At 70.2% G+C, this 55,725-nt stretch carries 53 protein-coding genes (1 of these 53 only partly in view); 28 read left to right on the top strand and 25 right to left on the bottom strand.

Annotated features, from left to right (window positions below; translation table 11 throughout):
- Both ACWELJ_RS07545 and ACWELJ_RS07540 read left to right on the top strand, forming a co-directional pair.
- Nucleotides 1-355, top strand: the 3' end of a protein-coding gene (locus ACWELJ_RS07545; RefSeq protein WP_452365351.1) for a DUF4333 domain-containing protein. Its footprint begins 383 nt before the window's first position; 355 of the gene's 738 nt are visible here — the last part of the coding sequence; the start codon falls outside the window, past its left edge; the stop codon is at nt 353-355.
- Nucleotides 356-495: 140 nt separating this feature from the next.
- Nucleotides 496-957, top strand: a complete 462-nt coding sequence (locus ACWELJ_RS07540; RefSeq protein ID WP_452365350.1) for a hypothetical protein — start codon at nt 496-498, stop codon at nt 955-957.
- A 96-nt stretch (nt 958-1,053) separates the two neighbouring features.
- Here ACWELJ_RS07540 and ACWELJ_RS07535 read toward each other — a convergent pair whose 3' ends face one another.
- Complete coding sequence (locus ACWELJ_RS07535; protein ID WP_452365349.1) at nt 1,054-2,034, bottom strand: 5'-3' exonuclease; 981 nt, start codon at nt 2,032-2,034, stop codon at nt 1,054-1,056.
- Between the two features lie 441 nt (nt 2,035-2,475).
- Here ACWELJ_RS07535 and ACWELJ_RS07530 point away from each other — a divergent pair, with 441 nt between their 5' ends.
- Nucleotides 2,476-3,603, top strand: a complete 1,128-nt coding sequence (locus tag ACWELJ_RS07530) for a M24 family metallopeptidase (RefSeq protein ID WP_452365348.1) — start codon at nt 2,476-2,478, stop codon at nt 3,601-3,603.
- 21 nt (nt 3,604-3,624) lie between these two features.
- Here ACWELJ_RS07530 and ACWELJ_RS07525 read toward each other — a convergent pair whose 3' ends face one another.
- Entirely contained in the window at nt 3,625-4,053 is a 429-nt protein-coding gene (locus ACWELJ_RS07525; RefSeq protein ID WP_452365347.1) for a PPOX class F420-dependent oxidoreductase, read from the bottom strand.
- A 67-nt stretch (nt 4,054-4,120) separates the two neighbouring features.
- On the opposite strand from ACWELJ_RS07525, the gene ACWELJ_RS07520 reads away from it, so the two are divergent.
- Together ACWELJ_RS07520 and cbiE are read left to right on the top strand one after the other, a co-directional pair.
- Complete coding sequence (locus tag ACWELJ_RS07520) at nt 4,121-4,882, top strand: SDR family NAD(P)-dependent oxidoreductase (protein WP_452365346.1); 762 nt, start codon at nt 4,121-4,123, stop codon at nt 4,880-4,882.
- On the top strand, nt 4,879-6,123 hold the full coding sequence (gene cbiE / locus ACWELJ_RS07515; RefSeq protein WP_452365345.1) for a precorrin-6y C5,15-methyltransferase (decarboxylating) subunit CbiE: 1,245 nt from the start codon (nt 4,879-4,881) through the stop codon (nt 6,121-6,123). The genes ACWELJ_RS07520 and cbiE overlap by 4 nt, the downstream gene beginning before the upstream one ends.
- Nucleotides 6,124-6,204: 81 nt before the next feature.
- Here the strand turns inward: cbiE and ACWELJ_RS07510 are convergent, their stop codons facing one another.
- A complete protein-coding gene (locus tag ACWELJ_RS07510) occupies nt 6,205-6,726 on the bottom strand; it encodes a hypothetical protein (protein ID WP_452365344.1) in 522 nt (173 codons plus the stop codon).
- Nucleotides 6,727-7,163: 437 nt separating this feature from the next.
- Between ACWELJ_RS07510 and ACWELJ_RS07505 the strand changes: the two genes are divergently transcribed.
- Nucleotides 7,164-7,646, top strand: a complete 483-nt coding sequence (locus tag ACWELJ_RS07505) for a nitroreductase/quinone reductase family protein (RefSeq protein ID WP_452365343.1) — start codon at nt 7,164-7,166, stop codon at nt 7,644-7,646.
- Between the two features lie 102 nt (nt 7,647-7,748).
- Nucleotides 7,749-8,633, top strand: a complete 885-nt coding sequence (locus tag ACWELJ_RS07500; RefSeq protein WP_452365342.1) for an alpha/beta fold hydrolase — start codon at nt 7,749-7,751, stop codon at nt 8,631-8,633.
- Nucleotides 8,634-8,772: 139 nt separating this feature from the next.
- Here ACWELJ_RS07500 and ACWELJ_RS07495 read toward each other — a convergent pair whose 3' ends face one another.
- Complete coding sequence (locus tag ACWELJ_RS07495; RefSeq protein WP_452365341.1) at nt 8,773-9,348, bottom strand: TetR/AcrR family transcriptional regulator; 576 nt, start codon at nt 9,346-9,348, stop codon at nt 8,773-8,775.
- A gap of 111 nt (nt 9,349-9,459) precedes the next feature.
- Between ACWELJ_RS07495 and ACWELJ_RS07490 the strand changes: the two genes are divergently transcribed.
- The 4 genes from ACWELJ_RS07490 (at nt 9,460) to ACWELJ_RS07475 (ending at nt 12,105) form a co-directional block, all read left to right on the top strand.
- Nucleotides 9,460-10,221, top strand: a complete 762-nt coding sequence (locus ACWELJ_RS07490) for an SDR family NAD(P)-dependent oxidoreductase (protein ID WP_452365340.1) — start codon at nt 9,460-9,462, stop codon at nt 10,219-10,221.
- Between the two features lie 92 nt (nt 10,222-10,313).
- A complete protein-coding gene (locus ACWELJ_RS07485) occupies nt 10,314-11,060 on the top strand; it encodes a pirin family protein (RefSeq protein ID WP_452365339.1) in 747 nt (248 codons plus the stop codon).
- A 24-nt stretch (nt 11,061-11,084) separates the two neighbouring features.
- A complete protein-coding gene (locus ACWELJ_RS07480) occupies nt 11,085-11,342 on the top strand; it encodes a (4Fe-4S)-binding protein (protein ID WP_452365338.1) in 258 nt (85 codons plus the stop codon).
- 388 nt (nt 11,343-11,730) lie between these two features.
- A complete protein-coding gene (locus ACWELJ_RS07475) occupies nt 11,731-12,105 on the top strand; it encodes a response regulator (RefSeq protein ID WP_452365337.1) in 375 nt (124 codons plus the stop codon).
- On the opposite strand, the gene ACWELJ_RS07470 is transcribed toward ACWELJ_RS07475, so the two are convergent.
- Nucleotides 12,039-12,827, bottom strand: coding sequence for a hypothetical protein (locus ACWELJ_RS07470; RefSeq protein WP_452365336.1), 789 nt, complete (start codon nt 12,825-12,827; stop codon nt 12,039-12,041). The genes ACWELJ_RS07475 and ACWELJ_RS07470 overlap by 67 nt on opposite strands.
- Before the next feature lie 233 nt (nt 12,828-13,060).
- Here ACWELJ_RS07470 and ACWELJ_RS07465 point away from each other — a divergent pair, with 233 nt between their 5' ends.
- The gene (locus tag ACWELJ_RS07465; protein ID WP_452365335.1) at nt 13,061-13,843 is read left to right on the top strand and encodes a sigma 54 modulation/S30EA ribosomal C-terminal domain-containing protein; all 783 of its coding nucleotides are present in this window, start codon (nt 13,061-13,063) and stop codon (nt 13,841-13,843) included.
- Between the two features lie 65 nt (nt 13,844-13,908).
- Nucleotides 13,909-14,868 (top strand): acyl-ACP desaturase, encoded by a 960-nt coding sequence (locus ACWELJ_RS07460; protein WP_452365334.1) that lies wholly within the window; start codon nt 13,909-13,911, stop codon nt 14,866-14,868.
- Nucleotides 14,869-14,885: 17 nt separating this feature from the next.
- Here ACWELJ_RS07460 and hsaA read toward each other — a convergent pair whose 3' ends face one another.
- Nucleotides 14,886-16,049: a 3-hydroxy-9,10-secoandrosta-1,3,5(10)-triene-9,17-dione monooxygenase oxygenase subunit gene (hsaA, locus tag ACWELJ_RS07455; protein ID WP_452365333.1), complete on the bottom strand. Its 1,164-nt coding sequence runs from the start codon at nt 16,047-16,049 to the stop codon at nt 14,886-14,888.
- 211 nt (nt 16,050-16,260) lie between these two features.
- Here hsaA and ACWELJ_RS07450 point away from each other — a divergent pair, with 211 nt between their 5' ends.
- The 4 genes from ACWELJ_RS07450 (at nt 16,261) to ACWELJ_RS07435 (ending at nt 20,518) form a co-directional block, all read left to right on the top strand.
- Nucleotides 16,261-17,472, top strand: coding sequence for a Rieske 2Fe-2S domain-containing protein (locus ACWELJ_RS07450; protein ID WP_452365332.1), 1,212 nt, complete (start codon nt 16,261-16,263; stop codon nt 17,470-17,472).
- 66 nt (nt 17,473-17,538) lie between these two features.
- Nucleotides 17,539-18,486: a universal stress protein gene (locus ACWELJ_RS07445; protein ID WP_452365331.1), complete on the top strand. Its 948-nt coding sequence runs from the start codon at nt 17,539-17,541 to the stop codon at nt 18,484-18,486.
- Nucleotides 18,487-18,564: 78 nt separating this feature from the next.
- Nucleotides 18,565-19,563, top strand: coding sequence for an Acg family FMN-binding oxidoreductase (locus tag ACWELJ_RS07440; protein WP_452365330.1), 999 nt, complete (start codon nt 18,565-18,567; stop codon nt 19,561-19,563).
- A 55-nt stretch (nt 19,564-19,618) separates the two neighbouring features.
- Nucleotides 19,619-20,518: a universal stress protein gene (locus ACWELJ_RS07435; protein ID WP_452365329.1), complete on the top strand. Its 900-nt coding sequence runs from the start codon at nt 19,619-19,621 to the stop codon at nt 20,516-20,518.
- A 66-nt stretch (nt 20,519-20,584) separates the two neighbouring features.
- Here the strand turns inward: ACWELJ_RS07435 and ACWELJ_RS07430 are convergent, their stop codons facing one another.
- The 8 genes from ACWELJ_RS07430 to ACWELJ_RS07395 form a co-directional block, all read right to left on the bottom strand.
- The gene (locus ACWELJ_RS07430; RefSeq protein ID WP_452365328.1) at nt 20,585-22,312 is read right to left on the bottom strand and encodes a GAF domain-containing sensor histidine kinase; all 1,728 of its coding nucleotides are present in this window, start codon (nt 22,310-22,312) and stop codon (nt 20,585-20,587) included.
- Nucleotides 22,313-22,437: 125 nt separating this feature from the next.
- Nucleotides 22,438-24,747 carry a phosphoenolpyruvate synthase gene (ppsA, locus tag ACWELJ_RS07425; RefSeq protein ID WP_452365327.1) on the bottom strand — a complete coding sequence of 770 codons (2,310 nt, stop codon included), beginning with the start codon at nt 24,745-24,747 and terminating at the stop codon, nt 22,438-22,440.
- Nucleotides 24,740-24,916 carry a hypothetical protein gene (locus tag ACWELJ_RS07420; protein ID WP_452365326.1) on the bottom strand — a complete coding sequence of 59 codons (177 nt, stop codon included), beginning with the start codon at nt 24,914-24,916 and terminating at the stop codon, nt 24,740-24,742. Before ACWELJ_RS07420 ends, ppsA begins: the two co-directional genes overlap by 8 nt.
- Nucleotides 24,913-25,389, bottom strand: a complete 477-nt coding sequence (locus tag ACWELJ_RS07415; protein ID WP_452365325.1) for a DUF2267 domain-containing protein — start codon at nt 25,387-25,389, stop codon at nt 24,913-24,915. The genes ACWELJ_RS07420 and ACWELJ_RS07415 overlap by 4 nt, the downstream gene beginning before the upstream one ends.
- 26 nt (nt 25,390-25,415) lie before the next feature.
- Nucleotides 25,416-25,970, bottom strand: coding sequence for a flavodoxin domain-containing protein (locus tag ACWELJ_RS07410; protein WP_452365324.1), 555 nt, complete (start codon nt 25,968-25,970; stop codon nt 25,416-25,418).
- Nucleotides 25,971-26,053: 83 nt separating this feature from the next.
- On the bottom strand, nt 26,054-26,932 hold the full coding sequence (locus ACWELJ_RS07405) for a DUF302 domain-containing protein (RefSeq protein ID WP_452365323.1): 879 nt from the start codon (nt 26,930-26,932) through the stop codon (nt 26,054-26,056).
- Nucleotides 26,933-27,292: 360 nt separating this feature from the next.
- Entirely contained in the window at nt 27,293-29,563 is a 2,271-nt protein-coding gene (locus ACWELJ_RS07400; protein WP_452365369.1) for a heavy metal translocating P-type ATPase, read from the bottom strand.
- Nucleotides 29,564-29,724: 161 nt separating this feature from the next.
- Nucleotides 29,725-31,191, bottom strand: a complete 1,467-nt coding sequence (locus tag ACWELJ_RS07395; protein WP_452365322.1) for a flavin monoamine oxidase family protein — start codon at nt 31,189-31,191, stop codon at nt 29,725-29,727.
- A 57-nt stretch (nt 31,192-31,248) separates the two neighbouring features.
- Here ACWELJ_RS07395 and ACWELJ_RS07390 point away from each other — a divergent pair, with 57 nt between their 5' ends.
- Nucleotides 31,249-31,785 carry a TetR/AcrR family transcriptional regulator gene (locus tag ACWELJ_RS07390; protein WP_452365321.1) on the top strand — a complete coding sequence of 179 codons (537 nt, stop codon included), beginning with the start codon at nt 31,249-31,251 and terminating at the stop codon, nt 31,783-31,785.
- A 268-nt stretch (nt 31,786-32,053) separates the two neighbouring features.
- On the top strand, nt 32,054-32,452 hold the full coding sequence (locus tag ACWELJ_RS07385; protein WP_452365368.1) for a pyridoxamine 5'-phosphate oxidase family protein: 399 nt from the start codon (nt 32,054-32,056) through the stop codon (nt 32,450-32,452).
- 16 nt (nt 32,453-32,468) lie between these two features.
- On the opposite strand, the gene ACWELJ_RS07380 is transcribed toward ACWELJ_RS07385, so the two are convergent.
- From ACWELJ_RS07380 to ACWELJ_RS07365, 4 genes are all read right to left on the bottom strand, one after another.
- Complete coding sequence (locus ACWELJ_RS07380; RefSeq protein WP_452365320.1) at nt 32,469-32,774, bottom strand: amphi-Trp domain-containing protein; 306 nt, start codon at nt 32,772-32,774, stop codon at nt 32,469-32,471.
- A 32-nt stretch (nt 32,775-32,806) separates the two neighbouring features.
- Nucleotides 32,807-35,488 carry a magnesium-translocating P-type ATPase gene (gene mgtA, locus ACWELJ_RS07375; protein ID WP_452365319.1) on the bottom strand — a complete coding sequence of 894 codons (2,682 nt, stop codon included), beginning with the start codon at nt 35,486-35,488 and terminating at the stop codon, nt 32,807-32,809.
- Nucleotides 35,489-35,912: 424 nt separating this feature from the next.
- Nucleotides 35,913-36,560, bottom strand: coding sequence for a response regulator (locus ACWELJ_RS07370; RefSeq protein WP_452365318.1), 648 nt, complete (start codon nt 36,558-36,560; stop codon nt 35,913-35,915).
- Nucleotides 36,561-36,634: 74 nt separating this feature from the next.
- Nucleotides 36,635-37,633, bottom strand: coding sequence for an Acg family FMN-binding oxidoreductase (locus ACWELJ_RS07365; RefSeq protein ID WP_452365317.1), 999 nt, complete (start codon nt 37,631-37,633; stop codon nt 36,635-36,637).
- A gap of 106 nt (nt 37,634-37,739) precedes the next feature.
- Here ACWELJ_RS07365 and otsB point away from each other — a divergent pair, with 106 nt between their 5' ends.
- Nucleotides 37,740-41,741, top strand: coding sequence for a trehalose-phosphatase (otsB, locus tag ACWELJ_RS07360; RefSeq protein WP_452365316.1), 4,002 nt, complete (start codon nt 37,740-37,742; stop codon nt 41,739-41,741).
- Here the strand turns inward: otsB and ACWELJ_RS07355 are convergent.
- A complete protein-coding gene (locus tag ACWELJ_RS07355; RefSeq protein ID WP_452365315.1) occupies nt 41,726-41,932 on the bottom strand; it encodes a hypothetical protein in 207 nt (68 codons plus the stop codon). The genes otsB and ACWELJ_RS07355 overlap by 16 nt on opposite strands.
- 231 nt (nt 41,933-42,163) lie before the next feature.
- On the opposite strand from ACWELJ_RS07355, the gene ACWELJ_RS07350 reads away from it, so the two are divergent.
- The 8 genes from ACWELJ_RS07350 to ACWELJ_RS07315 all read left to right on the top strand — a co-directional run bounded on the left by ACWELJ_RS07350 (nt 42,164) and on the right by ACWELJ_RS07315 (nt 51,234).
- Nucleotides 42,164-43,102, top strand: coding sequence for a universal stress protein (locus ACWELJ_RS07350; RefSeq protein ID WP_452365314.1), 939 nt, complete (start codon nt 42,164-42,166; stop codon nt 43,100-43,102).
- Nucleotides 43,099-45,489 carry a phosphoketolase family protein gene (locus ACWELJ_RS07345; protein ID WP_452365313.1) on the top strand — a complete coding sequence of 797 codons (2,391 nt, stop codon included), beginning with the start codon at nt 43,099-43,101 and terminating at the stop codon, nt 45,487-45,489. Before ACWELJ_RS07350 ends, ACWELJ_RS07345 begins: the two co-directional genes overlap by 4 nt.
- Before the next feature lie 144 nt (nt 45,490-45,633).
- Nucleotides 45,634-46,116, top strand: coding sequence for a DUF2231 domain-containing protein (locus ACWELJ_RS07340; protein WP_452365312.1), 483 nt, complete (start codon nt 45,634-45,636; stop codon nt 46,114-46,116).
- Between the two features lie 97 nt (nt 46,117-46,213).
- Complete coding sequence (locus ACWELJ_RS07335) at nt 46,214-46,972, top strand: sigma 54 modulation/S30EA ribosomal C-terminal domain-containing protein (protein WP_452365311.1); 759 nt, start codon at nt 46,214-46,216, stop codon at nt 46,970-46,972.
- 190 nt (nt 46,973-47,162) lie between these two features.
- On the top strand, nt 47,163-47,750 hold the full coding sequence (locus ACWELJ_RS07330; RefSeq protein WP_452365310.1) for an Rv1733c family protein: 588 nt from the start codon (nt 47,163-47,165) through the stop codon (nt 47,748-47,750).
- Nucleotides 47,751-47,781: 31 nt separating this feature from the next.
- Nucleotides 47,782-48,681, top strand: a complete 900-nt coding sequence (locus ACWELJ_RS07325; protein ID WP_452365309.1) for a universal stress protein — start codon at nt 47,782-47,784, stop codon at nt 48,679-48,681.
- Between the two features lie 20 nt (nt 48,682-48,701).
- Nucleotides 48,702-50,054, top strand: a complete 1,353-nt coding sequence (locus tag ACWELJ_RS07320) for a wax ester/triacylglycerol synthase family O-acyltransferase (RefSeq protein ID WP_452365308.1) — start codon at nt 48,702-48,704, stop codon at nt 50,052-50,054.
- Nucleotides 50,055-50,169: 115 nt separating this feature from the next.
- Entirely contained in the window at nt 50,170-51,234 is a 1,065-nt protein-coding gene (locus ACWELJ_RS07315; RefSeq protein WP_452365307.1) for a hypothetical protein, read from the top strand.
- Between the two features lie 139 nt (nt 51,235-51,373).
- Here ACWELJ_RS07315 and ACWELJ_RS07310 read toward each other — a convergent pair whose 3' ends face one another.
- The 6 genes from ACWELJ_RS07310 to ACWELJ_RS07285 form a co-directional block, all read right to left on the bottom strand.
- On the bottom strand, nt 51,374-51,865 hold the full coding sequence (locus ACWELJ_RS07310) for a hydrogenase maturation protease (protein WP_452365306.1): 492 nt from the start codon (nt 51,863-51,865) through the stop codon (nt 51,374-51,376).
- A complete protein-coding gene (locus tag ACWELJ_RS07305; protein WP_452365305.1) occupies nt 51,862-53,154 on the bottom strand; it encodes a Ni/Fe hydrogenase subunit alpha in 1,293 nt (430 codons plus the stop codon). Before ACWELJ_RS07305 ends, ACWELJ_RS07310 begins: the two co-directional genes overlap by 4 nt.
- Nucleotides 53,138-53,911 carry an NADH-quinone oxidoreductase subunit B family protein gene (locus ACWELJ_RS07300; protein ID WP_452365304.1) on the bottom strand — a complete coding sequence of 258 codons (774 nt, stop codon included), beginning with the start codon at nt 53,909-53,911 and terminating at the stop codon, nt 53,138-53,140. The genes ACWELJ_RS07305 and ACWELJ_RS07300 overlap by 17 nt, the downstream gene beginning before the upstream one ends.
- Nucleotides 53,911-54,762: an FAD/NAD(P)-binding protein gene (locus ACWELJ_RS07295; protein WP_452365303.1), complete on the bottom strand. Its 852-nt coding sequence runs from the start codon at nt 54,760-54,762 to the stop codon at nt 53,911-53,913. The genes ACWELJ_RS07300 and ACWELJ_RS07295 overlap by 1 nt, the downstream gene beginning before the upstream one ends.
- Entirely contained in the window at nt 54,759-55,268 is a 510-nt protein-coding gene (locus tag ACWELJ_RS07290) for a cyclic nucleotide-binding domain-containing protein (protein WP_452365302.1), read from the bottom strand. Before ACWELJ_RS07290 ends, ACWELJ_RS07295 begins: the two co-directional genes overlap by 4 nt.
- A partial coding sequence (locus ACWELJ_RS07285) for a 4Fe-4S dicluster domain-containing protein (protein ID WP_452365301.1) occupies nt 55,255-55,725 on the bottom strand: 471 nt, incomplete at its 5' end. The genes ACWELJ_RS07285 and ACWELJ_RS07290, both read right to left, overlap by 14 nt.

Here is a 55,725-nt window from a genome sequence, read left to right as displayed (position 1 = left end):
CGGTCAGCAGTGGCCGCAGCCGGGGCAGCAGGCGCCCGCGGGCAAGAAGAAGACCGGTGTGATCATCGGCGTGGTGGCCGCGATCGTCGTGGTGCTGGCCGCGGTCGGCGGTGGTCTGGCCTGGCTGCTGAGCAACGACCAGCTCGACAACAGCGCCGTGCAGTCCGGGGTGCAGAAGGTCCTCAAGGACACCTACGGCATCGACGACGTGTCCGACGTGAAGTGCCCGTCGGGGCAGAAGGTCGAGGTCGACAAGACCTTCGACTGCACACTCAAGGTGGGTGGCGAGAACAAGAAGGTCACCATCAAGATCACCAAGGATGACGGCACCTACGAGGTCGGCCGCCCGAACTGATTTTCCGGGGCAAAGGCACTGGGCCCGGGCGCGATTGGATGTCGCGCCCGGGCCCAGCCATTTGCCAGGGGTTGTCTGGAGGCTCGTGGCGAGTAAGGTGGGCCGAAATTCTTTCGGTTGTCACTGATCCGGGGGGCGTTATGAAGCTGATCGTTCGGACCATCGGACTGGCCGGGACCGCACTGGCGGTCGCCGGCACGGCACTGGTCACCACCTCCTGCGCGGGGCAGGCCTCATCGGCCGGGCCCGCGCCGGCATCGGTCGACGCGTCCTTCGCCGCGTCGCCGACGGCGGCTCCGGTGGTGAACGACTGCGTCGCCGGCCACGCCGTGACCCAACCCGCGAGCATGCTGCTGGCCTGCGGTGACGGCGGGCTCAGCGTCCGCGACATCACCTGGAGCAGTTGGGGTCCCGACACCGCCGAAGGCGACGGCACCGAATACCGCCGGGTGTGCGAGCCCAGCTGCGCGGCCGGGCACACGGCCAGCGGCGCCACCCACATCACGCTGCGCAAGGTGCAGGACGGCTACTTCACCGAAGCCGCCATCACCGACCTCGGCGGCAAACCCGAAACCTGGCCCGTCGGCCCGATCCGGCGCTGATAGCGGGCGGCTCGCCCTCGACCCTCGTCGGACGCGCCACCACGCGCACGACCGCGGGACGCCGGCGGCCGCCGTGCCGCCGACGGGCTGTGCCGGTCAGGACGCGGAGCGCTTGGCCATGGCGGTGAGCAGGCGTTTGACGGGGCTCTCGGCGTTGTAGGCGGTGGCCAGCGCGGCCAGTCGCTCCGGGTCGGCCGGAGTGCGGGGCAGCGGGTCGGGGCCGGAGTATTCGACGGTGGCGTCGCGGACGACCCGGACCACCGGGGCCGCGGCCTTCAGATAGTCGTCGGCGGCAACGAGTTTCGCGCGCACACCCTTGGCGAGATCGGAGTCCGGGTCGGCGGCCGCGGCGCGCAGGGCTTCCACCGAGCCGAACTTGGTGATCAGCTGGGCGGCGGACTTGTCACCGATCCCGGCCACGCCCGGCAGGCCGTCGGAGGCGTCGCCGCGCAACGTCGCCATATCGGCGTAGGCGGGGCCCGCGATCTGTTCGGGCACACCGTATTTGGCCGACACCTCGGCCGGACCCCACAGCTCGGCCTTGGCCAGGCCCCGGCCGACGTAGAACACGCGCACCGGCGGCGCCGGGGTATCCCGGACCAGTTGCAGCAGATCGCGATCCCCGCTCACGACGATCACCTCGTCGGAGCCTTCCCGCGTGGCCAGCGTCCCGATGACGTCATCCGCCTCGAGGCCCTCCGCGCCCGCGGTGGCGATCCCCGCCGCGTCGAGCACCTCCATGATCATGTCGACCTGCGGGGTCAGCGTGTCGGGAACCTCCTCCGCGATGACCACACCCGCGACCGGCTCGCCCGCGTCCTCGGCCACCCGGTGCGCCTTGTACGACGGCAGCAGATCCACCCGGAACGCGGGCCGCCAATCCAGGTCCAGGCACACCACCAACCGGCTCGGCGCATGCTGTTTGACCAGCGCCGCGATCATGTCGGTGAACCCGCGCAGCGCGTTCACCGGCCGCCCGTCGGGCGCGGTGATCTTCTCCGGGATCGCGTAGAACGCCCGGAACCACAGACTGGCCCCATCGAGCAGCAACAGCGGACCGGCGGCAGGGTTGCTCATAGCGCACGACCCTACCGTTCGCCACCGACACCGCGATGGATGGCGGCGCCGGGAGTCCGCCCCCTTGGATTCACGTCCTGGCCCATCGAATTCGACGCGCGGACACCGACGATCGGCCGTTGGCCGTGGTGCGGTTCGGCCACGCGATCGCGACGCGGCGGCCTCCACCGCCCTGCGGACGGGGGGTCCGCCGGTGTGGTCGCCGCGGCAGGGGCTTGGCGGGGACGCGGAATGACCTGCTCAGGATGCGGATCGGTTGCGGGGCGGCGGCCCGCGCCGGCGGTCACGTGCGACGCGGCGCGGGGAAGGGTCGTTCGTGGCTCCAAAGGTGCTCGGGGGCAGGGTGGTCGGGTGATTCGGCGGTGTGGTCACCCGCTGGTGGGGGTGCGAAGTTCGGTGGTGGCTGGAGGGTGGCGGGGTGGGGGAGTAGCGTCGGGTGGCATGAGCTCTCATGACGAGTCACGGTTCGCGGCGGAGGTCTATGGGGCGCGGTTGGAGCGCGCCGCGCGGTTGGCCAGGGATGCGCATCTGGACGCGCTGCTCATCACTCCCGGGCCTGACCTGCGGTTTCTCATGGGGTCGCGGGCGCAGTCGTTCGAGCGGCTGACCTGCCTGGTGATCCCGGCCAGCGGGGAGACGCCCTCGGTGGTGATCCCGAAGCTGGAGCTGGCCTCGCTGAAGGGGTCGGCGGCCGGGGAGCTCGGGTTGCAGATCGTGGACTGGGTCGACGGGGTCGATCCCTACCGCATCGTCAAGAACGTGCTCAATGCCGGTGCGCGCGTGGCGGTCACCGATGTGATGCCCGCCCTGCACCTGCTGCCCATCGCCGATCAGTTTGGCTCGCTACCGGTTTCGGCCACCCCGCTGCTGCGTGAGCTGCGAATGCGCAAGGACCCCAGCGAGACCGAGGCCCTGCGGCGCGCGGGCGCGGCCATCGACCGGGTGCACGCCCGCATGGGCGAGTTCCTGCGCCCCGGCCGCACCGAGGCCGCGGTGGGCGCGGATATCGCGGCCGCCATCGTCGAGGAGGGCCACACCGAGGCCGATTTCGTCATCGTCGGCAGCGGCCCGCACGGCGCGGACCCGCACCATATGGTGTCCGACCGCGTGATCGAGCCCGGTGACGTGGTGGTCATCGATATCGGCGGCCCGGTCGAGCCCGGCTACTTCTCCGACTCCACCCGCACCTACGTGCTCGGCGAGCCGAGCGAGGAGGTCGCGGAGCGGTTCGCGGAACTGGAACGCGCCCAGGCCGCCGCGGTGGCGGCCGTCCGTCCGGGCGTCACCGCCGAATCCATCGACGCCGCCGCCCGCGACGTGCTGGCCGCGGCCGACCTGGCGGACTACTTCGTGCACCGCACCGGCCACGGCATCGGCCTGTCGGTGCACGAGGAGCCCTACATCGTGGCGGGCAACGACCTGGTCCTGCAGGAGGGCATGGCGTTCAGCATCGAGCCGGGCATCTACTTCCCCGGCGAGTGGGGCGCCCGCATCGAGGACATCGTCATCGTCACCGCCGACGGCTGCGAGTCGATGAACAAGCGTCCCCACGGGCTGACCCAGCTATGACCGCCGAGCCCCCGCCGCCGGTCAGTGACCGAGCGCGGGGGCTCCCGGCTGGAAAACGCTGCTGGCCATGACCCGCTCGACCTGGATGGCGATCACCACGCGGGTCGGGTTCTCGCGGGGCTGGCGGTAGCGCCCGGCGTAGCGGTCCACCGCGTCGGCCACCGCGGCCGGGTCGTCGAGCACGGTGGCCGGTCCCTCCAGGGTGATCCAGCGCGGCCCGTCGACCTGGCTCACCGCCGCGTACCCGGAGCGGCGCACATTGTTGACCTTCACCGAGCCGTCGTTGGTGATGACGCGGGCGATCCCGGCCTCGGGATCCCAGGTGAAGCCGACGGCGACGACGTGCGGGGTGCCGTCGGCGCGCAGCGTGGACAGGGTGGCCAGGTGGCGCTCGGTGACGAAGTCGGCGGCGGCGGGGGACAGTTCGGGGCGTGCGGCGGTGCTGGTCATGATTCGACGCTAGCAATCCGCCGTCGGGCGCACCGGACGGTGGGGCCCGGGTGGCACACTGTGGGCCATGGGTTTCGGATCGCGGGACGTCGACAAGGGCGTCGTACTGGTGCTGGGCGGGCGCAGTGAGATCGGGCTGGAAGTGGCGCGCCGGCTGTCGCCGGGCCGGGAGGTCATTCTCGCGGCGCGCGGCGCCGACCGGTTGCAGGCGCAGACCAAGGAGTTGCTGATCGCGGAGGCGGCGGCGGTGCACTGCGTCGAGTTCGACGCCGATGACATGGCCTCGCATCAGCCGCTGCTGGAGAAGATCATCGCCGAGCACGGGCGCATCGGGGTCGCGGTGGTGGCCTTCGGAATCCTCGGGGATCAGGCACTGGCCGAACAGGATCCCGAACACGCGGTCGCCATCGTGCAGACCGATTTCGTGGCGCAGGTCAGCGTGCTGACCAGTCTGGCGAACCTGTTGCGCGAGCAGGGCGACGGGCAGATCGTGGTGTTCAGCTCCATCGCCGGTGTGCGGGTGCGGCGCGCCAACTATGTGTACGGCTCGGCCAAGGCGGGTCTGGACGGTTTCGCCACGGGCCTGCAGATGGCCCTCGAGGGCAGCGGCGTGCACCTGCTGATGGTGCGTTCCGGCTTCGTGATCGGCCGGATGACCGCGGGCATGAAGCCCGCCGTCATGTCCAGCACCCCGGACCAGGTGGCCGACGCGGTGGTGGCGAGCCTGTACCGGCGCGCCCGCAATGTCGATGTGCCGCGCCGCATTCGGCTGCTGTTCATCGCCATGCGCTTCACCCCGTACGCGTTGTGGCGGCGGGCCCGCCGATGACCTCTATCCCCGCACCGTCGGTCCCGATCGCCGTGATCGGGATCGGGGCCGACGGCTGGGACGGCCTGGGCGGTCCGGCGCGCCGCGAGATCGCCGCCTGCGAGGTATTGCTCGGCTCCACCCGGCAACTGGCGCTGATTCCCGAGGGCGAGACGGGCGCGGAGCGGGTGGCGTGGCCCTCGCCGCTGGTGCCCGCGCTGCCGGGACTGCTGCGCGAGTACGCCGACCGCAAGGTGGGTGTGCTCGCCAGCGGCGACCCCATGTTCTTCGGCATCGGCGTGACCCTGACGAAACTGGTGGGGGCCCAAGCGCTGCGAGTGCTGCCGCAGCCGTCGTCGGTGTCGCTGGCGTGCGCCCGCCTGGGCTGGGCGCTGGACTCGACACCGGTCGTCAGCGCGGTCGGCCGTCGGGTGGAGACCGTGCTCCCGGAATTGTCGGGCGGCCGCAGGATCCTCGTCCTGAGCGCCGATGAGCACACTCCGGCCGAGGTGGCGGAGCTGCTGGCGCGCAATGGATTCGGCGATTCGGCCCTCACGGTCCTCGAACAGCTGGGCGGCCCCGCCGAACGCTCGAGGACCGGCACGGCCGCCGGCTGGGATCATCTCGCCGGTGATGGGTTGAACATCGTCGCGATCGACTGCGTCGCGGATCCGTCGGCACCGCGTCTGACCCGGGTGCCCGGCCTCCCCGACGAGGCCTACGACGGCGACGGTCAGCTCACCAAGTCGGAGGTGCGGGCTCTCACCCTGTCCGCGCTGGCCCCCGCGCCCGGCGAACTGCTGTGGGATGTGGGCGGCGGTTCCGGCACCATCGCGATCGAATGGTGCCGCACGCACTCGTCGTGCCGGGCGGTCACCTTCGAACGAATCGAGAGCCGCCGCAAGCAGATCGCCGCCAACGCCGCCACGCTCGGCGTCCCCGGCATCGACGTCCACGGCCCGGCCCCGGAGGCGTTCGCCGGCCTGCCGGCCCCGGACGCGATCTTCATCGGCGGCGGCCTGACCCAGGACGGGATGTTCGACGACTGCTGGTCGCGCCTGCGCCCGGGCGGCCGCCTGGTCGCCAGCGCCGTCACCGCCGAATCCGACAGCCTGCTCCTGCGTCTGGCCGGCGAATACGGCGGCGACCTGCGCCGCTTCCAGATCTACCGTGCCGAACCCCTCGGCGGCTTCACCGCCTGGCGGCCCCAGCTTCCCGTCACCCACTGGTCGGTCGTGAAACCCGCCGCGCCGCAAGGCTGACCACGCCGCGAAGCGATCCTGGGCCCGTCGCCGCGCGGGTCGAGCGTGACGAGACGGTGGATGCGGCCTGGGCCCGTGCGGTCAGCCGACCGGGGGCAGCGCGAGCGGACCGGGTTCGAAGACGGTGACCAGGACGACGATATTGCCGTAGGGCGCGGAGCCGTTGGCGAGGCGATGGGCGGCCTTGGCCAGCGCGGTGCGCCAGCCGTACTTGGCGTCGATCGCCGCCTCCACCTGAGGGAGCAGGTCACCTTCGGGGACCAGGTTGGCGTGGCCCATGAGCTGGCGGCTGCCGACGGCCGGGTTGCCGCGCCAGTCGCCGGGCTGAACCACCACGCGCGGGTCGAGGGCGAGCTGCTCGGCCTCCGCGGCGAACGAGGAGACGCGGAAGGCGAGCCCGTTGTCGCCGAACGGAACCACCAGGCGTGGGGCGGTGACCAGCTGCCGGTTGCCCAGGGTCCTGGTGACCAGCGCTGTCTTGGCCTGCTGCCACACCGAGGACGGCCGGGCCGTCGCGCTGCGGGCCGAAGCGGCCGCCGGTGGCGCCGCGGGCCGCGCGAACTGGGTGCGGCCCACCGCCGCGTCGATGGTCATATCGGTCATCGCCTTCGATCCTTCCGTGCCGAATTCCCCTGCCGGGCTCGGTGTCGGACGCGCAGCGAGCCGGTGCGTTTCGACACCACACAGTATTAGCTCTGCGTTCGCTCATCAGGCGGCGACCCCTCCACTGTCTGTGGATCCCGGCGGTCCGCGCAAGCGCGACACACTGCGCCGTTCCTCGAGTTTCGCCACTCGTCACCTGCGGGCCACCCTGCCCCAACACATCTCGACGGCACCGAGCCCTCATCATCGATAGTCCCGGCGTTTCGCGGATCCGGCAACGATACTGGTCAGGCGCATGTGCGCCGGTTGCGGAAAAGTCGCTCGAGGCGGCGTCAGTGGGACACCGGCACATAGGTGACACGTCTTGAATCCGGCCGGAGCCGCAGATCGGGCTGTGCCCGGCCCCCGGACCGCGCGGTGTCGTGTTTACTGGCCGCATGACGCTGCTGGGTCGAATGGTCTCGGCGGGTTCGCAATTCGCGAACCGGCGCGGCATCTACGCGGGTCGCCGATCCACGAAAGTGCATGTGCGCGTGTACCGATGGTCGCGGGGCAGGCTCGGCGGCCGGCTGCCGGGCCGGTCGGGCGGTCGCATTCTGCTGCTCGACCACGTCGGCGCGCGCAGCGGCGTGCGGCGCACCTCCCCGCTGATGTACGTCGAGTCGGAGGGCGTGCTGGCGGTGGCGGCATCGAAGGCGGGGGAGCCGGAGCATCCGGCCTGGTTCCACAATCTGCGCGCGCACTCGGACACCGTCGTGCAGCTCGGCGGCGTGGTGCGGCCGGTTCGGGCGCGCGTGGCGGCCCCGGACGAACGGGAGCGCTGGTGGCCGCGGTTCGTGGCGGCGGTGCCGGACTTCGCCTTCTATCAGGAACGTGCGGCCGGGCGATTGATCCCGGTCGTCCTGCTCGAGCCGCGGTGACGCGCCCGCGCGGGTCGGTCCGTCCGGCCCGAATTGCCCTGCCCCCGTGTGGAACAACGTTGTTTGACCTGTTGGGGGCCGGTTTCGCCTAGGCTGGCCCGCGTGAGTGCCGCCGTATCGCGAACGATCGCTTTGCCGCACTGCCGGGTGAGTTACGCCGAGTACGGTGCGGGGGATGGGCTGCCGGTGCTGTACTGCCACGGCGTCCCCGGAACCCATGTCGAGGGTGAGGCCTTCGACGCGGCCGGAGCCGCGGCCGGGGTGCGCGTCATCGCGGTGGACCGGCCGGGCATGGCGGAGTCCTCGCTACCGGCGGGAGAGCAGGTCGCGGACTGGGCGGCCACGGTGGCCGCGCTCGCGGACCGGCTGGGCCTGCACCGATTCGGGGTGATCGGGGTGAGCGGCGGCGGCCCCTTCGCGCTCGCCATCGCGGCCCGGCTGCCCGAACGCGTCACCGCCGTCGCTCTGGTTTCCGCGCCCGCCCCGCCGAGCGAACAGCCCGCGGCCGAGGAGCTCGATCCGGTGGCGCTGCGCCGCCGCAAGGGTCTGAACATCTTGCGGCGCATCCCCTTCCTGGTGCATCCGATGGCACTGGAGATGTCGGTGGTGATCCGCCGCCGCAACGGTGTCGCGGGCCTGGTGTCGCAGATGGCCCCCGTCGACCGCGACCGCGTGGACGCCGATCCCGAGCTCGCCGCCAAACTCGACGTCAATCTGCGCCGCAGCTTCGAGCAGGGCAGCCGCGGTTTCGCCGCCGATATCCGCCTGGTCTTCACCCGCGACTGGGGTTTCGACCTGAGCGAGGTGACCGCTCCCGTCCAGATCTGGCACGGCGAGGCCGACGGCAATGTCCCCGCCGCCGACGCCCGCAGCCTCGCCGCGGCCCTCCCGCGCGCCCGCGTGCACCTCGTTCCGGATGCCGGTCACCTGTTGTTCGTCGAACGGTCCGCCGACATCTTGGCGTCCTTGCGCGCCGACCAGCCCTGACCCGGCCGGGAAAGCCCTGCGCCGGTACCGGATTCCCGGATCGACCGGCCCGAAGGGGCGGAGTAGCCTCAGCGCCGCCGCGAATCATTCAGCGCCCGAATCCACGTGGTGCAAGCGGGCAGGGCGTCCTGGGTCCCGGTCAGTCGCGTGCGGTGCGAAGGCCGTCCAGGGTCAGGTCGAGCAGTCGGTCGGCCTGCTCGCGTTGCTCGGGTTTCCCGGACGCGAGGGCGATGCCGGTGAGTGCGGCGAACATGTCGGTGGCGGTGATGTCGGAGCGGACGGTGCCCGATCGCGCGGCGGCGTCGAGCAGCGACGCCAGTGCGTCGAGCATCATCTCCTTGCTGCGGGCGTAGGGGTCGACGCCGGCGTCGACGAGTGCGCGCAGCACATCGGCCATACCGAATTTGGCGGTCGCGTAATCGATGAAGCGGCCCATCCACGCGCGCAGTGCCGGAAGCGGCGGCATCGCTTCCAGTAGCTGCGGGGCCGCGTCGCACAGTTTGGCCAGCTCATTGCGGTAGGCGGCCTCGATCAGCTCTTCGCGGGTAGGGAAATTGCGGTAGAGGGTGCCCGACCCGACCCCGGCCTCCTTCGCGATCCGGTCCAGGTGGGCGTTGAGGCCGTCCTCGGCGAAGACTCGCACGGCCGCGGACAGGATTTTGTCGCGGTTGCGCTGGGCATCGGCCCGCAGGGGGCGGCCCTCGGCTCGGGGCATGGTCGTCGTCCTTCGATCGGCCTCTTGCTAAGTGGGGGCGTCTCCGCTTATTGTCATAAGTGGCGACGCCTCCACTTTAGGGTATCCACCCATCCACTTCGAGGAGACAACATGGCTTTCGCACTGGACGGCAAAATCGCGCTCATCACCGGCGGCGCCTCCGGCGTCGGCCTGGGGATCGCCCAGGAATTCGTCGACGAGGGCGCGACGGTGGTCATCACCGACCTCGACCGGCGGGCGCTCGACGACGCGGTGACCACGATCGGCGGCCGCTGTGTCGGTCTCGTCGCCGATGTGACCCGGCTGGCCGATATGGAGGCCGCGTATCGCGAGATCGAATCACGCTACGGGCGAGTCGATATCGTCGTGGCGAATGCCGGCATCGGCGCGCACGCGCCGCTCGGGCAGATCACCGAGGAACAGTTCGACCGGACGTTCGGTGTGAACGCCAAGGGCGTCCTGTTCACCGTTCAGCCCGCCCTCCGATTGCTTCCCCACGGCGGCGCCGTCGTGATCATCGCCTCGACCGCCACCATCCAGCCACCGCGGGGCATGAGCCTCTACGGCGGCGCCAAGGCCGCGATCCGCTGCTTCGTGCGGTCCTGGATCCAGGACGTGCAGGGCTCGGGCGTCCGGATGAACATCCTCAGCCCCGGCGCCGTCGACACCGAATCCCTGCGCGGCGCACTGGGAATGGTGCGTACCGCGGAGGAGGTCGACGCGGCGGTGCGGCAGATGGGGGAGGGCAACCCGACCGGCCGCATCGCCGATCCGCGCGAGATCGGCAAGGCCGCGGTGTTCCTGTCGAGTGACGCGTCGAGTTTCGTGACGGGCGCCGAACTGTTCGTCGACGGCGGCATGGCGCAGGTCTGAGCTGTGACGGCGGTGACGGTGGGCGGCTCGGCCGGGAATGCCGGGCGTCCCGCACGGTTGAAGGAGGGAGAGATCGGCAGTGGAGGCGAGCGATGGCGGTGCGTGAACCGGAGGTCCGGGTGGTGCCCGGCGCGGAGCGGTGGCACTGGCGCAACGAGTGGCTCGATTCCCGGCAGTCGTTCCCCGCGACCGGCAATTTCGATCTCGCGGCCAACGCGCACGGTCTGCTCATGATCCACAACGAGGACATCGTCGACCCCGGCGAGGGCTTCGACACCCATCAGCACCGGGACATGGAGATCATCACCTGGGTGCTGGAAGGCACTGTCGTGCACCAGGATTCGGTGGGACACTCGGGTCTCATCCATCCCGGAATGGCGCAGCGGATGAGTGCGGGCACCGGCATCCTGCATTCCGAACGCAATGGCGCGGGCCTGCTGGAACGCGAGCGCCTGCACGTGGTGCAGATGTGGGTGCCGCCGGACAGTCCCGGCGCGACACCCGGCTATCAGGAACTCGACATCGCGGCAGAACTGACCGGGAACACCCTGTTCACGGCCGCGTCCGGCCTGCCACGGGACCGTGATCGGACGGCGATCACCCTCGGCAACCGTTACGCGGCCTTCCATGTGGCCAGACTCGACCCCGGTCACTCCGTGCGGATCCCCGACGCGCCCTACGGCCATGTCTTCGTGGCCAGGGGGAGTGTCGACTTCGAGGGTTCCGGCATGCTGAATCAGGGCGATGCCGTGCGCCTGACCGCCACCGGCGGGCACCGCGTCACCGCTCTGGAAGCCAGCGAACTGCTCATCTGGGAAATGCACACCACCTTCGCCTAGGCCCCGTCGACAGAGGGAGATCTCATGTCCCACGAGAAATCGGACGCGATTCGCGAGTACTCCGCCCCCGGCGTCACCATCACCTGGGAACCGGGTCGTTGCCGCCACGCCCAGGAATGTATCCACGGTCTGCCCTCCGTCTTCGACCGCGACCGCCGGCCCTGGATCGACCCGGCCGCCGCCTCGGTCGACGACATCGTCGAGGTGATCGACCGCTGCCCGAGCTACGCCCTGGGCTACCGCACCGACGACGGCCGCATCCGGACCGCGCCGCCGGAGTAACCGACTCGATTCACGAGGACCCCCGGTCGCGGCTATTGGGGACGGCGGAATATGGCCCGATAACGATTGGTTTGCGGGCGCGCTTCGAGCGGCCGCCACGGTCACAGGGGGGATCGTTGCCGGGATGAACTCAGCATGTCTGCTTTGTCTCGATACGGTCACGGTGTCGAGCGGCTTCGGGCTCTGAGATCACGGCGGCGTGACGATCGTGATGAATCGGGCATTGGGGAGCGCATTGCTATTGCTGACCGGTTGCTATTCGGCTTAGCGTCGAGTTCCGTCCGGGTAGGGCGGGCACACCGGTCGGGGATTCCGGTCAGCAAGGGGCACGTCCATGAACCTTCATCAACTCTCTACCGTTCGAGCCGGGCGACCACCGCTCGACGCAGTGGATGCCGTTCCTCCGGCAGCGCGGGTACTGATCGTCGAACAGCATCCGGCCACCGCCGAGATGACGCAGTTGGTGCTGACCGCGGCCGGTTACGACGCCGTGCACACCTCGACGGGCACCCAGGCGCTCACGGCCCTGAGCAGCTGGAAGCCGGATATGGTGCTGATGGATCTGATCCTGCCGGACCTTTCCGGACCCGAACTCTGTGTGCGACTACGGGAAACCTCGTCGGTGCCGATCCTGATCGTGTCCACCGAAACCGATCCCGATCTCGTCGGCCTCGCCTTCAGCGCCGGCGCATCAGGCTATCTGCCCAAGCCGTTCCGGACCGGAGACCTGCTCGATCGAATCCACACCGGCCTCGGATTCTGATCCGCGGAGTCCGCATCGGTCGATGCCCGCGCGCCGCTGAAAAAGTCGCGGTAGACGCGAACGGCCATGGCCAGGTAGGCGATGGTCTTGGGGATCATGAGCAGGCCCAGTTGCGGTATGCGGCGAGCCCACAGGATGACCGGAAGGTAGCAGGCGAAGGATGCCGCCATGGCGTCGGAGAGGAAGCGGAAGGTGCGGTCGCCGGTCCGGTCGGCCTCCCGGCGCATGAGGTAGATCTCGCTCGCGCCCACGGCCAGGAGCGGGACATTGCGGTCCACGCCGTAGCCTTCGGGGGTCTGGTCCTTGTCCCAGTTGTTGAATGGTGTCGCCAACAGGATCAACCGTACGAACGACAGCCCGAGCAGTGACCGGGTGAAGCCGTCCCAGGATCGCCGGAACCGCAGTCGCCAGGCGTCCAGGGACAGCACGTAGAACAGGGTGATCGTGATCGAGGTGGCCATCTCGCCGAGGCCGATCAGACTCGCCCGGCGTCCCCGCCAGGTCAGGTAGCCACGGTCCTCGCCGCGGGCCATCGACACGGCCCGCAGGGCCAGATGCGCGGTGTCGCCGGTGGCCAGCAGGGTGAATGCCTCCTCGAGCCGGGCCGCGGTCGCCCGCTGTTCCTGGGGAACTCGATCGCGGTTGCGTCGCATGGCGAGCACCAGTCCCCAGATGACCGCCAGATAGGACAGGTTGAAAGCCAACTCGATTCGTTTACGCATGACGACCAGTCTGTTGCGTCGACGCGGTCCGTGAGCAGGGCCCAAGGTCCCTTCGCGCGCGACGCGCGATGGAAACTCCGTGGGGCCGAACGGCAACCCGGTTCGCCGGAGCAGGCAAGGCGCAAAGTCCGCACATCGGTGACCTTCGGCCCTTCTCCGCGCCGAGCACCGAGCGGCACTCTCGGCGTGACGGGTGGACTCGTCCGGCGTGCGGAGAACATGGAGGTGGTGCGATGCTGCGGGCGTCCGAGGCGTGGACCTCGATGGCGTTTCCGGAAGTGGTCGTCGTCGCGCGCGGCCGGGTGCCGGTGCTCGAAGGCGAGCGGTACGCCGGGGCGGTGGGCCGGCAGCTGCGGCGGATGCGGGTGGAAGACGGTGCGCGGCTGCGGATCAGCGGGCCCAACTGCGATATCGGCCCCTTCCTGGCGCAGGTGAACCTGACGGTCGGCGCGACCCCGGTGCGGATTCAGACGCTCACCCACGGGGCGGGCGACGCCCTGCCGGTGGTGGTGCGGCTGGAACGCCGGATACTGGCGCTGCGTACGGCATGGCAGCCGCGTCCGTGGCCCGAGCCTGATCGCCGGCCGTTGGACGCGCCTGGGCCGGGCTTCGTCGCGCGCCGCAAGTCCGTTGTGGTGCGGACACTCTCGTCGTCGCACGCGGCCATGGTGATGGACCGGATGGACTACGACGCCCACTTGTTCACCGACCTCGATACCGGCGAGGACGCCGTCGTCTACCGGGCCGGTCCCTCCGGGCTGCGGCTCGCGCGTCAACGCAGCGTCCATCCGCCGCGTGCGGACGGCGAGGCGGCCGCTGCGTTCGTGGTGAACCCGCGCCCGGCCCCGGTGCTCACCGAAGCCGACGCGGTGCGGCGGGTGTGCGAGAGCGGGTTGCCGTTCCTGTTCTCCGTCGATCCGGCCACCGGCCGCGGGCGGCTGCTGTACCGCCGCTACGACGGCGATCTCGGTCTGATCACCGCCGTCAGCGGGGAATCCGCGCACGAAGGCGCGTAGACCGAAGCCTCACAGTCGTTTTCCTCTCCCATTCCTGTTTCCGGAAATGAAAGGCGGATAATTCCTTGGCGCGAGATCTGACGCAGCTGGAGATCCTGACCGAACTCGAATCCGCTGCCGCGGCGGCGCTGAACCGGCATGAGGCGATGGCCAAGGATTGGCATCCGCACGACTACGTCCCGTGGGACGAGGGCCGCAACTTCGCCCAATTGGGTGGAACCGACTGGGAGCCCGAGCAATCGCGGCTCTCGGAGGTCGCCAAGGCGGCGCTGATCACCAATCTGCTCACCGAGGACAATCTGCCGTCGTATCACCGGGAAATCGCGGAGAACTTCTCGCGCGACGGCGCCTGGGGTTCCTGGGTCGGACGATGGACCGCGGAGGAAGCCCGGCACAGCATCGTGTTGCGTGACTATCTCGTCGTGACCCGGGGCGTCGATCCCGTCGCACTGGAGAACGACCGGATGGCGCACATGACCAACGGCTTCGCCCCGCCCGTCGATCAGGTCACCGCGCAGGGGCAGGCGGGATTCCTGTATTCGGTCGCGTACGTGTCGTTCCAGGAGCTGGCCACCCGGATCAGCCACCGCAATACCGCCGCGGTGTGCGAGGACCCGATCGCCGATCGAATGCTGCAGCGCGTCGCCCTGGACGAGAACCTGCACATGATCTTCTACCGCACCTTGTGCGGCGCCGCCCTGGATCTGGTACCCGATCAGGCGATGGAGGCCATCGATCTGATCGTGGAGAATTTCCGGATGCCCGGCGCCGGGATGCCGAATTTCCGCCGTCACGGCGTGCTCATGGCCAAGCACGGCATCTACGATCTGCGCCAGCACCTGGAGGAAGTGCTGGAGCCCGTCATGCGGCAGTGGAACATCTTCGGGCGCGAGGATTTCGGCCCGCGCGGCGAGCAGGCCCGGGAACGCCTTGCCGGATTCCTCGAGAACCTCGCGAAGAATCAGATTCCGCGTTTCGAGGAACAGCGCGATCGCGCGCTGGCGCGGGAGGCGGCCCGGGTCTGACCGTGACGGCCGCTGGGCTAGACCATGGTGTCGCCCAGCGGCAGCCCGAAGGCATGGTTGCCGTACATGACGTAGACGCGTTCGGCGTCGTTGGCGGCGTGCACCCGTCCGGCGTGCGCGTCGCGCCAGAACCGTTGCAGCGTGGTGTCTTCGGTCAATGCGGTCGCCCCCGCGGCATCGAAGAGCCGGTCGATCGACGCGATGGCCCGGCCGGTGGCCCGCACCTGGTCACGGCGGGCCGCGGCCCGCAGCGCGAACGGGATATCGCGGCCCGCGAGGAGGTGCGAGTACTGCTCGGCCACATGGCCGGACAGTTGCCGCCAGGCGGCGTCGATATCGCTGGCGGCCTCGGCGATGCGCACCTTGCCGAACGGATCGTCCTTCGCTTGTTCGCCCGCGAATGCCGCCCGCACCCGCGTGCCCTGATGCTCGACGTGCGCGGCGTAGGCGCCGTAGGCCATGCCGACGATCGGGGTGGAGATGGTGGTGGGATGGATGGTGCCCCACGGCATCCGGTACACCGGATCGGGATTGACCTCGAGGCCGGGCGATTTCAGCTCGCCCATGGTCTGGAAGCTCAGGAAGCGGTGTTCGGGGACGAAGACCCGCTCGACGACCACGGTATTGGATCCGGTGCCGCGCAGTCCGACCACATGCCAGACGTCCTCGACGCGGTAGTCGCGGCGGGGGATGAGGAACGAGCCGAAGTCGACGGGCTTGCCGTTGTCGAGTACCGGACCCCCGGCGAACACCCAGTCGGCGTGATCGCAGCCCGATGACCACGCCCACGCCCCGGTCACCAGGTAGCCGCCCTCGACCTTGGTGCCCGCGCCCAGGGGCGCGTAGGAGGAGGCGACGCGGGCATCGGTGTTCTCGCCCCACACATCCTGCTGCGCTCGCTGATCGAACAGCGCCAGATGCCAGTTGTGGATGCCGAGGATGCCCGCCACCCAGCCGGTGGAACCGCAGGCGCTCGCGATCGTGCGGACGGTGTCGTAGAAGACGACCGGGTCCGCGGCGCGACCACCCCACTGGCGGGGCTGGAGGAGGGTGAAAAACCCGGTCTCGCACAGGTCCTCGATGGATCGATCGGGGATCCGGCGCAGCGTCTCGGTCTCCCGGGCGCGTTCGCGCAGGGCGGGGAGTACGGCGGTGACGCGGTCGGTGATTTCCTGGGTCATCTCGCGGAATGCTCCTGACTGTCCGGGCGGCGGGGGTATCCAAGCCGCCACTGTTTTAGAACACGTTCTCGCCAATATCGGCCACTCGATGCGGCTGAGGCTAGTGGAGCAAATGACCGAATAGTTGGGACTTTCGACCATTGTCGAAGAGTTCGATCGTGTTCGAAGCTGGCGCTGTTCTGAAACATGTTCTAATTGCGAGGAGTGTGTGATGGTGGCGAACCCGCAGGGCTTCGCAGGCAAGGTCCGCGATATCGACGTGGGCTCCGCGCCCAGCCGATATGCCCGCGGATGGCATTGCCTCGGCCTCGCCGATTCCTTCCGGGACGGCCGACCGCATGCGGTCGAGGCGTTCGGGACCAAGCTCGTCGTCTGGGCCGACGGCGGGGGCGAGCTGAAGGTGCTCGACGCGTACTGCCGCCATCTCGGCGGAGACCTCGCGACGGGAAAGATCAAGGGCGACAACATCGCCTGCCCGTTCCACGACTGGAGCTGGGGCGGCGACGGCAGGTGCAAGGACATCCCGTACGCGCGACGGGTGCCGCCGCTGGCCCGCACGCGCTCGTGGCTCACCCTGGAACGCAACGGTCAGCTGTTCGTCTGGCACGACCACGAGGGCAATCCGCCCGCACCCGGGGTGACGATCCCGTACGCCCCGGGCGCGTACATCGACGCCGCCGGCGCCGGCCTCGACACCATGGATCCCGGGTGGACCCCGTGGACGTGGCGTTCGATCCGCATCGAGGGCTCCCACTGCCGCGAGATCATCGACAACATCGTCGACATGGCGCACTTCTTCTACATCCACTACGCCTTCCCGACCTTCTTCAAGAATGTCTTCGAGGGCGAGATCGCCACGCAGTACCTGGAAACCAAGGGGCGCCCGGATGTGGCGACCGGCGCCAAGTACGGCGGCGACACCCTGCTGACGTCGCAGGCGTCCTACTTCGGGCCGTCGTACATGATCAACACACTGCTCAACAACTACGGCGGGTTCGAGGTGAGCAGCGTGCTGGTCAACTGTCACTATCCGGTCAGCCAGGACTCGTTCGTCCTGCAGTACGGCATCACCCTCGAGAAGCCGCGCGGCCTGTCCGATGACGCGGCCGACCGCCTGGCCGCCAAGATGACCGAGGGCATCGCCGCGGGCTTCCTGCAGGACGTGGAGATCTGGAAACACAAGACCAAGATCGAGAATCCGCTGCTGTGCGACGAGGACGGCCCGATCTACCAGCTGCGCCGCTGGTACGAGCAGTTCTACACCGATGTCGCCGCCATCGACCCGAGAGCGCGGCAGCGGTTCGAATTCGAGGTCGATACCTCCCGGGCCAACGAGGCGTGGGAGGCGGAAGTGGCCGCGAACCTGCGTGAGTCCCGGGTGGCGGCCCCGGCCGGTGGGGGAGGACGGCCCGCCGGAGTGTGACGTTGTCCCCTGTGGCCGGTCCGGCCCGGGCGGGATGCTCGGGGCACCACCGATTCAGGAGATGCCATGGAAGACAATGCCGTTCCCGCGCCGGATATCGACCCCGCGGGTCATGACGACCTGGGGGTCGTCGTCGGCACGGATGGGTCCGAGATCTCGTATCAGGCGGTGGCCTGGGCCGCCGTCGAGGCGGACATGCGGGGCTGCGCGCTGCACATCGTGACCTCGTACGCGAATCCGATCGTGCCGGGCGCGATGGAACTGGGCCCCGACGACATGCGGGATCTGCGGGCGCAGGGACAGCAGGTGCTGGCCGACGCCGCGCGGATCGCCCGCCATGCCGTGCCGAGCGAAAGCCTGCACATCCGAACCGAACTCATCTTCGACATGATCACCACGGCCTTGATCGAGCGTTCGCGCCGGGCGCAGGTGCTGGTGGTCGGCAACCGGGGGCTCGGCGCGGTCCGGCGGGCGGTGCTGGGGTCGGTGAGCTCCGTGGTGGCACGGCAGTCGCACTGCCCGGCGGCCATCGTGCACGGTGTTGCCGAAACCGAGCCGGAGTCGGCGCGGAAGCCGGTGGTGGTCGGCGTGGACGGATCGGCGAACAGTGAGCCGGCCATCGAATTCGCCTTCGCGCAGGCGTCGCGGCGCAAGGTCGATCTGGTCGCGGTGCACGCGTGGAACGACGCCACCGGCTTCGACGCGCCCGTCCTGGGCTGGGAGTCGATCCAGAAGACCGAGGACGTGTTGCTGGGAGCCGCGCTGGCCGGGTACGCCGCGCGCTACCCGGAGGTGACGGTGCGCCGGGTCCTGGCGTGGGACACCCCCGTGCGGGTGCTGCTCCACCATGCCGAATCGGCCCAGCTGGTGGTGGTCGGCAGTCACGGCCGCAGCGGGTTCACCGGCATGCTGCTGGGCTCGGTGAGCACCGCGCTGCTGCACACGGCGCCGTGCCCGGTGGTGGTGGTCCGTCAGCCCTCGCGAAACCGGGACGAAGAACCCGCGCGACGGTGACTTTCGGCCGTCACCGGCGGTCCCGGATCGGACCATGCTGAAGGCAACATCAACGCGAATTCCGAGGAAGGACAAGCGATGTCGAAACACCCCGATCTCGATACCGTCCGCGCCGCCCTGGCGCTGGCGGTGCGGGCGCCGTCGGTGCACAACACCCAGCCGTGGCTGTGGCGGGTCGGGGACACCACGGTGCACCTGTACGCCGATGACAGCCGGCGCCTGCCCACCACCGATCCCGACAGCCGGGAGCTCGTCGTGAGTTGCGGTGCGGCGCTGCATCATCTGCAGGTCGCGCTGCGCGCGTTCGGCTGGGAGCCGGTCGTGCACCGGTTCCCGAACCCCGCGGAGCCGCGGCACCTCGCGTCGGTGGAGTTGCGGCCGGGCACCGTGGACCAGGCCGCGGTGCGGGTGGCTCGCGCGATCGCGCAGCGGCGCAGTGACCGTCGGCGCTTCACCTCGTGGGAGGTGCCATCGGCGCAGGTGTCGGCGATCGCCGCCGCCGGAGCGGCGGTATCGGGAGTCCAGGTCCGCGAAGTCGACGCGGCCGGCGAGCACGCCCGCTTGATGCGCGCCTTCGTCGACGCGGCGACCGCGCACCGCGGTGACGCGGCCTACACCGCCGAACTCGCGCGGTGGAGCGGACATCACGCCAGCCCGGAGGGGGTTCCCGCGCGCAACGCGGTCGCCTCGTCGGACCCGACCGTGCGGCCCTTCGGCGATCCGCGCCTGCCCGAGGCGATTGTTCGCGACACCGACGAGGCGGCCCGGATGCTGCTGGTGTGCACCGGCACCGACGACCTGCGCGCCTGGCTGGGCGCGGGGGAGGCGGCCAGCGCCGTCCTGCTCGAAGCCACGGCGCGGGGACTGGCCACCTGCGCGTTGAGCGAACCGCTCGAGATCACCGGGGTGCGGACGCGAATCCGCCGGGATCTGCTGGGCAACTTCGGCTATCCGCAGCTGATCGTTCGCATGGGCTGGGCGGCGACCAGTGCCGTCCCGGTCCCGGCCACCCCCCGGCTGCCCCTGGCCGACGTGGTGCGGCCGCTCGAGCCCGCGAACTCGTCCGGCGAGCGCTGAGAACCCTTGCCGGACACGGAAACACTTGCCGGACACGGAAACAGGAGAGATCATCATGACCGAGAACACTGCCCCGCAGGCGAATCCGAATCCCGCGATCGTCGTCGCGGTGGACGGTTCGGCCGTCGCCTACCAGGCCGTGGCGTGGGCGGCGCTCGACGCCGCCCGGCACGGCTGTCCGCTGCGGATCGTCACCTCCATCTGCCCGCCGGTCGGTCCGTCGCCGACCGCGGTGCTCAGCGCCGAGAACATCGCGTGGCTCGAATCCGAAGGCGAGCGGATCGTGGGTGAGGCGACCCGGATCGCGTCGGAGACGCTGACCGGCGAAGGCGTCGAGATGTCGTCGGAGGTGACGACCGAGCCGATCATCCCGCACCTGATCGGGCTGTCGCGGCATGCCCGGATGATGGTGCTCGGCAGCCGCGGGCTCGGCGCGTTCCGGCGGGGCCTGCTCGGCTCGGTCGCCTCGGCGGTGGCCCATCACGCGAATTGTCCGGTGGCCGTGATCCACTCGACCGCGGCGGCCGACCCCGTTTCGGCCCGGCAGCCGGTGCTGGTCGGCGTCGACGGCACCTCGAACAGCGTCGCGGCGGTGGAGCTCGCTTTCCAGGAGGCGTCGCTGCGCAAGACCGGATTGACCGCGGTGCACGCGTGGAGCGACGTCACCGGGCCCTATATGCCGATCGCCGGCTGGGAGACGCTCGAGGAGCAGGAGCACGCGACCTTCGCCGAGGAGATGGCCGGATACGCCGAGCGTTACCCCGACGTCCCGGTCCGGCGAATCCTGGTGCAGGACAGGCCGGTTCGCTCGCTGCTGGACGAGGCCGAGGACGCGCAGCTGGTGGTCGTGGGCAGCCACGGTCGCGGCGGGTTCCTCGGCATGCTGCTGGGCTCCACCAGCAACGCCCTGCTGCACGCGGTGGACTGCCCGATCATCATCGTGCGCGGCGAGTGATCCGGCCGGAGCGGGCGCGTCGTCAACTCCCTGAGGGGTGGGCGGCGCGCCCGCGATCGGGTCCGGTCACTGCAAGGGCACGGCCCAGCGCAGCAGGGTCCCCGCGCCGTCGGGGTTGGCGCCGAAGGAGAACGTGCCGCCCAGCTGTTCGGCTCGGCGGGTCAGGTTCTGCAGGCCGCTGGGGGTGATGCCGGCGGGAATGCCGCGGCCGTCGTCGGCGATCAGGACGGTGAGATCGTCGGAGACGTCGATGGTCACCGCGACGGTCTCGGCGTGCGCGTGCCGGACGGCGTTGGAGACCGCTTCGCGGACCACGGCTTCGGCGTGATCGGCCAGCTCGGCCGCTACCACCGACAGCGGTCCGGAGATGCGCAACGAGGTGCGCAGCCCGGTATCGGCGGTGTGCTTGCGGATGACCTCCTCGATCCGCTGCCGCAGCCGGGTGCTGCCCTCGGCGCCGCCGTGCAGATCGAAGATGGAGGTCCGGATCTCCTGCACCACATCCTGCAGATCGTTGATGACATCGGAGATCCGTTCCCGGATCTCGGCCGAGCGGGCGCGGGCCACGGTGCCCTGCAGGCTCAGCCCGGCCGCGAACAGCCGCTGGATGACGTGGTCGTGCAGGTCCCGGGCGATGCGGTCACGATCGGTGAGCACGTCGAGCTCCCGCATGCGCTGCTGCGCTTCGGACAGCTGGATGGCCAGGGCGGCCTGACCGGTGAAGGCCGCTGCCAGCCCCTGCAATTCGTCCGAGAACGGGGGCGCGCCGACCGGTCGGACCATGACCAGCACCCCGAAGGTCGAGTCCTGCGCGTTGAGCGGCAGGACCAGCGACGGACCGGCGACGAGTTCGGCGTCGAGACCGAGATCCTCACCGGCTTCCGGGCATTGGGGCAGGCCTTGGCGAAACGCTCGCCCGACAGTGGTTCCGGCGGTGCGGGCGAATCCGCTGTGGGTCCTGCCATCGGGCCCGGAGCAGTGGCTGATCCGCAGCCCCTCCACCGCGTCGGGGTCGCTGTCGGGTTCGTCGTCGACCGCCAGGAACGCCCAGGCCGAGTCGGTCAGCGTGCGCGCGTGCACGACGACGTGCGCGAGGACCTCCCCGGCATCGGTTCCGGCGAGGAATTCGGTGGCGACATCGCGCGTCGCCTCGATCCAGGCCTGCCGGCTGCGACTGGATTGGTACAGCCGCGCGTTGTCGATGGCGGTGCCCGCGGCCGCGGCGAGCGCCTGCACGATCACCTCGTCGTCCTCGGTGAACGGCTGGCCGCCGGCCTTCTCGGTGAGATACAGGTTGCCGAAGACCTCGTCGCGGATCCGGACCGGGACACCCAGGAAGGTGCGCATCGCGGGGTGGTTGGCCGGAAAACCCACCGACGACGGATGATCGGCGATGTTGTCCAGACGGATCGTCTTGGGCTGGGTGATCAGCAATCCGAGGACGCCACGGCCCTCGGGCAGTTCGCCGATCTCGGCGCGCGTCGCCTCGTCGATGCCCTCGTAGATGAACTGCTCGAGCGGATCCTGCCCGTGCTGATCCTGACTGCGGACGCCGAGGGCGCCGTAGCGGGCGTCGACGAGGCTGATGGCGGTGTGCACGATGGTGCGCAGCGTCTGGTCGAGATCGAGCCCCGAGGTGACCGCGAGCATGGCCTCGACCAGGCCGTCCATGCGGTCGCGGGCGTCGATGATCAGCTCCACCCGGTCCTTGACCTCTACCAGCAATTCCCGCAGCCGGAGCTGGGAGAGGGTTTCGCGCACCGAGTAGGAGCCGTCCTGGGGCTCAACGGTCATATCGTCTTCCTGTACGTGTGGGATCCGCGCACGATTTGTCCGTTACGGCCTGCCCCGATTCTAGGTCGGTGCCGATTCTAATTCGGTTGTAGCGCGTGACCTGTACAACGAGAGCCGAGCGGCGATCACCTCCCCGACCGCATGGCCAGCGCGTGGTCCAGCAGGACGCGCCGCTCGGCCGCCGCGACGGCGCGCCGGGTGCGCTCGACCGCGTCCGGGGAGACCGAGACCGAGGTGATCCCGGCCCGCACCAGGTGCTCCACGAATTCCGGTCGGGTGGAGGGCGCCTGGCCGCACAGCGAGGAGGTGATGCCCAGCAGTCGCGCGCTGGTGACGATCTGCTCGATCGCGTCGAGGACGGCGTCGTCGGATTCGTCGAACAGTTCGGCGCACTCCTCGGAATCGCGGTCCACGCCGAGCATGAGCTGGGTGAGATCGTTGCTGCCGATGGAGATTCCGTCGATCCCGAGCTCCACGTACTCGGGCAGCCGGTACACCACCGATGGCACCTCGGCCATGACCCAGCGATGCAGGCCGCGCTGGCGGCCCAGCGGACTGCCGTCGACCAACTCCAGGCAGGCTTCGAGTTCCCAGCGGGTGCGGACGAACGGAATCATCAAGTGCACGTTCGGGGTCTGTTCACGCACCCGCGCCAGGGCGGCCAGTTCCAGCCGGAACATCTCGGGTTGGCGCACATAGCGGTAGCAGCCCCGGAAGCCGATCATCGGATTGTGCTCGCTGGGCTCGTAGCGCCCGCCTCCTTCCAGGGCTCGGAATTCGTTGCTGCGCATATCGCTGGCGCGATAGATGACAGGTCTGGTACCGAACGCGGAGCTGATCCGGAGGATCGAGGAGGTCATGCTCTGGATGAATTTCTCGTCCTCGCCACGGGCGATGAGGTCCCGCGGGTGCCGCCCGCCGAGCGCCTGGGTCAGCAGGACCTCCGCGCGCAGCAGGCCGACCCCGTCGGCATCGGTGGCGGCGACGCGTTCGGCGGCCTCGGGCAGCGCCAGGTTCACGTAGACCCGCGTGGCGGTGGCCTCGGGCACGGCGACAGCCGTGACCGCGCGGGGGACGGCCGTGACCGCGGCGGGCAGCCGGTTTCCGGCGTAGACCTGACCCGCGGAACCGTCGACGGTGACCTCCTCACCGGTGGCGAGCTGCGCGGTGGCGGTGCGCGCGCCGACGATGCACGGAATGCCGAGTTCGCGGGCCACGATGGCGGCGTGGCAGGTCATGCCGCCGCTGTCGGTCACCACGGCGGCGGCCCGCGAGAGGGTCGGCAGCCAGTCCGGGTTGGTCATGGGGGCGACCAGGATCTCCCCGTCACCGAGTGCGGAACCTTCGGCGGGAGAACGCAATACCCGGACCGGTCCGGTGGCGCGACCGGGCGCCGCGGCCAGCCCGCGCGCCAGGACCCGGCCCTCGACGGTGTGCGCCATGGGCGGTTTCGCGTCGACGTCGTCGGGCATCGTCGTGATGGGTCGCGCCTGCACCAGCCACAGGTCGTGATCGTCGAAGGCCCATTCGACGTCCTGGGGGCGGCCGCCGTGGTGCGCCTGCACCTCGAGCGCGAGCCGCGCCACGGCCAGGGCCTGGTCCTCGGTCAGCACAGGGGCCTGGGCCTCGGACTCGGAGAGCTGGACACGCCGGTCGCCGTCGGGACCGGCCACGATGACGAAGCTCTGGTGGCCGATCCGGCTGTCGAGCAGCGTCGGCCCCGCGGCGTCGAGTACGTAGGTGTCGGGCGTGACGGCTCCCGACACCACCACCTCGCCCTGGCCGCGCGCCGCCTCGATGACGAGGCGATCGCGCGAGCCGCCGGCCGGGTCGGCGGTGAACGCGACCCCGGCCGTGCGGGCGGTGACCATGCGCTGCACCACCACGGCCATTTCCGGGTGCTCGTGCATGCCGCGCCGCGCCCGATAGGTCAGGACTCGCGGCGTGAACAGCGACGCCCAGCAGTCCGAGAGCGCGGTGATCACCTCGTCGTCGCCGTGAATGTTGGTGCGTGACACGTTCATTCCGGCGAAGGACGCGGTCGCGCTGTCCTCGCCGACCGCCGAGGACCGGACCGCCACGAGGACGTCGTCGCCGAGCCGGTGGTAGGCCGACAGGACGGCGTCGCGGACCGACGGCGGGATGGGGGTGTCGTGGACGAGTTCGCGCATGCGGCGGCACAGCTCGTCGAGCTGCTGTCCGGCGGCGCGGGTGGCCCCCGCCGCCGCGGCGAGCCCGCGCGTGTGCAGCTCGTCGAGTTCGGGGCCGTGGGCTCCGGCCCGGATCACCTCCTGGTAGGCGGCGGCGAGCACCACGAAACCCGGTGGCACCGGGAGCTTCGCGGCGACGAGCTCGCCGAGGTTGGCTCCCTTGCCGCCGGCGCGGTCGGTGTCGGTCAGCCGCAGTTCATCGAAGGTCGCGACGAAGTCACCCATGACTACTCCAGTTCTTGTTCGATCCCGGCAGTAGCAGCAGCCCCAGGATCGGGATGGTGAGGACGAGCAAGGCGCACAGCAGCACCGTCGGCGACGCGCCGGTCAATTCGAGGCCGGTGACGACGAAGGGCAGTGCGATGACGAACAGGGGCGCGTGGCGAATGGTCACGGGCGGACCTCGGGAGCCTCGAAAATGCCCGCCGCGGTGAGGATGTCGCTGAAGTCGGCGCCGAGCAGCAACCGTCGCAGCGGTGCGGGGAGCTGGGCCAGGACGTGGTCGAGCTGGCCGGGGGAGAACAGTTGCGCCAGCGCGTCGGTGACCGCCGCGGCCGACCGCCTCGCCTCGTGCACCGACATGTCCGCCGAACGGGCGAATTGGTGCAGGAACGACTGCGGATCGTGCGGCACCGGAACGCGTCCCGGCGTCCAGCCCTCGTAGTAGACGCCGCGCAGCAGGGTCGGCAGTTGCGCGCTCAGATGTGCGGCGGCGCCGATATCGAGGCGGTCGCGCACCGTGTGCAGCCAGGCGCGCAGCGCTTGGTGCGCGGCCATCCGGTCGGTGTCGAGCCGGTCGGCGACGGTGCGCAGCCAGATATTGCCGGTGTGGATGGCGGGACCGAAGGGATCGGTGTGGTGACTCATCGGCGTGGCCTCTCTCGCGGAAAAGGTCAGGGGTGGGTCGGGATGGCCTGCGCCCGCGGCAGTTTCAGCTCTCCGGCGATGTCGTCGGTCCAGGCCGTGATGGCGGTCCAGTCGCGGAGGTCGCCGTAGCGCGGGCCGCCCATGAGGCGGTAGAGGGTGCGCGCCGACACCGAGACGCCCGCGCGTTCGTAATGGCCGGCGAACGCGCGGTAGTCGCGCGGGGTGATCGTGTCGCGCAGCGCGGCAATCTCTTTCGGGACGACGCGGCCGATCAGGTGTCCGATCGGGCCGACCAGGGCGGGACCCAGGCCGACGCTGAACAGCCACACCGGACGCGCGCGCAGTTCGTGGCGGTGGGAGCGGACGTAGTCGCCCAGCTCGGGCAGCAGGGCCCGGTCGTGGACGGCGCTGCCGAGGATGACGGCGTCGAAGCGGGTCGGATCGGGTGCGTGTTCGGCGTCGGCGACCTCGACGGTCGCGCCGCGGGCCGCGAGGGAGGCGCCGATGTAGTCGGCGATCTCGCGGGTGGACCCTTGGGCGGTGGCGTAGACGACGGCGATGCGTGCGGTGTTGTTTTCCATGAGTCGAGCGTGCTCGCACAGCCGAAATTCGGTGAGAGGACTCCTACCCGCGTCGGCCGGGACCATGGTCCCCGGCATCGCCGTCAGCCTGCGGCGGCGGCGGGCTGGGCCAGGACCGCCAGCGCCCCGGCGAGCATCCGGCGAACCTCCTCGGCCGAGGTGGCGAGTTCGGGCCGGGCCAGGACCTGGACGAGCAGGGTGGGATCGACGGCCTCGACCAGCACGCCGGTCTCGTCGGACCGCACCACCACGGTGCAGGGCATCAGCAGCCCGGCCTCCCGGTCGGTCGCCAACGCCAGGCCCGCGAGCTGCGGATTGCAGACACCCAAGATCAGGTACTCCTCGATGTGCTGACCGGTCCGCTCCCGCAGCGCCGCCTGCACGTCGAATTCGGTGACGACACCGAATCCGTTCTCCCGCAACGCTGTTCGAGTTCGCTCGACCGCATCGGGGAAGGTGATCGGCAGATGGACCGCGATCGCCGGGGCGGGGGCGACCGGTATCCGGATCTCGGTGATGAGCAGCCTGGGGTCGTTCACTTCGTCCGGCCCGATCAGGTAGGCCTCGGTCGGCGGCCCGACGGGGCGGTATCCGGCCTGCTGCAACCACTCGCGCAGGGCGCGGTAGGCCGCGTCGATGTCGCCGTAGCCGCCCCGGTGGCTGGTGCGAGCCACCAGCGTCGGGGATTGGATGACCAGTTCGGCGCCGGAGCTCGGACCCAGTGCCGGGGCCGCTTCGATCGGCAGTCCGAAGTCGACGATGATGGCCTCCTCGGCGGGCAGCTCCCGGTGGAAGGTGATCATCGGTGCGCCGTTCGCGGTGAGCCCCGCCTTCTCGGCGACCTCGGTGAGCCGGCCCATGCCGCTGATGATGCCCTCGCTCAACAGGTCCGGGCGGATCTCCAACGGTATGCGCAGCACCGCCTGGGGCGGTGTCTCGCAGACGTTGACCCGGTACTCCATCGCAGGCCTCCTTCGATAGTGGTGTCTTCAGCCTGCGCACGGGCCGGGCGCGGCTCCAGAGGCGAAGGTCCCGGTGGAGCTGGAACAAGTCGATGATCGCGGCGCGGCGAGCGCCGCGGGAGGACCTAAGTCCCGGGATCGGCCGACCTCTGCGGAATCGCGGGCGGGGCCAAGAGCATCGTGAACGCCTACCTTCGACGCTGTGTGACGCGGCTCACCGGGAGCAGACTTGTCGTATCAGCCAGAAGTTCCCGGTTCGAAGTTCGAAGGGCGACAACGGCGTCGCCCGAGCGAATGGCCCGCCACAACGGCGTAGCGGCGCACTCGCGGCGATCAGACTTCGGCCCGGGCGGGCGATCATCACAACGATTCGTCGGCGGCGAGAACGAAGAAGTTCTCCTCCTCCTGCACGAAGTGCAGTCGCAGGACCGCGTGGAGGCCGTAGAGGCACGCGAGCAGATCGTCGATCTGGCCGGGGTCGAAACCGCCACGGGCCCGGGCGAATTCGAGATGGGTACCGATTCGCGTGGTCAGCCGCTGGATCTCGGCGTGTGCCCGGCTCATGGTGGCCGTCGCCTCCGATCCGCCGAGCGGCCCGGCCAGCGCCGGGTAGAGCTGTGTCTCCTCGGCCCGTTCGTGGGGCAGCAGATCGTCGAGCAGGAAGCGGTGGGCGGTCTCGAGGGCCTTCAGTGCTTCGGCGTCGGGGTGCTCGGCGATCCGGTCGGCCACCGCGCGCAATGCGGAGAGCGTGTCGCGCAGTGTCTCGTGTTCGGCGGCGAAACGTCGCAGCAGTTCGTCGGTGTCGGCCGGCACGGCGCGCCCGCTCGCGGGGGCGGAGCGCAGCGCTCGCAGCGCGTTGAGGATCACGGTGACGTCGATCGCCTCCTGGAGCAGCGCACCGGCCGCGGGCGGCAGCCATCCGAAGGCGGCGACGACCATGGCCAGCAGCGACAGACCCATCCCGACCGTCGCGCTCTGCACCGCGATCCGCCGCGACCGGCGGGCGATGTCCATCGCGTCGGCCAGGCGATCCAGCCGGTCGGTGGTGAGGACGATATCGGCGGCCTCCGACGAGGCGGTCGATCCGCGCGCGCCCATGGCCACCCCGACCGTGGCCGCGGCCAGGGCCGGAGCGTCGTTGATGCCGTCGCCGACCATCACCGTCACCTGCCGATCGCTCTCCCGCCGGACCGCCTCGACCTTGTCGGCCGGACTCTGATCCGCGTACACCTCGTCCAGGCCCAGGACGGTGGCGACTTCCCGGGCCGGTTCGGGGCGGTCACCGGTCAGCATGACGAGCCGGTTCAGTCCCGCCTCACGGAGCCGGCGCAGCGTGCGGGGAGCATGGCGCCGCAACGGATCTCGCAACAGCACGGCGCCGAGCGGCTCGTCGTCGACGGTGATCCAGGCGATCGCGGCGGAATCCAGCCGGGCCCGATTCATGACCGGCCGGGCCCATTCCGGGACGGCCGCGGCGTCGGGCAGTTTGCCGACCTGTACGCGGCGGCCGTCGACCACGCCGCTCACACCGTGGCCGGCACGCTCGGAAACCGATGTGGCGACCTCGAGCGGCAGGCCGCGCGACAGGGCCTCGGTGACGATCGCGGCGGCCAGCACATGCGGGGACAGCTGATCCACCGAGGCGGCCAGCCGCAGCAGCCACGTGGGATCCGTGCCGGGGGCCGCGGCCACCTCGGTGACGACGGGCCGCCCGGCGGTAACGGTACCGGTCTTGTCCATCACCAGAGTGGTCGCGCGGCCGAGGTTCTCCAGTGCTCCGCCGCCGCGGACCACGACGCCGATCCGGGACGCTCGGGACAGTCCCGACACGATCGCGACCGGCGCCGCGAGCAGCAACGGGCAGGGTGTCGCGACCACGAGCACCGCCACCGCCCGGGTGAGCGACCCGCTGAACCAATAGGACGCCCCGGCGACCGCCAGGGTCAGGGGCAGGAACCACGCGGCATAGCGATCGGCCAGCCGGACCGTGGGCGCGGTGGCCGCACCGGCTTCGCGGGCCAGCCGCACGATTCCGGCGTACGCGCTGTCGTCGGCGGTCGCGGTGGCCCGCATCTCGAACACACCGCCGGCATTGAGCACGCCGCTGCGCACCGGTTCCCCGGCGGACCGCTCGACTTGCAACGGCTCACCCGTCAACGCCGATTCGTCCAGCACGGCAACCGAATCCAGAATCCGGCCGTCGGCCGGCACGACCTCTCCGGCGGCGACCACCAGGATGTCGCCCGCGGCGATCTCGTCGAGGCCGACGACGTGCACCACCGCCCCGCGTCGCCGCCGTGCCGACCGAGGCGCACGTTCGAGCAGGGCCCGCAGATCCCGAGTCGCCCGTCGCTCGGCCGCGGCGTCGAGCGCGTGCCCGCCGCTGAGCATGACCGCGATCAACGCGCCCGCGAGATACTCGTGCACCCACAGCGTGCCGGCCAGTGACAGCACCGCGATGAGATCGACCCCGGCGCGACCTCGGCGCAGCGCCGAGACCACCCACCACAACGCCGGCACGATCGCCACCACCGTGCCCGCGGCCCAGCACCACCGGGCGATCTCGACCGCACCGGCGACCCGGGCCACCGCCCCGGCCAGCAGCGGCGCGATCGTCGCGCCCAGCAGCATCGCGTTCACGATCCCGGTGTGCTGCTCCCACCGCGGCCGATTCCGTGTCTCGGGCACCATGATGCTCCCTTCCGGCTGGATCGAGTACCTCTGAAGTGCACCGCATCGATCGGACACGCCACAGGGCCACAGTCCCTCGGAAGGGGCTGTCTTTGGACTCCTCAGCCGGTGATCCGCCGCGCGGCGCGCAACCCCGACGCGTACGCGCCGTGGACGGTTCCGAACGAGTCGCGGTGGGTCGCCTCGCCCGCGAAATGGACCCGCTCGTCGATACCCGCTGCCAGATGATCACGCATGACCGGGGTCGATCCGATCTTGTTGAACGAGTAGGAGCCGTGGGCGTAGGGGTCGTGCGCCCAGCGCGTGATCTGGTAGTCCAGCGGCGCCGGGATGCCGGATCCGTAGATCGTGCGCAGTGTGCTCATCGCACCGGCGACCAGGTCGGCATCGGACCAGCTTTCACTCGCGCGACCGAAGTCGGCGGCGTTGAATCCGAGCAGGATCGGCTGCCCGGCGGCGCGGGAGAAGTTGACCCACTGTCCCCACTGCCCAGCTTTGTCGAGGCCGGGTATGTAGGTCAGCCAGTCGGTGTCAGGCCAGAACTTCGCGGGAAATCGCAGATAGCACTTGTCGAGAACACCCATCCCGAGCTTTTCGACGGCGGCGGCTTTGTCGGTGGGCAGGCCGGGAGTGAATTCGACGGTGCCGCTCTGCAATACACCCAGCGGCAGCGTGACCACGACGTGGTCGCCGCGAAAGGTGTCGTCGCGCGTGGCGACGGTGACCCCGGCGTCGTTCCAATCGATGCGCTCGACCACCTGTCCGGTCCGCACGCTCAGGCCGGTGGCGAGGAACGCGGGGATCGCGGAGAATCCGCCGGGGAAAAGGACGTCCTTGCCCTTGATCTTCGCGTCGCTGTCGAAGTACAGGCTGGACAGCTCGTCGACGCCGCCCGCGTACTCGTGCTCGTAATCGTTGAGCACGGAGGCGACCAGTGCCTTGTCCGGGTCGGCGAGCGACGGCCAGTTCACCGCTTGCTGTGCCACCGCCCGCACCGACGCGTCACGGTCTTCCTCGTCGTCGCGATCCTGGTTGTCGCGCAGTGCTTTCGCGACCCGTGACCGCCATCGCCCGATCGCGGCTGTCGTGGCGTCGTCGGCCGGATGCCCGTCTGTTCCGTAGTCCGTGCCGTTGTCGTAGCTGGTCGACACGGTGGCGGCGCCGGCTCGGCGGGCCAGGTCGGTGATCGGATTGCCGTCGACGCCGTGAATCCAGGTTGCGCCCAGGTCCGCGGGCGCGTCGGACCAACGGGCGCTGGTCCACACGCGGCCGCCGATTCGATCCCGCGCCTCGACCACGAGGACGTCGTGGCCCTGATCGGCGAGCGATCGGGCCGCGGCCAAGCCCGCGATCCCCGCTCCGACGACGATGACGCGCCGTTGTGCGCCTGTGGGCGGCGCGGTATCCGAGTCGTCGCAAGCGGCAGCCGCGGCAAAGGCCAAGGCGGACAGGGCGGTTGTCCGCAGGAATCCGCGCCGGTGCATCGTCATGAGTGCCGACCGATCTGTCGTGGATGCTCGCATTCGAGCCGGTTCCGCACGACCTCGTAAAATGATGAATTGGTACACCAAAGGTTACATTGAGACATCGGTGTGTCAAACGAGACTGATGGAGTTCATTCAACGATGCGTACCGATGGCATGGAAGTCCTCGACTCGGCGATCCCGGTACTCGCCAAAGATCGCGGGGCGTCGATGCAGGTCCTCGCCGCCGGCGCCGGAATCAGCCGGGCGACGCTGACGCGCCTGTTCCCGACCCGGCAGGTGCTGGTCCAGGCGATGGCCGAGAAGATCCTCGACGACTGCGATCGCGTCCTGACCCGGGCGGAAAGCGGCGGGCACGCCGTCGACGGGGTGCTGCATCTGCTGATCGGGGAGTACCAGCCGTTCGCGCAGCTGTGGAACCTCGTCTATGTCGAGCCGGACGCTCTGGGCGAGCCGACCGCGCGATCGGAGGAGATCTTCACCAGAATCGTCGCCCTGCTGGTCGCGGGCCAGGACGCCGGTGTGCTCCGCAAGGACATGCCCGGGACCTGGCTGGCCTCCACGTTCTGCGGACTGGCCGAGACCGCGTGGGAACTCACCCTCGAAGGCCACATGGGCGCGCGCCAGGTTCCAGGCTTCCTCGAAGCGGTTCTGCTGAACGGGCTCGGCGCCCGGTAGGCGCCGCTCGGTGCCCGAAGGACGTCCGAGACGGGACCTTCGGCCCTGTGAGTCCGGCCGGTATCGGTGATGACATGGAATCTCGGGGGAACGCATCGTGTCAGGGGACCGTGAGGAAAGGTTGTCAGTTCATGCGCGCGTACGAGGCTCGATCGGTCCGAATGCGCTGGTGGCCGGAGGCATCCGGCCCGCGGGCGCGCCGGGTCGCCGGAGCCTTCGCGTGAACGGGCCCGCCGAGCGATCGTTCGGTCTCCGCGCCACCGTGGCCATGGGCCGCGAGGAGGCGCTGCGGCTGCTGGCGAGCGTGCCGTTCGGGCGGGTGATCTTCACCCGGGACGCGCTGCCCGCTGTGCGGCCGGTGAATCACCTGGTCGACGAGGGCGAGATCGTCATCGTACGAACCCGGCTCACCTCGCGGCTCACCTCGACGGTGCGCGCGGACGAGAACGTCGTCGTCGCCTATGAGGCCGACGACATCGATCCGGTCGAACAGCTCGGGTGGTCGGTGGTGGTGACGGGCATCGCCCGCCCGGTGACCGATCCCGAGCGCGTCGCCCGCTACGAGGCGACGCTGCGGCCGTGGGTGGACGGGATGATGGATTCCATCGTCGCCATCGAACCGACCCTGGTGACCGGGGTGCGGCTCGTGGCGAAGAAGGCGGGATAGCCGTCTCGACCTTGCTTCAGGCGTAGGGGTCGTCGATCTCCCATTCCTCGTCGTCGTTCTTGTCGACGCCGGTGTCCTGGTCGGTATCGGTGTCGGTGAAATGCAGCCGGGCAACGACTTTCGTTCGATCGTCATGATCGGAACGCGTGATCTCCACCTCGCCGTGCAGTTTGTCCGGAAGCGTGAGCGTGCCGGTGGTGCCGCCGCTGCCGTAGGAAATGGCGCCCCGGGCGTCGAGTTCGTCGGCCAGCTCGCGCAATTGGTCCGCGAGCTCGACGCGATCGAGGATGCGTTGCTCTTCGTAGATCTTGTGGTGTGTCATGTAGGAAGCACACCGCACCCGGCCGCGGGGCTCTAGGGACCAAATGCCTGTACCGGTTGTGCGGAAGTCCCCGGCGCGGAGTGGGTTCCGATCGCGAAACGCGCTGCGCGACGCCGCAATCGGTGGTCGGTGCGGCGGTCGCGGCCGGCGGGTACGGGTGGGGGTGTGCGGAAGAACCAGCGTTTCGCGGCCTCCGCCAACGCGAGGTACACCAGGATCATGGCGAGCAGTGCGGCGAAGAACCCGGCGGGCAGCGGCGCGAAGCCGAGCGCGGACGCCAGCGGCGTCACGGGCAGCAGCGCGCCGATCCCGACCGAGGCCAGGGCCGCGGCGAGCAGGACCGCGCTGGGACGGCTGCGGAAGAACGGCGTTCTGCGGGTGCGGATCACGAACAGCACCAAGGTCTGAGTGGCCAGCGATTCGACGAACCACCCCGTGTGGAACAGGGTTTCGCCGGCGTGGAACACCCAGAGCATGATGGCGAAGGTCGCGAAGTCGAAGATCGAGCTGATCGGTCCGAACACCAGCATGAAGCGCCGGATCAGCGCGATATCCCAGCGTGCGGGGCGGGCCAGCTGCTCCCCGTCGACCGTGTCGGTGGGGATGGCGAGCTGCCCGGCGTCGTAGAGCAGATTGTTGAGCAGGATCTGCGAGGGCAGCATCGGCAGGAAGGGCAGGAACGCCGACGCGCCCGCCGCGCTGAACATATTTCCGAAATTGCTGGACGTTCCCATCAGGACGTACTTCATGGTGTTGGCGAAGACACGACGGCCCTGGGTGACGCCGTCGGCGAGCACCTGCAGGTCCTTCTCGAGCAGGACCACGTCGGCGGCGTCCTTGGCCACGTCGGTGGCGGCGTCGACGGAGATGCCGACGTCGGCGGCATGCAGGGCGAGCGCGTCATTGACGCCGTCGCCGAGGAAAGCGACGTCCACGCCGAGCGAGCGTTGCGCGCGCACGATGCGGGCCTTCTGCTCGGGGTCGATGCGCGCGAAAACGGTTGTGGTGTCCAGCCGCGCGGCGAGTTCGGGGTCGGTGAGCCGATCCAGGTCGGCGCCCGAGAGGATCCCCTCCACTCGCAGACCCAATCGCTCACACACCCGCGCGGCCACGTCGGGATGATCGCCGGTGATCACCTTGACCGCGACGCCGAGTGAGGTCAGGCGGCTGATCGCCGCTGCGGCAGAGGATTTCGGCGGATCGAGGAAGACCAGGAATCCGGCCAGCGCGAGCCCGGTCTCGTCGGCGGCCGTCAGCGATGTCGTCCCGGGCGCGGACCGGGTGGCCACGGCGACCACGCGATGCCCGGCCGCGAACTCCTCGGTGAGGGCTCGGGTGGCGGACTCGGGGACTTGCGCACAGCGGGCGAGGACGGCCTCGGGTGCGCCCTTGGTGACGACGATCCGCCCGCTCGCGGGCGAGTCGAGCAGCACCGAGACCATGCGGCGGCGATGATCGAAAGCCAGTGCCGCCAGCCGTGCGTACTGTCGCGCGGCCGCCCGGGGCGCGTTCGGAGCCGCCCACAGCGCGGTATCGAGTGCGTCGCCGCCGGCCAGGACGCCGTTCTCGATCGCGCTGTCGGTGCACGCCATACCGAGCGCGATGAGATCGGCGCCCGGAGCGCCGGCGGTGACCGCGCGCAGGAACTCGATCCGGCCCTCGGTCAGGGTTCCGGTCTTGTCGGTGAACAGCACTTCGATATCGCCGAGATCCTCGATGCAGACCAGTCGCTTCACCAGCACCTTGCGCTGGGCCAGCTGCCGCGATCCGGCGGCGAGGCTGGTGGACACCACCGCGGGGAGCAGCTGGGGCGAGATCCCGACCGCGATCGCCAGCGAGAACATCAGCGCGTCCAGCAGCGGCCGGTGCAGCACCAGATTCACCGCGAAGATACCGATGGTCAGGACGGCGGCCACCCGGACCAGCAGCATCGAGAACCGGCGCAGCCCGACCTGGAATTCGGTCTCGGGCTCGTGGTGCGCCAATCCGGCCGCGATACGCCCGAACTCGGTGTCGCCGCCCGTCGCGATCACCACGCCACGGCCCGTGCCGGAGGCGGCGACCGTGCCCATGAGCGCGCAGGAGGTGAGTTCGGCGATCGAACTGCCCGCGGGCACCGCGTCCGGCGACTTGCGCACCGGTTCGGCCTCGCCGGTCAGCACCGATTCATCGCAGTGCAGGCCGGTCGCGGACAGCAGCCGCAGATCCGCGGGCACCAGTTCCCCCGCCCGCAACTCGACGATGTCGCCGGGAACCAATTCCAGCAGGTCGATCGATCGGGCCGCGCCGTCGCGCACCACCACGACCCGGTGCCGGATGCGGTCGCGCAGCGCGTCGGCGGCCTGCTCGGCGCGGAACTCGTTGACGGTGCCCAGGCCCACCGACATGGCCACGATCACGCCGATGACCACCGCGTCGGTGCGCTCGCCCAGGAAGAAGGAGACCGCGGCGGTCACGGCCAGCAGTAGCAGGAGCGGGGAACGCAACTGCCTGGCCACGACCGATCCGAGACGCACGCGTCGGGTGCGAATGGCATTGGGGCCGAACAGGTCCGCTCGGCGGGTGCGTTCGGCCTCGGTCAGGCCGGCGGCACCGGTGGCCAGCACGGTCGTCACCCGGTCGACCGGTTGCGACGCGGCGAACGCGGCCGACAGGGCCTGAACCGGTTGGCGCGGCCCGATATCGGCGACCACCGCACGCGTGTGCATCGACATGTCTTCGAGGGTCGCGCGGGATCCCCGGGATCGATAGGGCCCCCACGCACGCGCGCCAGGGACCAAAGGCCTTGTAGCCGAGGACTTGCCGCCACTGCGGTAGCCGGGCACTGCCACGCATGATTGGCAGGTCGATCCCCGAGGTTCCGGGCGGTTCCACCAGCGAGGCGCGGGCGGTCCGCATGCCGGATCGCGCTGTACGCCGGTCGATTCGAGTCTCCGCCGCGACGTGACACCTGCAGTCATGGGAGACGATCACCGGACCGGCGATGCCGGAGACGCCCGGTCTGCCGCCTTCGCTGCGGAATCGCTCCGGCCTCGGGGGTCGGCTTGCGGGAACGCGGACGCAGGCACCGGTCGTTGTGCGACGACGATGAACGCCGCACCCCGACCAGCGGGCGCGGCGTTCGGTCGCGATCTCGAGCTAGACCGGCCGGGGGTGGTCGCCCTGCAGTTTGGAGGCGTAGACGGCGGCCTGGGTGCGGCGTTCCATGCCGAGCTTGGCCAGCAGCCGGGAGACGTAGTTCTTGACGGTCTTCTCCGCCAGGAACATGCGCTCGGCGATCTGCCGGTTGGTGAGACCCTCGCCGAGCAGGTCGAGGAGTTTGCGCTCCTGCTCGGTGAGCCCGGCGAGGGCGCCGTCGGACTGGGTGCTGCGGCGCAACCGGTCCATGAGCGCGGCGGCGGCGCGGTTGTCGAGCAGGGAGCGGCCGGCTCCGATCTCCTTGATGGCCTTGGCCAGTTCCATGCCCTTGATGTCCTTGACGACGTAGCCGCTGGCCCCGGCGAGGATGGCGTCCATCATGGCCTGCTCGTCCGTGAACGAGGTGAGGATGAGGCAGCGCAGCCCATCCAGGCGGGAGAGCAGATCGCGGCACAGTTCGATGCCGTTGCCGTCGGGCAGCCGCACATCGAGAACCGCGACATCGGGTTTCAGGGCGGGGATCCGGGCCAGGGCTTGGGCGGTGTCGGACGCTTCGCCGACGACGGTGATGTCCGGGTCGCTGTCGAGCAGGTCGACGAGCCCCCGGCGGACGATCTCGTGGTCGTCGACGAGAAATACGGTGGTCATGGCCGCTTCCGATCTGCTTGGGGCTGTCACGTCAAACATAACTCGCGGGGCACACAGTAGGGCCGCGCCGGCCATCATTCGGCGGCCGAGTTCGCGGGCGCGGTGACCTCGAGGATCCGCGCGAGCGGCAGCCGCGGCGTCCGGGTCGGCACGCGGTCCGACGCCGCGACGCTGCCGACCCGCACCAGCACCTGGGGCTGCTGATCACTGCCGGTGAGCGCGCGGATCATGGCGCGGCTGCGCGGCAGTTCGGTCACATGGGACACCGGGCAGGTGGCGTAGCCGGCGACCGTGCACTCGAGCAGGATCGTCGAGAGCGCCTCGCCGCACCGCACCAGTTCGACCGGGCTGTCGCCGCTGGACACGACCACGACGACGGAGTGGTCGTCATCGAGTTCGGTGCGGCGTGATTCGCCGCCGACGGCGGGCAGCACCCGGTTCATCTCGACCCGCTCCCGCTCCTCGGCCGATATCCGAGCGGCCGGGGGGATTCCCTCCGAGGCCAGCGAATGCCCTGCCCACCACTGCAATTCGGCCTGATAGCCGGAATCGTAGCGGCGCACCGCGGCGGTGAGCCGCGAGGCGTGGGCCAGCTCGCCGCGGGCCTCGGGGGGCAGCACGGTGACCACGGCGTCGACCGGATCCACGACCACCGGCAGCACCGGTTCGAAATCGCGCCAGCCCTCCGGCGCGGTGAACGGGAGGCGGTCGGTGTAGCGCTTGTCGATGGCGGCCGCGCGATCGAGATCGGCGTCGGTCACCAAGCGCGCGGGCTCGAAGGTCACCGTCGCCAGATGGTCGTGGCGGGTGGGATTGGGGAAGTACGCGACCCGGGTCTGCCATCCGGTCCCCGCGAGGGCGGCGCGCAGGTGCCCCAGGGCGACACCGCAGCTGATCAGCATTTCCCGTCCGGAGGCGTCGGTGGCGGGCAGCATGCGCTCCCGCACCGAGTACAGGTGCAGGGCGGCGCCGTCGAAGACCCAGCGCCACGGCTGGCTGTTGTGCAACGAGGGCGCTCGACCGGACAGCCGGACGGCCTGCTCGATCGTGTCGCCGCTGGGTAGTGGGCTCATGGACTCACGCTAGGACGCGCGCGGTTCCAGCCGCAGGGGCCATTGGTCCTCGGTGCGGTGCTACAGGACCCTTGGCGACACGCCGGGCGCGACGCACGCTGAAGTGGTGGACGAGCACACCCAGGCCACGCCGCTGATCGATGCGCGGCGACATGACGCGGTGATCTTCGATATGGACGGTGTGGTGACCGACAGCGCCTCGGTCCACGCGGCGGCCTGGAAGGACACCTTCGACGATTTCCTGAGCCACCGGTCGGCGGTGACCGGCGAGGATCTGTCGCCGTTCGGCGCCGACGACTACCTGACCTCGGTCGACGGCGTTCCCCGCTATCAGGGAGTCGCCAACTTCCTTGCGGCCCGGGGCATTTCACTGCCCTTCGGAGACCCCGCCGACGCCGAGGACGCCGGCACGGTCTGCGCGCTCGGCAATCGCAAGGACCGGCTGTTCCTGGAGCGGATCGCCCGCGCCGGGGTGCCCGCGTTCGGTGCCACGGTCGCGCTGGTCCGGCGCTTGCAGGCCGCGGGGATCGGTGTCGCGGTCTTCTCCGCCAGCCGCAACTGCGCCGAGGTCCTGCGGGCCGCGGGCATCGGCGACCTGTTCCCGGTGCGGGTGGACGGGATCGTCGCCGAGGAGCTGGGTCTGGCGGGCAAACCCGATCCCGCGATGCTGCTCGAAGCCGCCCGCCGGCTCGATGCCGAACCTGGACGGACCATCGTCGTGGAGGACTCCGAGGCGGGCGTGGCAGCCGGTCGGGCGGGTGGTTTCGGCCTCGTGATCGGTGTCGACCGCGGTGGGCACGCGGCCCGGCTCGCCGAGCGCGGTGCCGACGTGGTGATTCCGGATCTCGCGCGCGTGGGGCTGCGTGACGGATTCCGGCGCATGTCGGAGCTGCCCACCGCGACGACGGCCCGGGTAAGGGACCTGCTCGACACCGAAAAGGCCTCGGTTCTACTGGATTTCGACGGCACCCTGTCCGAGATCGTCCCCGACCCGGCCGCCGCGACGCTGGTGGACGGCGCGGCCGCGGCGCTGGCGCGGCTGGCCTCGCGGTGCCCGGTGGCCATCGTGAGCGGTCGCGAGCTCACGGATCTGCGCGAACGGGTGGGAGTGGACGGGCTCTGGTACGCGGGGTGTCATGGATTCGAGCTGCTGGCTCCGGATGGCACGACCTACGTGCACGACGCGGCGCCGGGCGCGGAGCTCGCACTCGCCGCGGCGGCCGCGGAACTGCGGCGGGCACTCGGTAAGATCCCTGGAGTTCTCGTGGAGCACAAGCGGTTCGCCGTCGCCGTGCACTACCGGCGGGTGCCGCCCGAACACGTCGCCGCGGTGACCGCCGCGGCGCACGCGCAGGCGCACGACCGGGGCCTGCGGATGACGGGCGGGCGCAAGGTGGTGGAACTGCGGCCGGACGTGGACTGGGACAAGGGAACCGCGCTGCGCTGGATCCTCGGCCATCTCACCACCCCCGTCCTGCCGATCTACCTCGGCGACGACCTGACCGACGAGGACGCCTTCGACGCCGTCGAGGCGGAGGGGATCGCGGTGGCGGTCCGCCACGACGAGAACGGTGACCGCCGCACCGCCGCCCGCTTCGCGCTGCCCGGACCCGAGGGCGTATGCGCGTTCCTCGACGATCTGGCCGGGCTGTTCGAGGCCGAATCGGCGGGGGCCGTGTCGGATTCGTGGGTGTTCGCCTTCGACGGCTACGACCCGGCGCACGAGCGCCTGCGCGAGGCGTTGTGCACGGTGGGCAACGGCTTCCTCGCCACCCGCGGCGCCGCGCCCGAATGCGCGGCCGGGGAGCAGCACTATCCGGGCACCTACGTGGCGGGGATCTACAACCGGCTCGTCGACCAGATCGCCGGGCGCACGGTCGACAACGAGAGCCTGGTGAACCTGCCGAACTGGCTGCCGGTCACCTTCCGCGTCGGCGACGGCGACTGGCTCGACATCGATACCGTCGAATTGCTCTCCTATCGGCAGGAATTCGATCTGCGGCGGGCGGTCCTGCTGCGGCAGTTCCGCTTCCGGGACGCCACCGGTCGGATCACGCGGGTGTGGCAACGCCGCTTCGCGGCCATGCACGCCCCGCACCTGTGCGCGCTGGAGACGGCCGTGACGGCCGAGAACTGGTCGGGCACCGTGGTTTTCCGGTCGACGGTGGACGGCGCGGTGCGCAACGGCCTGGTGGCACGGTATCGCGCGTTGTCGGGCGAGCACCTCGAGCCGGTCTCGGCGCGTGAGCTGTCGCCCGAATCGGTGCTGCTGGTCGTGCGCACCGGGCAGTCGGGGATCCCGGTGGCGACCGCCGTGCGCGGAACCCTGCACCGCGACGGGGTGAAGCTGTGTCCCGCGACCGAACTCGTCGAACTCGACGGCGCGATCGGGCACGACCACGGTGTCACGATGACCGAGGGGGACACGGTCGTGCTGGAGAAGGTCGCGGCCGTCGTCACCGGCCGCGACCATGCCGTCTCGGCGCCCGACGACGAGGCCGCGCGGTCCCTGCGCGTCGCCGGCCGCTTCGCCGACCTGCTCGAATCCCACACCGCCGCCTGGGAACACCTGTGGGACCGGCTGCGCATCGATTTCGGCGACGGCGATCGGGCGAGCCGGGTGATGCGGTTGCACCTGCTGCACCTGGTGCAGACGCTCTCGCCGCACACCGCCGATCTCGATGTGGGGGTGCCCGCGCGCGGGCTGCACGGCGAGGCGTATCGCGGACACGTCTTCTGGGACGAGCTGTTCGTGTACCCGGTCCTGAACCCGCGCTTCCCGAGACTGGCACGCGGGCTGCTGCGCTACCGGTACCGGCGGCTGCCCGAGGCCCGCCGCGCGGCCGCGGCGGCGGGGCAGCGCGGTGCGCTGTTCCCGTGGCAGTCGGGTTCCGACGGCCGCGAGGAGAGCCAGCTGCTGCACTTGAATCCGCTGTCGGGGCACTGGAATCCGGATCCGAGCCCGCGCGCCCACCACATCGGCAGCGCCATCGCCTACAACGTCTGGCAGTACTACCAGGTCACCGGCGATATCGAATTCCTCACCGACTACGGGGCCGAACTGCTGGTCGAGATCGCCCGATACTGGGGGAGCCTGGCCGACTACGATCCCCACCACGACCGCTATCACCTGCGCGGCGTCATCGGGCCCGACGAATTCCACACCGGCTCGCCCGGTGCGCCCGGATCCGGCGTCGACGACAACGCGTACACGAATGTGATGGCGGTCTGGACCCTGCTGCGCGCCCAGGACGCGCTGGACCGGCTGACCCCGCGGGCGCGGGCGGAACTGCTGGAATCACTGCGCGTTTCGCCCGGTGAGGTCGCCCGGTGGGAACACGTGAGCCGGCGCATGGCGGTGCCGTTCCACGATGGCGTCCTGAGTCAGTTCGACGGGTACGAGCTGCTGGCCGAACTGGACTGGGACGGTTACCGGCGGCGCTACGGCGATATCCAGCGGCTGGATCGCATCCTCGAGGCCGAGGGCGACGACGTCAACCGGTACCGGGCCGCCAAGCAGGCCGACGTGCTGATGCTGTTCTACCTGTTCTCGGCCGACGAGCTGCGGGAGATGTTCGATCGGCTCGGCTACGAACTGCCCGGCGAGATGATCCCGCGGACCATCGACTACTACCTGGCCCGGACTTCCCACGGATCCACGCTCAGCGCGGTGGTGCACGCCTGGGTGCTGGCTCGCGCGCACCGCGGAAAGGCCATGGAATTCTTCGACCGCGTGCTCGACTCCGATATCACCGACATCCAGGGCGGGACCACGGAGGAGGGAATTCACCTGGGAGCCATGGCCGGCAGCATCGACCTGGTGCAGCGCTGCTTCACCGGGATGGAGATCCGATCCGATCGGCTGATCTTCAACCCGTGCTGGCCCGCGGAACTGGGGGAGTTGCGCTACTCGATCATCTATCGCGGACATCGCCTCGCGATCCGAATCAGCGCCGGCGCGCTGGAGGTAGCCGCCGATCCGGGACACGCCGATCCGGTGGAGGTCCACTGTGACGGCATCACCGAGCTGCTGGCGGCCGGGGCCACCGTACGGGTGCCGCTGGACGCGCGGGACTTCGTGGCGGGCCGCGATCAGGAACGCAGCTGACCGACACCCCAGCGGACCAGCCCCACCGCGACCGCCAGATATTCGGCGAACGCGAGGTAGACCAGCACCGCGCCGTACAACCGCGCCCAGAAGACCAGATAATCGGCGGCCGCGGGGATCGCGACGACCATGACCGAGCCGAGGACCAGCGCCGCGATGGCGACGGCGTGGGGTGGTGCGGGAGAATCCATGGCAACCAGCCTCGTCGCGGCGCGGGGCCGGCAGCAGGGCCGTTGTTCCCGACCCGGCAGTGACCAAGGGCGGGCGAAGTCCCGATCCGGTGATCAGGGTCCGCCGCGCAGAGGCCTTTGGTCCCCGGTTCGAGGACGATCGCCAGCAGCAGCCGGGGTGGCGGCGTTCCTACCGTGAGAGGACCAGCCCGGTTCGGGCGCAGATGATTTCACCTCACCCCGGAGGTCACGATGACAGAGCAGCACTACGACGATCCGCATCGGCTGGCCTCCGCGCCCGTCGTGGTGGGTGTGGACGGCTCACCGGGAGCCGCGCGGGCGCTGCGGTGGGCGGTGGAGTACGCCGCGCGGCACCGGCGGCGACTGCACCTGGTCCACGGGCTCGACCTGGTCGGCGTCAGCCGTGGCGTGGGCACCTACGCGGTCGCCACCCAGCCGTTGATCGACAGTGTCAAAGCCGCGGGGCGGACGCTGCTCACGCGGGCCGTGCTGGCCGCGGGCGAATACGACCCGCAGGTCGAGGTCTCGTCGTCGATGTCCGGTGATACCGCCGCCCAGCTGCTGATCGAGGACAGCGAGACCGCCTTCGCGGTGGTGATCGGCGCGTCCGGCACCGCCGGAACGCTCGCGCATCTGGGCTCCACCCTGTTCGCGGTGACCAGTCATGCGCGCGGTGCGGTCATCGTGGTGCGGCCGGACCCCGATCTGGACGACGCCGTACGCACCTCCGGTCCGGTGGTGGTCGGCGTCGACGGCAGCCGGACCAGTGAGGCCGCCATCGCCGCGGCGTTCGTCGAGGCCTCCGAACGAGGCACCGGCCTGATCGCCGTGCACGCCTGGAGCGATTGGGACACCGGGCAGTACGCGGGAGAGGTGACCGCGGCGATCAACGGCGATCTGGACGGTATCGAGGAGGCCGTGCTGGCCGAACGGCTGGCGGGCTGGCAGGAGAAATACCCGGACATCGAGGTGACCCGGCGGGTCTATGTCGCGGGGGCCGCGGCCGAACTGACCGAGCTGTCGAAGACCGCGCAGCTGGTCGTGGTCGGCAACCGCGGCCGTGGTGGATTCGCCGGCCTGCTGCTCGGATCCACCGCCCACCACCTCGTCCAGCACGCGCACAGCCCCGTGATGGTGGTACACGCGGATCCCGAGGAGACGAAGCGATGACGAGGACGATGCCCGGCGCCGAGACCGCTATCCGGGACGACCTGGTCGATCTGGACGCGTGGTGGCGGGCGGCGAACTATTTGGCCGCGGGCCAGATCTACCTCATGGACAACCCGCTGCTGACCGAAAGGCTGCGGCCCGAACACATCAAGCCGCGGCTGATCGGGCACTGGGGCACCGTGCCCGGTGTGACCCTGACCTACGCCCACCTCAACCGCGTCATCATGCGCACCGGGCAGGAGATGCTGTTCGTGCTCGGTCCCGGCCACGGCGCGGCGGCGCTGACCGCGGCGACCTGGCTCGAGGGCACCTATTCGTTGCGGCACCCGGAGGTGGGCCAGAATCTGGCCGGTATGCGGGAACTGTTCCGGCAGTTCTCCTTTCCCGGCGGCGTGCCCAGCCATGCCTCGCCGCACCTGCCGGGCTCGATCCACGAGGGCGGCGAACTCGGGTACTCGCTCGCGCACGCCACCGGCGCGGCACTGGACAATCCGAATCTGGTGGTGGCCTGCATGATCGGCGACGGCGAGGCCGAGACGGGCGCGCTGGCCACCAGCTGGCACGGGTCGCTGTTCCTGGACCGCGTCACCGACGGGACCGTGCTGCCGATCCTGCATCTCAACGGCTACAAGATCGCGAATCCGACGCTGCTGGCACGCATGTCGCGCGGTGAACTGGACGCCATGCTCTCGGCGCAGGGCTGGGAGCCGATGTATGTGGAGGGCTCCGATCCGGCCGAGGTGCACGACCGCTACGCGACCGTGCTCGACGAGGCGATGGAACGGATCCGCGAGATCCGCGACGACGCCGAGCGCGGGCTCGGCCCGCGCGACCCGTGCCGCCCGATGATCGTGCTGGCGACCCCGAAGGGGTGGACCGGACCGGCAATGGTCGACGGCGTCCCAGTCGAGGGCACCTTCCGGTCCCACCAGGTGCCACTGCCCGGTGTACGTGAGAACCCCGAACACCTCGCGCAGCTGGAGGCCTGGCTGCGCTCCTATCGTCCCGAGGAGCTCTTCGACTCCGCCGGGCATCCGGTGGAACGGATCGCGGACCTGCACCCCGCGCACCTGCGCATGAGCGCGAACCGCGCCGCGCACGGCCATGACAGCATCGACCTGCGGTTACCGTGCCCGACCGACTACGCCGTCGAATTCGACACGCCGGGAACCGAATCGGCCGAGGCGACCCGCGTGCTCGGCGGCTACCTGCGCGACACGCTGGTCGAGAACCCGCGCAATCTGCTGTTCTTCTCCCCGGACGAGCACACCTCCAACCGCCTCGACGCCATCCTCGAGGTCACCGGCCGGCGCTGGCGCGAACGGCGCATCGCGGGCGACGATCGGCTGTCTCCGGACGGCCGCGTCTTCGAGGTGCTCTCCGAGCATCTGTGCCAGGGCTGGCTGGAGGGCTACCTGCTCACCGGCCGCCACGGCGTGTTCTCCACCTACGAGGCGTTCGCGCACGTCATCGACTCGATGGTGGTGCAGCACGCCAAATGGCTGCACATGGCGGCCGAATTCGCCTGGCGCCAGCCCATTCCCAGCCTCAACTACCTGATCACCTCGCACGTGTGGCGGCAGGACCACAACGGAGCCTCCCATCAGGACCCCGGCTTCATCGACCACGTCCTCAGCAAACGACCCGAGGTCAGCCGGGTGTACCTGCCGCCTGACGCCAACTGCCTGCTGCATGTGTTCGACCACTGCCTGCGCAGCCGGGGCCGGGTCAATGTCGTCGTCGCCGGCAAGCAGCCCGCGCTGCAATACCTCGACGACGACGCGGCGCGCGTGCACTGCGACCGCGGCCTGGGCGTATGGCACTGGGCGAGCACCGATTCCGGTCGCCCGGCCGAGGTGGTGCTGGCCTGCGCCGGCGACGTCCCCACGCAGGAGACCCTGGCCGCCGCGACGCTGCTGCGAGACATGGTGCCCGACTTGGCGGTTCGTGTGGTCAATGTGGTGGATCTGGCCCGCCTGTTCCCGCCGGACCGCCACCCGCACGGCATCTCGGACGACGATTACCGCGCCGTCTTCACCGACGCCCCGGTGATCTTCGCCTTCCACGGCTACCCCTGGCTGATCCACCGCATCGCCTACCGGCGCCCAGGCCACGACGACATGCACGTCCACGGTTTCACCGACAACGGCACCACCACAACCCCGTTCAGCATGTGCGCGATGAACGGCATCGACCGTTTCTCCCTGGCGGCCGCCGCGCTCGCCGAGGTGCCCCGCCTCGCCGATCGGCTCGCCGGGCTCACCGAGCAGCTCACCGCACGTCGCGAGGCCGCCGACGTCTACGCCCGCCGCTATGGCGTCGACCCGCCCGAGGTCGCCGACTGGCGCTGGAGCGCGGACGGCGCGGTCCGTGGCGCGCGATGCTGAGCTCCGGACCGCGCCGCGCCACTGGGCCGGGAGCCCGCCTGTTCGCAGGCGGCTCCCAGCCTTCTCGCGTGGCGGTCCCAGCGTTCTCCCAGCGATGACGGGAACGCTGGTCCGCACCTCTGCCGAACCGAACGGAAGTCGCTGATGTCCACGATCGATGGGCTCCCGGCCCACATCCTGCTGGTCCACGCCATCGTGGTGCTGGCGCCGCTCACCGCACTGCTGGCGATCTCCTCGGCGCTGTGGCCGGCGGCGCGCCGGCGGCTGGTGTGGCTGACGGTCGCGCTCGCGGCGGTGGTCGCCGTGCTGACCCCGATCACCACCGAGGCGGGCGAGTGGCTGGAGAAGCGGGTCGGGCGAAACCCGGACCTGCGCAGCCACACTCATCTCGGCGACACCTTCGTCTACTTCGCCCTCGCCCTGCTGGCGGTGACGATCCTGGTGGCCGTCGTCCACGTCCGCGAGACGCGGGGTCGCGCGCTGTCGCGGATGCTGGTCGGCGCGGTCGCCGTCCTCACCATCGGGGCGGGCGTGGCCGCGACGGTGCAGGTGTACCGGATCGGGGAATCGGGCGCTCGCGCCGGCTGGAACGCGGTGGCGACACAGCCGGCGCACGCCGGGAAGTGACCCGGGAGGACCTTGGACCCTGTTCCGGGTCGATCGCCGGATGATGGCATGGGCGTTGTCATTCGGCGGAGTCGGCAGGGAACGAGGGGCATCTTCGATGAATACGAAGCGAGTGGCGGCGCTGGCGCCCGGGGTCGCGGTGGAGTCGCGCGGACCGATCACCGCCGCCGAGAAGAGCCGGGCCGATCGCGTGATCCGGCAGGTGCTGCGGCGCCACCACCTCGAGTCGCCCGCCGGCGTCCGGCTCACCAGGAACGGGAGTTTCGGCGCCACGACCGTGGCGCAGGTGAATGCGCGGTTCGCCGACACCCCGATTCGGGTGCAGGCCGACGGCCCGGGCGGCTTCGCACTCACCTTCGCCGCCGAGCGCCTCGACCGCCAGCTCGACCGGCTCACCGGAAGAGCCGAGCCGCGCTGGGCCCCGGATCCGGGTCGCGCGCCCTTGGCGAGCGTGACCGGCGAGCGGCCCATCGTCCGACGCAAGCAGTGCGGCCTGCGGGTCCTCGATCCGGTCAGCGCGGCCGCCGCCATGGACGCCAAGGACTACGACGTCCACCTGTTCATCGATGCCGAGACCGGCGAGGACGCGATCGTGTACTGGGCCGGGCCGCTGGGTGTCCGGATGGCCCGGCAACGGCGCATGCGACCGCCGTCGTCGGCGACCTGGCGGCCCCTGACCATCAATTCGCATCCGACGCGTGTCCTCACCGAAGGCGAAGCGGCCCAACGATTGTGCGGCTACGGTCTGCCTTTCCTGTTCTTCACCGATCCCGCCGATCGGCGCGGCCGTCTGCTCTACCGCCGCTACGACGGGGATCTGGGGCTGGTGGCCGGAACCGCCGTCGCGATCGATTGAGCGGGTCACGCCCATGACCACCGCCCGCGCCCTCAACGGCGTCGAAACCCTATCCGCCGATCGGCGGCCCACCAGCGGGAGACCGACGACCTCGGACCGGCGGATCGGTGACTTAAGGCCCGTCACCGGCGCTCTCGGCCACGGGATGCTGGAGGCACGGATCGGTTCTCCAGGGACGAGGTGAAAGACCATGTCGCACAATTCCTCACTGGCGTGGCGGGTGTGGCGGCTGCGACCGTGGAATTCGAACCCGCTCATGCGGGCCACGGATCGCTGGGAGACGCTCGCCCGCCTGCTGGTTCTGGCCCTGATGCTGCTGGCGGTGCCGGTGGCGGCCGCGGTCGGGACCGCGACCTACAGCAGCTCGGCCGAGCGCATCAGCACTGAGAACGCCGCGAAGACCGAGGTGCTCGCGACCGTGCTGACCGAGCCGAAGCAGACCGTGGCGGCCGGCCCCGCGCAGGCCGCGCATTACGAGGTCCAGATCCAGTGGAAACACGATGGGAGCCTCGGGAAGGGAACCGTCGAAGTCCGCCGTGACACGAAGGTCGGTTCCACCGTGCAGACCTGGCTCGGAGCCGACGGCCTGCCCGGGGACCCGCCCCGGGAACCGGGATCGGCGGTGCTGAACGGCATCGGTACCGCGGTCGCGTTGCTCGTGGGCATGGGCTGCGCGCTGCTGGCGGTGCTGTGGTGCGTGACCCAGCTGCTGGACCGGGTGCACGCCGTGCGCTGGGAAGCGGAGCTGCGTGGGCTCGGCCGCCCCATCGGAACGTAACCGGCACTGGACCATCGGAAGGACACCGATCATGACCGACGACTTCGACCCTCGTGCCGCGCAGCCGCGTTCGCGAATCATCGCCGCCGTCGACGGCTCGGCCACCTCCTATCAGGCGGCGGTGTGGGCCGTGGTGGACGCGGGGCTGCACGGTTGCGGACTGCACATCGTCACCTCGATCTCGCTGCCGGTCGGTGAGGTGCCCGGCGAACTGCTCGGCGCCGCCGATCGCGAACTGCTGGCCCGGGACGGGCAGCGCATCGTCGACGAGGCGGTCCGGGTGGCGCGCGCCGGCGCGGCCGGCGCGGCCGTCGAGATCACCACCGAGGTGATCCACGAACCGATCATCGGTTACCTGCTCGCGCAATCGGGGCGGGCGCGGGCGGTGGCGCTGGGCAGTCGCGGTCTCGGCGCGATCCGCCGCGGCGTACTCGGGTCGGTGGCCGACGCGGTCATCCGGCACGCCCGGTGCCCGGTGGCGGTGATCCACGCGACCGCGGCGACCGACCCATTGTCCGCGGAGAAGCCGGTGCTGGTCGGCGTCGACGGCACCCCCAACAGCGTTCCCGCCCTGGAACTCGCCTTCGCCGAGGCCGCGGCGCGCAAGGTCGGGCTGACCGCGCTGCACGCCTGGACCGACGTGCTCGGCTCGTACGTGCCGCTCATCGGCTGGGAGCCGTTGCGCGCGCAGGAGAACGAATTGCTCTCCGAGCGGCTCGCCGGTTTCGGTGAACGCTATCCCGAGGTGACCGTGCGCCGCCTGCTGGTGATGGAACGCCCGGACCAGGCGCTGCTGCGGGAATCGGAGTACGCGCAACTGGTCGTGGTCGGCAGCCGTGGCCGCGGCGGATTCGAGGGCATGCTGCTCGGATCCACCAGCTCCACCGTGCTGCACAACATCGAAACCCCGACGATCGTCGTCCGCGCATAATCGAAGATCAGGGGTCGGTCATGACCGAATTGCAGCCGCTGGACGCGGGATTCATCGAACTCGAGGACGCCGACCGGCGCGTCAGCCTCGGCATCGCGGCGGTGGCGATCCTGGCCGGGCGGCCACCCGGACGAGCGGAATTCTCGGCCCTGCTGGCCGAGCGCGTCGCGGGAAACGAGCGCCTGCGACAGCGCATCCGGCGCGCGCCGCTGGATCTGACCGTACCGGTGTGGGAGGAAGACCCGAACTTCGATCTGGCCCACCACGTTCGATGGGCCGCGTTGCCCGGACCCGCCGATGAGACGGCCTTGCGTGAGTTCGTCGCCGGCGAGCTCGTCGAACGTCTGGATCGTGATCATCCGATGTGGGAATGCGTCGTCGTCGAGCGCTTGGCGGATACGCGCTGGGCGCTGATCGTGAAGGCGCACCACAGCCTCGTCGACGGCGTCTCCGGGGTAGGCCTGTTCGAAAGGCTATGTGATGCACCGGTATCCGATCCGCGGCTGCGCGCGGTACCCGCGACCGACGCGGCCGGCGGGCAGGGCTGGTTCGACCGAGTCGTCACCGGGTTGCGACTGCCGCTGGACGTGCCACGGTACGCGGTCGGGATGATGCGCAGCCTGATTCCGGTGGTGGCGGCGTTCGTCTCGGTGCCCGAGGCGTCCTCGCTCAACGGCCCGATCGGCCGCCAGCGGCGTTACGTGATCGCCCGGGCCTCCCTCGCGGAGATCCGCGAGATCGGCCGCGGATTCGACGCGACGGTCAACGACGTCGTGCTCGCCGCGGTGACCTCGGCGTACCGCGGTGTCCTGCTGGGGCGCGGGGAGCACCCCACCGGCAGGACCGTGCGCATCCTGGTGCCGGTGTCGATGCGGGCCGCCGACGCGAGATCGCTACTGGACAACCGGGTTTCGGCCGTCCTGTCGCTGCTTCCGTTGCATCTGGACGACCCGGTGGAACGCCTGTGCACCATTCATCAGCGCATGGCCCGCCATAAGTCCAGCGGCGCGGCGCAGGCGGAGAAATCGCTGCTCGACCTGGCTGGGCGGCTGCCGTTCGCACCGGTCGCCTGGGGCATGCGGCTGTGGTCGCGGCTGCCCCAGCGTGGGGTGACGGCGGTGGCGACAAACATCCCCGGCCCGCGCCGTACCCTCACCCTGCTGGGACGCGAAGTGCTGGAATTGATTCCGGCGATCCCTATCGCCATGCGCCTGCGCACCGGCATCGCCATCCTCAGCTACCGCGACCAGCTGACGTTCGGCATCACCGGCGACTACGACTCGACCCCGGACCTGGAACGGATCGCCGATGGAATCCATTCCGCCATAGCCGATCTGCTCGCCGCGGCGCGGACACGACGCCCGGTGGACTGACGGTCACCGTCGAAAGGCCGCAGCGCCTGGGACTTTGGGTTCTGTCGCAGGTCAGGGGCCGCGGCGCACGATCAGAACAGCGGGGCGGTCCCAGCGCCCGCGGACGGAGGACACGGTGGCCACCAAATACGAGACTCCCGGAATCGGGGCGGCGGCGATGCTGCTCGCCCTGCGGCTGCCCACCGGGTTGCGCCACTCGGTGGGGGAACTGCGCTACGAGGCGGGAGTCTCCGGCCGGCGGATCGCGCTCCCGGTCGGCTATGTCCTCGACGGCGACTGCGCGGTGATCCGGGTCGGTCACGCGGGCACGAAAACCTGGTGGCGCAACTTCCGCGCACCGCATCCCGCCGCGATCCGAGTCGACGGCGAATGGCGCACCGGCCTGGCCCACCTCGCGGTGCCGGACACGCTGGCCTACGAACAGGTCGACGCGATCTACCGGCAGGCGCATCCACGATCCAGCTCCCCGGCCCGGGATCCGTATGTGGTGATCGACCTCGCGGCGCCCGCGTCCGGGCTGCCCCGCGCGGAGGATCTGCGCCGGCGATGGTTCGCCCGGGTGACGATGGGGGAGCTGCTCGGATTTCTCGCACCGGCGCTCGCGGGCGCGCTGACCGTGCACGCGGGCGCCGCGGTGCTCGCCGCGGTCATGCTGGCGGCCGGCGCCGTCGAGGGCGCGGTCCTCGGATACTTCCAGGCCGGCGTGCTGCGAACCTTGCTGTCCGGGTTGAGAATCGGGACCTGGACGGCGGTGACGTCGGCCGGTGCGGTCGTCGCCTGGTCGATCGGGGTGCTTCCCATGCGCTACGGCGAGCGATTCGGCGACTGGCCCACCGCGGTGCAGGTCCCGGTCGCGGTCACGGCCGCGCTGATCCTGATCTTCTCGATCGGCGTCGCGCAGTGGGCGGTCCTGCGCCGCTTCACCGATCGAGGCGCGCTCTGGATCCTGGCGACCGCGGTCGCCTGGATCGGCGGCCTGCTCGCCTTCATGCTCGTCGCGCCCCCGCTGTGGCAACCGGGTCAGTCCCCGGTGCTCGTCGCCGCGATCGGCGTGCTGGGCGGCGCGGCCATGGCGTCGGTCATGGCGTGGATCACCGGCGCCTTCCTGCCGCGCGTCCTGGCCGCCGACCATCTGCTCCCGCTCGATACCGACAGCCACGCCGAGGAAGTGCAGCCATGACCACGAAAACGTCCCGTACGCAAGAACGCTGGACGCTCATCGCCTTCGCGACCGCGTTGGTGGTGGTGCTGGCGGGGGCGATCCTGCTGGCCGTTCTCGCCCGCTGATCCGATCGCCGCGCGCCCGGTCGCGCCGGTGGTCACCCGCCGGGCGCGGCCGAGTCCACGGGGATGCCGACGCGGGCCAGCTCGGTCAGCACGGCGGTGATGACCTCGGGGAGCGCGGTGGCTACCGGTGCGGAGAGACCGACGCCGAGATCGAGGCGTTGCGCTTCGACGGCGATGACGACGAGTTCGGCGGGCACGCGGCCGAGGGCACGGCCCAGCGGGAGCGCGTCGGGTACGCCGAGGGCGTGCGAGCTGGCCGCGTGGGTGAGCCCGCGCAGCGCGTCGACGGTGGTGCGCCAGACCCGGCCGGGGGTGCGGGGGTCGCACAGGACCGCGTCGATCACGACCGCCAGCCGGACACCTGCCCACAGGTCGAGCAGGCCGGTCGGCTCGCCGTCGCACTGAGCCACCAGAACTCCGGGGAGGCGGAGCGTTTCGAGTCGCCTCGCTACTTCCGGTCCGACGCCGTCGTCGTGGCGGAATTCGTTGCCGACCCCGATGACGACGGCCCGCGGCTCGGTCATCGGCGTACCATCTCCAGCTCGAGGAAGTGCGCCGAACACGAGATGCACGGGTCATAGTTGCGGATGGTGCGCTCGCACAAGGCGGTCAGCCCGGCATCTTCGAGATCCAGATGGCCGGCCACCACGCGGCGCAGATCGTCTTCGATGGCGGCCTGGTTCTGGGACGTCGGCGGCACGATGGTGGCCGCGCGGATAGTGCCCGCCTCGTCGAGCTCGTACCGGTGATAGAGCAGTCCGCGCGGGGCCTCGCTGATGCCGTGGCCGACCCCGGGTCGCGGTGCGCACGGCATCGCCGGGCGGTCCGGTGGCGTGTACTCGCCGATCAGGCGCAGCGCCTCGTCGATGGCGTACACCACCTCCACGGCACGAACCACGATGCTGCGGAACGGATTACGGCATTGCTCGCCGAGTCCGGCCGCGGCGGCGACCTCGCGAGCCAGCGGCGACAGCGATCGGGACTCGAGGCTGTAGCGGGCCAGGGGACCGGTGAGATACCGGCGGCCGTCCAGCCGTGCGTGCAGTGCCGTGGAGTGCGGCACCTGTTGTTCGATCACATGCTCGCCGAACTCCTCGGCCGGGAACGTCAGTCCGGTGCTGGTCGACACGACGCCGTTCTCGATGGCGTACACGCCCGGCGAGGTGGCCGCCATCAGATCGTGGTCGAGTTCCAGGTCCGGGAATTCGAAATCCGCCACTCGCCGGGTGGTTTCGATCGCATAGTCCCGGGCCCGGCGCAGTTGTTCGGCGACCGGTTCCAGATCGGCGCGGCGCGGCACCGAGTAGAAGCCGCCGACCCGGACATTGATCGGGTGGATGGAACGGCCCCCGATGAGTTCGAGCAGGGCATTACCCGCCTTCTTCATCGCCAGTCCGTGCTCGATCAGGTCCCGGTGGTCGGCGGCCAGGGCGATCGCGTCCGGATAGCCGAGGAAGTCGGGCAGGTGCAGCAGGTGAATGTGCAAGGCGTGACTGGAGATCCATTCGCCGCAGTACAGCAGCCGCCGCAGCGCGGCCAGCGGCGGATCCAATGCGACGCCGCAGGCTTGTTCGAGCGCGTTGCAGGCGCTGGTCTGGTACGCCACCGGGCAGATGCCGCAGATCCGCGCGGTGATGTCGGGCGGTTCGGTGTAGGCGCGGCCACGCAGGAACGCCTCGAAGAAGCGCGGCGGCTCATAGATATCGAGCTCCGCGCGCAACACCCGCCCGCCCTCGACGACGACGCGCAGCGCGCCTTCGCCTTCCACCCGGGCCAGCGAGCTGACCCGCAATTGCCTACTGCGATGGCTCATCTCGGCTCCTGTCGGCGAAGGCGGGGGCGGCCGCCGCGAAGGTGCTGAACACGCGGTCGATATCGGCGGTCTCCATGCCGTTGACGCGCAGGATCGGCAGCAGGGCACCGATATTCGGCTGCCGCATGGGTCCGAAGCAGCCGTAGCAGCCCCGGTGGTAGGTCGGGCACAGGGCGCCGCAGCCGGCGTGGGTGACCGGACCGAGGCAGGGGATGCCGTCCGCGACGATGACGCAGGTGTTGCCGCGGCGTTTGCATTCGGTGCAGACGCTGGTGTCGGGCAGATCCGGTGCGCGCCCGGCCAACAACGCGCCGAGGGTGTCCAGCAGCTGGCGGCGGTCGATGGGACAGCCGCGCAGTTCGTAATCGACCGGCACGTGCGCGGCGATCGGCGTGACGGTGTCGAGGGTCGAAATGTATTGCGGGCTGGCGTAGACCACCGACGCGAACTCGCCGACATCGGCGAAATTGCGCAGCGCCTGGATGCCGCCGTGGCAGGCGCAGGCGCCGATGGTCACCAGAATCCTGGATTGCGCTCGGATGTCGAGAATCCGCTGTTTTTCCTCCGGCGTGCTGATCGACCCTTCGACCAGTGACACATCGTACGGTCCGGGCTCGGCCGCGCTGCTCGCCTCGGTGAAGTGCGCGATGCGAATCCGCGTGGTGAGGGTGAGCAGTTCGTCCTCGCAGTCGAGCAGGGTGAGCTGACAGCCGTCGCACGACGTGAACTTCCAGACCGCGAGGGTGGGGATGGTCATCACAGCTCCCGGATCGACAGCAAGGGTTCGGCCACCGCGTAATCCACCACCGGCCCGTCCCGGCACAACAGCAGCGGTCCGAGCTGACAGCGGCCGCACCGCGCGACGCCGCAGCGCATATTGCGCTCCAGCGACACCTGGATGCGGGTCGATGGAATACCCTTGCGCAACAACGTATTCGCGCAGAATCGCAGCATCGGCTCGGGTCCGCACAGGAACGCGGTGGTTTTGCCGGGATCCAGCGACAGCTTGGCCAGCGGTTCGGTGACGAAGCCGACCGGCCCCGTCCAGGCGGGCGCGGGATGATCGACGGTCTGGTGCAGTTCGAGCGAGGCGTCGTGTCGCCAAGCGGTCTGGTCGGCACGGAAGAGGATGTCGCCGGGGGTGCGGGCGCCGGTGATCACCACGACCCTGCGATACTCGCCGCGCCGCGCGAGCGCCTCCAGCACGACCGGCCGCAACGGCGCCACACCGACCCCGCCGCCGACGATCACCAGATCGTGCCCGGCCGCGGAGTCGAGGTCCCATCCGGTGCCGAACGGCCCGCGCACCCCGATCGCCGCGCCGACGGGAGCGCTCTGCAGAGCGGCGCTCGCAGCGCCGACCGCGCGAATCGTGTGTTCCAGGAAAGTTCCCCTGGCGCATGGGTTTCCGCTGATCGAGATGGCGATCTCACCCACCCCGAACCGGTACAGCATCATGAACTGCCCGGCCCGGAAGGAGGCCGCGGCGCGCTCGACCGGCGCCAGCGTGAGAGTGGCGGTATCGGCGGAGTGCGCGGTTCGTCGCGTCACCCGATACGGGAGCATGACGTCGCCGTCCACCGCCTGGGCCCGCACCGCGCCGATCATCGCCCGCCTCCCTCGACATCGCGGTGAAGCGTTGCGGCAGCATGGGTTTCGGCGGTGTTGCGGTAGAGGTCGAGCAGCCGCGCCCGGGTGGCCTGCAACCGTTCCAGCAGCGCCTCGAACAGCAGCAGGGTCAGCGCGTGGCCGAACGCCGGGTCGGCGTCGGCGAATTCGGTGAGCCGGGCCGCGTCGAACTCGATCGCCCGCACGGGTTCGGCGGTGACCGCGCCGAAGTGCCAGCGGTACGGCGGCACCAGCCACGACCACCCGAGCAGGTCGCCGGGCCCGAGGGTCTGCACCACCGTCTCGCCACGACCGGGAATGTGCGCGTCGAGCACCACATGGCCGGTGTGAATGAGCCAGCACCGGTCGGCCCGCCGACCTTCCACGATCAAGCGTTGCCCGGCCGGATAACCCACCGTCCGCCCCGCCGTCGCCAACGTGGCCAGTGCCGAGTGGTCGAGGGGAGCCAGGGTGGCGAACTCGCCGAGCTCCTCAACACCGACCATGGCCGTCCACCTCCCGCAGCTCGGCCAATCGGGCGACCTCCGCGGTCAGGTCGATACCGGCCGGGCACCACGCGATGCAGCGCCCGCAGCCCACGCAGCCGGAGCTGCCGAACTGGTCGTACCAGGTGCTCAATTTGTGGCTGAGCCACTGCCGGTAGCGGCTCTCGCCCGTCTGCCGGACACCGCCGCCGTGCAGATGGGAGAAGTCCAGTTCGAAGCACGACGACCAGCGCTCCCAGCGTTCGGCGTGCTCGCCGGTGAGGTCGGTGACGTCCTCGGTGGTGGTGCAGAAACAGGTGGGGCACACCATGGTGCAGTTGGCGCAGGTCAGGCAGCGGCTCGCGACATCCTGCCAGTGCGGTGACTCCAGGGAGTCGTGAATCAGGGCGCGCACGTCGACATCCGGCATGGCCCGGCCCATCCGGCCCGCCGCCGCCGCGACCTCGGCGGCCGCGGC

It is taken from the genome of Nocardia sp. NPDC004582 (assembly GCF_053602115.1).
The sequence above is the reverse complement of the archived record's forward strand: the minus strand, read 5'-3'. Positions and strand labels throughout refer to the sequence as shown.

Excerpts from the sequence above, each read along its gene's own strand:
- ACWELJ_RS07350 (WP_452365314.1), top strand. The coding sequence starts at position 42,164 with ATGACAGAGCAGCACTACGACGATCCGCATCGGCTGGCCTCCGCGCCC.
- cbiE (WP_452365345.1), top strand. The coding sequence starts at position 4,879 with ATGACCTCTATCCCCGCACCGTCGGTCCCGATCGCCGTGATCGGGATC.
- ACWELJ_RS07290 (WP_452365302.1), bottom strand. The coding sequence starts at position 55,268 with ATGGTCGGTGTTGAGGAGCTCGGCGAGTTCGCCACCCTGGCTCCCCTC.
- ACWELJ_RS07400 (WP_452365369.1), bottom strand. The coding sequence starts at position 29,563 with ATGCTGCTGGGCGCGACGATCGCGCCGCTGCTGGCCGGGGCGGTGGCC.
- ACWELJ_RS07505 (WP_452365343.1), top strand. The coding sequence starts at position 7,164 with ATGACGCTGCTGGGTCGAATGGTCTCGGCGGGTTCGCAATTCGCGAAC.
- ACWELJ_RS07340 (WP_452365312.1), top strand. The coding sequence starts at position 45,634 with ATGTCCACGATCGATGGGCTCCCGGCCCACATCCTGCTGGTCCACGCC.
- ACWELJ_RS07540 (WP_452365350.1), top strand. The coding sequence starts at position 496 with ATGAAGCTGATCGTTCGGACCATCGGACTGGCCGGGACCGCACTGGCG.
- mgtA (WP_452365319.1), bottom strand. The coding sequence starts at position 35,488 with ATGTCGATGCACACGCGTGCGGTGGTCGCCGATATCGGGCCGCGCCAA.
- ppsA (WP_452365327.1), bottom strand. The coding sequence starts at position 24,747 with ATGGGTGACTTCGTCGCGACCTTCGATGAACTGCGGCTGACCGACACC.
- ACWELJ_RS07385 (WP_452365368.1), top strand. The coding sequence starts at position 32,054 with ATGGGCCGCGAGGAGGCGCTGCGGCTGCTGGCGAGCGTGCCGTTCGGG.
- ACWELJ_RS07370 (WP_452365318.1), bottom strand. The coding sequence starts at position 36,560 with ATGACCACCGTATTTCTCGTCGACGACCACGAGATCGTCCGCCGGGGG.
- ACWELJ_RS07380 (WP_452365320.1), bottom strand. The coding sequence starts at position 32,774 with ATGACACACCACAAGATCTACGAAGAGCAACGCATCCTCGATCGCGTC.
- ACWELJ_RS07535 (WP_452365349.1), bottom strand. The coding sequence starts at position 2,034 with ATGAGCAACCCTGCCGCCGGTCCGCTGTTGCTGCTCGATGGGGCCAGT.
- ACWELJ_RS07450 (WP_452365332.1), top strand. The coding sequence starts at position 16,261 with ATGGTGGCGAACCCGCAGGGCTTCGCAGGCAAGGTCCGCGATATCGAC.
- ACWELJ_RS07365 (WP_452365317.1), bottom strand. The coding sequence starts at position 37,633 with ATGAGCCCACTACCCAGCGGCGACACGATCGAGCAGGCCGTCCGGCTG.
- ACWELJ_RS07530 (WP_452365348.1), top strand. The coding sequence starts at position 2,476 with ATGAGCTCTCATGACGAGTCACGGTTCGCGGCGGAGGTCTATGGGGCG.
- ACWELJ_RS07335 (WP_452365311.1), top strand. The coding sequence starts at position 46,214 with ATGAATACGAAGCGAGTGGCGGCGCTGGCGCCCGGGGTCGCGGTGGAG.
- ACWELJ_RS07405 (WP_452365323.1), bottom strand. The coding sequence starts at position 26,932 with ATGGAGTACCGGGTCAACGTCTGCGAGACACCGCCCCAGGCGGTGCTG.
- ACWELJ_RS07320 (WP_452365308.1), top strand. The coding sequence starts at position 48,702 with ATGACCGAATTGCAGCCGCTGGACGCGGGATTCATCGAACTCGAGGAC.
- ACWELJ_RS07325 (WP_452365309.1), top strand. The coding sequence starts at position 47,782 with ATGACCGACGACTTCGACCCTCGTGCCGCGCAGCCGCGTTCGCGAATC.
- ACWELJ_RS07300 (WP_452365304.1), bottom strand. The coding sequence starts at position 53,911 with ATGACCATCCCCACCCTCGCGGTCTGGAAGTTCACGTCGTGCGACGGC.
- ACWELJ_RS07410 (WP_452365324.1), bottom strand. The coding sequence starts at position 25,970 with ATGGAAAACAACACCGCACGCATCGCCGTCGTCTACGCCACCGCCCAA.
- ACWELJ_RS07330 (WP_452365310.1), top strand. The coding sequence starts at position 47,163 with ATGTCGCACAATTCCTCACTGGCGTGGCGGGTGTGGCGGCTGCGACCG.
- ACWELJ_RS07430 (WP_452365328.1), bottom strand. The coding sequence starts at position 22,312 with ATGACCGTTGAGCCCCAGGACGGCTCCTACTCGGTGCGCGAAACCCTC.
- ACWELJ_RS07520 (WP_452365346.1), top strand. The coding sequence starts at position 4,121 with ATGGGTTTCGGATCGCGGGACGTCGACAAGGGCGTCGTACTGGTGCTG.
- ACWELJ_RS07470 (WP_452365336.1), bottom strand. The coding sequence starts at position 12,827 with ATGCGTAAACGAATCGAGTTGGCTTTCAACCTGTCCTATCTGGCGGTC.
- ACWELJ_RS07485 (WP_452365339.1), top strand. The coding sequence starts at position 10,314 with ATGGCGGTGCGTGAACCGGAGGTCCGGGTGGTGCCCGGCGCGGAGCGG.
- ACWELJ_RS07465 (WP_452365335.1), top strand. The coding sequence starts at position 13,061 with ATGCTGCGGGCGTCCGAGGCGTGGACCTCGATGGCGTTTCCGGAAGTG.
- ACWELJ_RS07295 (WP_452365303.1), bottom strand. The coding sequence starts at position 54,762 with ATGATCGGCGCGGTGCGGGCCCAGGCGGTGGACGGCGACGTCATGCTC.
- ACWELJ_RS07480 (WP_452365338.1), top strand. The coding sequence starts at position 11,085 with ATGTCCCACGAGAAATCGGACGCGATTCGCGAGTACTCCGCCCCCGGC.
- ACWELJ_RS07440 (WP_452365330.1), top strand. The coding sequence starts at position 18,565 with ATGTCGAAACACCCCGATCTCGATACCGTCCGCGCCGCCCTGGCGCTG.
- ACWELJ_RS07445 (WP_452365331.1), top strand. The coding sequence starts at position 17,539 with ATGGAAGACAATGCCGTTCCCGCGCCGGATATCGACCCCGCGGGTCAT.
- ACWELJ_RS07345 (WP_452365313.1), top strand. The coding sequence starts at position 43,099 with ATGACGAGGACGATGCCCGGCGCCGAGACCGCTATCCGGGACGACCTG.
- ACWELJ_RS07415 (WP_452365325.1), bottom strand. The coding sequence starts at position 25,389 with ATGAGTCACCACACCGATCCCTTCGGTCCCGCCATCCACACCGGCAAT.
- ACWELJ_RS07495 (WP_452365341.1), bottom strand. The coding sequence starts at position 9,348 with ATGCCCCGAGCCGAGGGCCGCCCCCTGCGGGCCGATGCCCAGCGCAAC.
- ACWELJ_RS07390 (WP_452365321.1), top strand. The coding sequence starts at position 31,249 with ATGCGTACCGATGGCATGGAAGTCCTCGACTCGGCGATCCCGGTACTC.
- ACWELJ_RS07435 (WP_452365329.1), top strand. The coding sequence starts at position 19,619 with ATGACCGAGAACACTGCCCCGCAGGCGAATCCGAATCCCGCGATCGTC.
- ACWELJ_RS07490 (WP_452365340.1), top strand. The coding sequence starts at position 9,460 with ATGGCTTTCGCACTGGACGGCAAAATCGCGCTCATCACCGGCGGCGCC.
- ACWELJ_RS07510 (WP_452365344.1), bottom strand. The coding sequence starts at position 6,726 with ATGACCGATATGACCATCGACGCGGCGGTGGGCCGCACCCAGTTCGCG.
- ACWELJ_RS07525 (WP_452365347.1), bottom strand. The coding sequence starts at position 4,053 with ATGACCAGCACCGCCGCACGCCCCGAACTGTCCCCCGCCGCCGCCGAC.
- ACWELJ_RS07355 (WP_452365315.1), bottom strand. The coding sequence starts at position 41,932 with ATGGATTCTCCCGCACCACCCCACGCCGTCGCCATCGCGGCGCTGGTC.
- hsaA (WP_452365333.1), bottom strand. The coding sequence starts at position 16,049 with ATGACCCAGGAAATCACCGACCGCGTCACCGCCGTACTCCCCGCCCTG.
- ACWELJ_RS07310 (WP_452365306.1), bottom strand. The coding sequence starts at position 51,865 with ATGACCGAGCCGCGGGCCGTCGTCATCGGGGTCGGCAACGAATTCCGC.
- ACWELJ_RS07305 (WP_452365305.1), bottom strand. The coding sequence starts at position 53,154 with ATGAGCCATCGCAGTAGGCAATTGCGGGTCAGCTCGCTGGCCCGGGTG.